At 73.0% G+C, this 54,807-nt stretch carries 58 protein-coding genes (2 of these 58 only partly in view); 40 read left to right on the top strand and 18 right to left on the bottom strand.

Features of this window, described 5'->3' with window-relative positions:
- Positions 1-1,288 carry the 5' portion of a 3-hydroxyacyl-CoA dehydrogenase NAD-binding domain-containing protein gene (locus Q1B24_RS12475; RefSeq protein ID WP_299928768.1) on the bottom strand. It extends 785 nt beyond the left edge of the window, so 1,288 of the gene's 2,073 nt are visible here — the first part of the coding sequence; the start codon lies at positions 1,286-1,288; its stop codon lies off the left edge, out of view.
- A complete protein-coding gene (locus Q1B24_RS12470) occupies positions 1,285-2,499 on the bottom strand; it encodes an acetyl-CoA C-acyltransferase (RefSeq protein WP_299928765.1) in 1,215 nt (404 codons plus the stop codon). Before Q1B24_RS12470 ends, Q1B24_RS12475 begins: the two co-directional genes overlap by 4 nt.
- Before the next feature lie 119 nt (positions 2,500-2,618).
- Between Q1B24_RS12470 and Q1B24_RS12465 the strand changes: the two genes are divergently transcribed.
- Both Q1B24_RS12465 and Q1B24_RS12460 read left to right on the top strand, forming a co-directional pair.
- A complete protein-coding gene (locus Q1B24_RS12465) occupies positions 2,619-3,566 on the top strand; it encodes a PAC2 family protein (protein WP_299928762.1) in 948 nt (315 codons plus the stop codon).
- On the top strand, positions 3,566-4,432 hold the full coding sequence (locus Q1B24_RS12460; RefSeq protein ID WP_299928759.1) for an acyl-CoA thioesterase II: 867 nt from the start codon (positions 3,566-3,568) through the stop codon (positions 4,430-4,432). The genes Q1B24_RS12465 and Q1B24_RS12460 overlap by 1 nt, the downstream gene beginning before the upstream one ends.
- Positions 4,433-4,434: 2 nt before the next feature.
- Here the strand turns inward: Q1B24_RS12460 and Q1B24_RS12455 are convergent, their stop codons facing one another.
- Together Q1B24_RS12455 and Q1B24_RS12450 are read right to left on the bottom strand one after the other, a co-directional pair.
- A complete protein-coding gene (locus Q1B24_RS12455; RefSeq protein ID WP_299928756.1) occupies positions 4,435-5,322 on the bottom strand; it encodes a MaoC/PaaZ C-terminal domain-containing protein in 888 nt (295 codons plus the stop codon).
- The gene (locus tag Q1B24_RS12450) at positions 5,322-6,668 is read right to left on the bottom strand and encodes a 3-oxoacyl-ACP reductase (RefSeq protein ID WP_299928754.1); all 1,347 of its coding nucleotides are present in this window, start codon (positions 6,666-6,668) and stop codon (positions 5,322-5,324) included. Before Q1B24_RS12450 ends, Q1B24_RS12455 begins: the two co-directional genes overlap by 1 nt.
- Before the next feature lie 138 nt (positions 6,669-6,806).
- Here Q1B24_RS12450 and Q1B24_RS12445 point away from each other — a divergent pair, with 138 nt between their 5' ends.
- Positions 6,807-8,087 carry an acetyl-CoA C-acetyltransferase gene (locus Q1B24_RS12445; RefSeq protein WP_299928751.1) on the top strand — a complete coding sequence of 427 codons (1,281 nt, stop codon included), beginning with the start codon at positions 6,807-6,809 and terminating at the stop codon, positions 8,085-8,087.
- A gap of 9 nt (positions 8,088-8,096) precedes the next feature.
- Here the strand turns inward: Q1B24_RS12445 and Q1B24_RS12440 are convergent, their stop codons facing one another.
- Positions 8,097-8,708, bottom strand: coding sequence for a class I SAM-dependent methyltransferase (locus Q1B24_RS12440; protein WP_299928748.1), 612 nt, complete (start codon positions 8,706-8,708; stop codon positions 8,097-8,099).
- A gap of 151 nt (positions 8,709-8,859) precedes the next feature.
- Here Q1B24_RS12440 and pyrR point away from each other — a divergent pair, with 151 nt between their 5' ends.
- Genes pyrR through Q1B24_RS12425 form a run of 3 tightly spaced genes read left to right on the top strand, consistent with a single transcriptional unit; the run spans position 8,860 to position 11,644 of the window.
- Positions 8,860-9,426: a bifunctional pyr operon transcriptional regulator/uracil phosphoribosyltransferase PyrR gene (gene pyrR / locus Q1B24_RS12435; protein ID WP_299928745.1), complete on the top strand. Its 567-nt coding sequence runs from the start codon at positions 8,860-8,862 to the stop codon at positions 9,424-9,426.
- Positions 9,423-10,361: an aspartate carbamoyltransferase catalytic subunit gene (locus Q1B24_RS12430; RefSeq protein WP_299928742.1), complete on the top strand. Its 939-nt coding sequence runs from the start codon at positions 9,423-9,425 to the stop codon at positions 10,359-10,361. The genes pyrR and Q1B24_RS12430 overlap by 4 nt, the downstream gene beginning before the upstream one ends.
- A complete protein-coding gene (locus Q1B24_RS12425) occupies positions 10,361-11,644 on the top strand; it encodes a dihydroorotase (protein WP_299928740.1) in 1,284 nt (427 codons plus the stop codon). Before Q1B24_RS12430 ends, Q1B24_RS12425 begins: the two co-directional genes overlap by 1 nt.
- Before the next feature lie 143 nt (positions 11,645-11,787).
- Here Q1B24_RS12425 and Q1B24_RS12420 read toward each other — a convergent pair whose 3' ends face one another.
- Positions 11,788-12,438 carry a DUF3060 domain-containing protein gene (locus Q1B24_RS12420; RefSeq protein WP_299928737.1) on the bottom strand — a complete coding sequence of 217 codons (651 nt, stop codon included), beginning with the start codon at positions 12,436-12,438 and terminating at the stop codon, positions 11,788-11,790.
- A gap of 46 nt (positions 12,439-12,484) precedes the next feature.
- Positions 12,485-13,216, bottom strand: coding sequence for a VOC family protein (locus tag Q1B24_RS12415; RefSeq protein ID WP_299928734.1), 732 nt, complete (start codon positions 13,214-13,216; stop codon positions 12,485-12,487).
- 32 nt (positions 13,217-13,248) lie between these two features.
- Between Q1B24_RS12415 and Q1B24_RS12410 the strand changes: the two genes are divergently transcribed.
- Complete coding sequence (locus Q1B24_RS12410) at positions 13,249-13,689, top strand: VOC family protein (protein ID WP_299928731.1); 441 nt, start codon at positions 13,249-13,251, stop codon at positions 13,687-13,689.
- 140 nt (positions 13,690-13,829) lie between these two features.
- Here the strand turns inward: Q1B24_RS12410 and Q1B24_RS12405 are convergent, their stop codons facing one another.
- Positions 13,830-14,993, bottom strand: a complete 1,164-nt coding sequence (locus Q1B24_RS12405) for an acetyl-CoA hydrolase/transferase C-terminal domain-containing protein (RefSeq protein WP_299928872.1) — start codon at positions 14,991-14,993, stop codon at positions 13,830-13,832.
- A 253-nt stretch (positions 14,994-15,246) separates the two neighbouring features.
- On the opposite strand from Q1B24_RS12405, the gene Q1B24_RS12400 reads away from it, so the two are divergent.
- From Q1B24_RS12400 to Q1B24_RS12315, 18 genes are all read left to right on the top strand, one after another.
- A complete protein-coding gene (locus Q1B24_RS12400) occupies positions 15,247-16,920 on the top strand; it encodes an ATP-binding cassette domain-containing protein (protein WP_299928728.1) in 1,674 nt (557 codons plus the stop codon).
- Between the two features lie 128 nt (positions 16,921-17,048).
- Positions 17,049-18,182, top strand: coding sequence for a glutamine-hydrolyzing carbamoyl-phosphate synthase small subunit (carA, locus tag Q1B24_RS12395; protein ID WP_299928725.1), 1,134 nt, complete (start codon positions 17,049-17,051; stop codon positions 18,180-18,182).
- A 1-nt stretch (position 18,183) separates the two neighbouring features.
- Positions 18,184-21,510, top strand: a complete 3,327-nt coding sequence (gene carB / locus Q1B24_RS12390) for a carbamoyl-phosphate synthase large subunit (RefSeq protein WP_299928722.1) — start codon at positions 18,184-18,186, stop codon at positions 21,508-21,510.
- 2 nt (positions 21,511-21,512) lie between these two features.
- Positions 21,513-22,544, top strand: coding sequence for a quinone-dependent dihydroorotate dehydrogenase (locus Q1B24_RS12385; protein WP_299928719.1), 1,032 nt, complete (start codon positions 21,513-21,515; stop codon positions 22,542-22,544).
- Positions 22,537-23,382 (top strand): hypothetical protein, encoded by an 846-nt coding sequence (locus Q1B24_RS12380; RefSeq protein ID WP_299928716.1) that lies wholly within the window; start codon positions 22,537-22,539, stop codon positions 23,380-23,382. Before Q1B24_RS12385 ends, Q1B24_RS12380 begins: the two co-directional genes overlap by 8 nt.
- Positions 23,379-24,242 (top strand): tRNA-dihydrouridine synthase, encoded by an 864-nt coding sequence (locus Q1B24_RS12375; protein ID WP_299928714.1) that lies wholly within the window; start codon positions 23,379-23,381, stop codon positions 24,240-24,242. The genes Q1B24_RS12380 and Q1B24_RS12375 overlap by 4 nt, the downstream gene beginning before the upstream one ends.
- Complete coding sequence (pyrF, locus tag Q1B24_RS12370; protein ID WP_299928711.1) at positions 24,239-25,063, top strand: orotidine-5'-phosphate decarboxylase; 825 nt, start codon at positions 24,239-24,241, stop codon at positions 25,061-25,063. The genes Q1B24_RS12375 and pyrF overlap by 4 nt, the downstream gene beginning before the upstream one ends.
- Positions 25,060-25,506 (top strand): hypothetical protein, encoded by a 447-nt coding sequence (locus tag Q1B24_RS12365; RefSeq protein WP_299928708.1) that lies wholly within the window; start codon positions 25,060-25,062, stop codon positions 25,504-25,506. The genes pyrF and Q1B24_RS12365 overlap by 4 nt, the downstream gene beginning before the upstream one ends.
- 171 nt (positions 25,507-25,677) lie before the next feature.
- Positions 25,678-26,001, top strand: coding sequence for an integration host factor, actinobacterial type (gene mihF, locus Q1B24_RS12360; protein ID WP_191280582.1), 324 nt, complete (start codon positions 25,678-25,680; stop codon positions 25,999-26,001).
- On the top strand, positions 25,998-26,582 hold the full coding sequence (gene gmk, locus Q1B24_RS12355; protein ID WP_299928696.1) for a guanylate kinase: 585 nt from the start codon (positions 25,998-26,000) through the stop codon (positions 26,580-26,582). The genes mihF and gmk overlap by 4 nt, the downstream gene beginning before the upstream one ends.
- Positions 26,583-26,597: 15 nt before the next feature.
- Positions 26,598-26,909: a DNA-directed RNA polymerase subunit omega gene (gene rpoZ / locus Q1B24_RS12350; protein ID WP_172261153.1), complete on the top strand. Its 312-nt coding sequence runs from the start codon at positions 26,598-26,600 to the stop codon at positions 26,907-26,909.
- Between the two features lie 13 nt (positions 26,910-26,922).
- A complete protein-coding gene (gene coaBC, locus Q1B24_RS12345) occupies positions 26,923-28,140 on the top strand; it encodes a bifunctional phosphopantothenoylcysteine decarboxylase/phosphopantothenate--cysteine ligase CoaBC (RefSeq protein ID WP_299928691.1) in 1,218 nt (405 codons plus the stop codon).
- Positions 28,141-28,211: 71 nt separating this feature from the next.
- Positions 28,212-29,414 carry a methionine adenosyltransferase gene (metK, locus tag Q1B24_RS12340; protein WP_299928688.1) on the top strand — a complete coding sequence of 401 codons (1,203 nt, stop codon included), beginning with the start codon at positions 28,212-28,214 and terminating at the stop codon, positions 29,412-29,414.
- 141 nt (positions 29,415-29,555) lie between these two features.
- The gene (locus Q1B24_RS12335) at positions 29,556-31,565 is read left to right on the top strand and encodes a primosomal protein N' (RefSeq protein WP_299928685.1); all 2,010 of its coding nucleotides are present in this window, start codon (positions 29,556-29,558) and stop codon (positions 31,563-31,565) included.
- A 247-nt stretch (positions 31,566-31,812) separates the two neighbouring features.
- Positions 31,813-32,358, top strand: a complete 546-nt coding sequence (def, locus tag Q1B24_RS12330) for a peptide deformylase (RefSeq protein ID WP_299928671.1) — start codon at positions 31,813-31,815, stop codon at positions 32,356-32,358.
- A gap of 13 nt (positions 32,359-32,371) precedes the next feature.
- A complete protein-coding gene (fmt, locus tag Q1B24_RS12325; protein ID WP_299928668.1) occupies positions 32,372-33,313 on the top strand; it encodes a methionyl-tRNA formyltransferase in 942 nt (313 codons plus the stop codon).
- Entirely contained in the window at positions 33,310-33,723 is a 414-nt protein-coding gene (locus Q1B24_RS12320; RefSeq protein ID WP_299928665.1) for an MmcQ/YjbR family DNA-binding protein, read from the top strand. The genes fmt and Q1B24_RS12320 overlap by 4 nt, the downstream gene beginning before the upstream one ends.
- Positions 33,716-35,041: a transcription antitermination factor NusB gene (locus tag Q1B24_RS12315; RefSeq protein ID WP_299928662.1), complete on the top strand. Its 1,326-nt coding sequence runs from the start codon at positions 33,716-33,718 to the stop codon at positions 35,039-35,041. Before Q1B24_RS12320 ends, Q1B24_RS12315 begins: the two co-directional genes overlap by 8 nt.
- A 21-nt stretch (positions 35,042-35,062) precedes the next feature.
- On the opposite strand, the gene Q1B24_RS12310 is transcribed toward Q1B24_RS12315, so the two are convergent.
- Complete coding sequence (locus Q1B24_RS12310) at positions 35,063-35,812, bottom strand: AAA family ATPase (protein WP_299928659.1); 750 nt, start codon at positions 35,810-35,812, stop codon at positions 35,063-35,065.
- A gap of 203 nt (positions 35,813-36,015) precedes the next feature.
- Here Q1B24_RS12310 and Q1B24_RS12305 point away from each other — a divergent pair, with 203 nt between their 5' ends.
- From Q1B24_RS12305 to Q1B24_RS12295, 3 genes are read left to right on the top strand one after another with little or no spacing between them, the layout of a single operon-like run.
- A complete protein-coding gene (locus Q1B24_RS12305) occupies positions 36,016-37,128 on the top strand; it encodes a hypothetical protein (RefSeq protein ID WP_299928656.1) in 1,113 nt (370 codons plus the stop codon).
- Positions 37,129-37,167: 39 nt separating this feature from the next.
- Positions 37,168-38,142, top strand: a complete 975-nt coding sequence (gene ligD / locus Q1B24_RS12300; RefSeq protein ID WP_299928653.1) for a non-homologous end-joining DNA ligase — start codon at positions 37,168-37,170, stop codon at positions 38,140-38,142.
- On the top strand, positions 38,142-39,053 hold the full coding sequence (locus Q1B24_RS12295) for a UPF0158 family protein (RefSeq protein WP_299928650.1): 912 nt from the start codon (positions 38,142-38,144) through the stop codon (positions 39,051-39,053). The genes ligD and Q1B24_RS12295 overlap by 1 nt, the downstream gene beginning before the upstream one ends.
- On the opposite strand, the gene Q1B24_RS12290 is transcribed toward Q1B24_RS12295, so the two are convergent.
- A complete protein-coding gene (locus Q1B24_RS12290; protein ID WP_299928647.1) occupies positions 39,019-39,495 on the bottom strand; it encodes a hypothetical protein in 477 nt (158 codons plus the stop codon). The two genes, Q1B24_RS12295 and Q1B24_RS12290, sit on opposite strands and share 35 nt — an antisense overlap.
- 104 nt (positions 39,496-39,599) lie before the next feature.
- On the opposite strand from Q1B24_RS12290, the gene Q1B24_RS12285 reads away from it, so the two are divergent.
- The 5 genes from Q1B24_RS12285 to Q1B24_RS12265 are packed head-to-tail and all read left to right on the top strand — an operon-like array spanning position 39,600 to position 42,512.
- A complete protein-coding gene (locus tag Q1B24_RS12285; protein ID WP_299928644.1) occupies positions 39,600-40,547 on the top strand; it encodes a lipid kinase in 948 nt (315 codons plus the stop codon).
- Between the two features lie 9 nt (positions 40,548-40,556).
- On the top strand, positions 40,557-41,216 hold the full coding sequence (gene rpe, locus Q1B24_RS12280) for a ribulose-phosphate 3-epimerase (protein WP_299928641.1): 660 nt from the start codon (positions 40,557-40,559) through the stop codon (positions 41,214-41,216).
- Positions 41,216-41,614, top strand: coding sequence for a hypothetical protein (locus tag Q1B24_RS12275; protein WP_299928638.1), 399 nt, complete (start codon positions 41,216-41,218; stop codon positions 41,612-41,614). Before rpe ends, Q1B24_RS12275 begins: the two co-directional genes overlap by 1 nt.
- The gene (locus Q1B24_RS12270; protein WP_299928635.1) at positions 41,611-42,024 is read left to right on the top strand and encodes an MmcQ/YjbR family DNA-binding protein; all 414 of its coding nucleotides are present in this window, start codon (positions 41,611-41,613) and stop codon (positions 42,022-42,024) included. The genes Q1B24_RS12275 and Q1B24_RS12270 overlap by 4 nt, the downstream gene beginning before the upstream one ends.
- 23 nt (positions 42,025-42,047) lie before the next feature.
- Positions 42,048-42,512 carry a DUF427 domain-containing protein gene (locus tag Q1B24_RS12265; RefSeq protein WP_299928632.1) on the top strand — a complete coding sequence of 155 codons (465 nt, stop codon included), beginning with the start codon at positions 42,048-42,050 and terminating at the stop codon, positions 42,510-42,512.
- 22 nt (positions 42,513-42,534) lie between these two features.
- On the opposite strand, the gene Q1B24_RS12260 is transcribed toward Q1B24_RS12265, so the two are convergent.
- The 3 genes from Q1B24_RS12260 to Q1B24_RS12250 all read right to left on the bottom strand — a co-directional run bounded on the left by Q1B24_RS12260 (position 42,535) and on the right by Q1B24_RS12250 (position 44,235).
- A complete protein-coding gene (locus Q1B24_RS12260; RefSeq protein ID WP_299928630.1) occupies positions 42,535-42,906 on the bottom strand; it encodes a hypothetical protein in 372 nt (123 codons plus the stop codon).
- A 122-nt stretch (positions 42,907-43,028) separates the two neighbouring features.
- On the bottom strand, positions 43,029-43,256 hold the full coding sequence (locus Q1B24_RS12255; protein WP_299928626.1) for a DUF5703 family protein: 228 nt from the start codon (positions 43,254-43,256) through the stop codon (positions 43,029-43,031).
- 31 nt (positions 43,257-43,287) lie between these two features.
- The gene (locus Q1B24_RS12250; RefSeq protein WP_299928623.1) at positions 43,288-44,235 is read right to left on the bottom strand and encodes an aldo/keto reductase; all 948 of its coding nucleotides are present in this window, start codon (positions 44,233-44,235) and stop codon (positions 43,288-43,290) included.
- A 67-nt stretch (positions 44,236-44,302) separates the two neighbouring features.
- Between Q1B24_RS12250 and Q1B24_RS12245 the strand changes: the two genes are divergently transcribed.
- Complete coding sequence (locus Q1B24_RS12245; protein WP_299928867.1) at positions 44,303-45,124, top strand: undecaprenyl-diphosphate phosphatase; 822 nt, start codon at positions 44,303-44,305, stop codon at positions 45,122-45,124.
- Between the two features lie 6 nt (positions 45,125-45,130).
- On the opposite strand, the gene Q1B24_RS12240 is transcribed toward Q1B24_RS12245, so the two are convergent.
- Both Q1B24_RS12240 and Q1B24_RS12235 read right to left on the bottom strand, forming a co-directional pair.
- Positions 45,131-45,790 (bottom strand): response regulator transcription factor, encoded by a 660-nt coding sequence (locus tag Q1B24_RS12240; protein ID WP_299928620.1) that lies wholly within the window; start codon positions 45,788-45,790, stop codon positions 45,131-45,133.
- Positions 45,787-47,748: a sensor histidine kinase gene (locus Q1B24_RS12235; RefSeq protein WP_299928617.1), complete on the bottom strand. Its 1,962-nt coding sequence runs from the start codon at positions 47,746-47,748 to the stop codon at positions 45,787-45,789. The genes Q1B24_RS12240 and Q1B24_RS12235 overlap by 4 nt, the downstream gene beginning before the upstream one ends.
- A 151-nt stretch (positions 47,749-47,899) precedes the next feature.
- Between Q1B24_RS12235 and Q1B24_RS12230 the strand changes: the two genes are divergently transcribed.
- On the top strand, positions 47,900-48,574 hold the full coding sequence (locus Q1B24_RS12230; protein WP_299928614.1) for a hypothetical protein: 675 nt from the start codon (positions 47,900-47,902) through the stop codon (positions 48,572-48,574).
- On the opposite strand, the gene Q1B24_RS12225 is transcribed toward Q1B24_RS12230, so the two are convergent.
- Entirely contained in the window at positions 48,501-49,742 is a 1,242-nt protein-coding gene (locus Q1B24_RS12225) for an MFS transporter (RefSeq protein ID WP_299928611.1), read from the bottom strand. The genes Q1B24_RS12230 and Q1B24_RS12225 overlap by 74 nt on opposite strands.
- Positions 49,739-50,743, bottom strand: a complete 1,005-nt coding sequence (gene corA, locus Q1B24_RS12220; RefSeq protein WP_299928608.1) for a magnesium/cobalt transporter CorA — start codon at positions 50,741-50,743, stop codon at positions 49,739-49,741. The genes Q1B24_RS12225 and corA overlap by 4 nt, the downstream gene beginning before the upstream one ends.
- A 32-nt stretch (positions 50,744-50,775) precedes the next feature.
- On the opposite strand from corA, the gene Q1B24_RS12215 reads away from it, so the two are divergent.
- The 5 genes from Q1B24_RS12215 to Q1B24_RS12195 all read left to right on the top strand — a co-directional run bounded on the left by Q1B24_RS12215 (position 50,776) and on the right by Q1B24_RS12195 (position 54,403).
- The gene (locus Q1B24_RS12215) at positions 50,776-51,498 is read left to right on the top strand and encodes a histidine phosphatase family protein (protein ID WP_299928604.1); all 723 of its coding nucleotides are present in this window, start codon (positions 50,776-50,778) and stop codon (positions 51,496-51,498) included.
- A gap of 10 nt (positions 51,499-51,508) precedes the next feature.
- A complete protein-coding gene (locus tag Q1B24_RS12210) occupies positions 51,509-52,093 on the top strand; it encodes a DUF3090 domain-containing protein (RefSeq protein ID WP_299928601.1) in 585 nt (194 codons plus the stop codon).
- The gene (locus tag Q1B24_RS12205; RefSeq protein WP_299928597.1) at positions 52,083-52,859 is read left to right on the top strand and encodes an SCO1664 family protein; all 777 of its coding nucleotides are present in this window, start codon (positions 52,083-52,085) and stop codon (positions 52,857-52,859) included. The genes Q1B24_RS12210 and Q1B24_RS12205 overlap by 11 nt, the downstream gene beginning before the upstream one ends.
- Before the next feature lie 45 nt (positions 52,860-52,904).
- The gene (gene mshC / locus Q1B24_RS12200) at positions 52,905-54,143 is read left to right on the top strand and encodes a cysteine--1-D-myo-inosityl 2-amino-2-deoxy-alpha-D-glucopyranoside ligase (protein ID WP_299928594.1); all 1,239 of its coding nucleotides are present in this window, start codon (positions 52,905-52,907) and stop codon (positions 54,141-54,143) included.
- A 98-nt stretch (positions 54,144-54,241) separates the two neighbouring features.
- Complete coding sequence (locus Q1B24_RS12195) at positions 54,242-54,403, top strand: hypothetical protein (protein WP_299928591.1); 162 nt, start codon at positions 54,242-54,244, stop codon at positions 54,401-54,403.
- A 350-nt stretch (positions 54,404-54,753) separates the two neighbouring features.
- Here Q1B24_RS12195 and Q1B24_RS12190 read toward each other — a convergent pair whose 3' ends face one another.
- On the bottom strand, positions 54,754-54,807 hold the 3' portion of the coding sequence (locus Q1B24_RS12190; RefSeq protein ID WP_299928588.1) for a PAC2 family protein. 792 nt of this gene lie beyond the right edge of the window; only the last 54 of its 846 coding nucleotides appear in the window; its start codon lies beyond the right edge, outside the window — the gene reads right to left on this strand; the stop codon is at positions 54,754-54,756.

Here is a 54,807-nt window from a genome sequence, read left to right as displayed (position 1 = left end):
AGACCGTCTTCTTGACCGACATCTCCTCGAAGACGGCCTCGATCACGAAGTCGGCGTCACCGAAGGCGACCTGCTTGTCGGTCTCGCCGGAGACCAGCGCCTTGTGGCGGTTGGCCTTGTCCTGGTTGATCCGCCCCTTGGCGAGCAGCTTGTCGATCTCGGCGTGCACGTAGGCCACGCCCTTGTCGGCCCGCTCCTGGTCGAGGTCGGTGAGCACCACCGGCACCTCGAGGCGACGTACGAACAGCAGCGCGAGCTGGCTGGCCATGAGGCCCGCACCCACGATGCCCACCTTGGTCACCGGGCGGGCCAGCGACCTGTCCGGTGCGCCGGCGGGGCGCTTCGCCCGCTTCTGCACCAGGTCGAACGAGTAGAGCGACGCAAGCAGCTCGGCGGTCTGCGACATCGCCTCGAGGGCGTCGTCCTCCGCCGCGAAGCCGGCGTCCCGGTCGGTGTCGCGCGCCGCGGCGATGAGCTCGACGGCCTTCGCCGCGGCGGGGGAGCCGCCACCCGTCTTCGCCGCGACGATCCCGCGCGCACGCTCGATCGCAGCGTCCCACGCCTCTCCGCGGTCGACCTCGGGGCGCTCGACGACGGTCTCGCCGCGCAGCACGGAGGCCGCCCAGAGCAGCGACTGCTCGAGGAAGTCCGCGCCGTTGAAGACCGCGTCGGCCAGGCCGAAGTCGTACGCCGCCTGCCCGCCCAGGGTCCTGCCCTGGTTGAGCGGGTTCTCGACGATGAGGGTGACGGCCTTGTCGGCGCCGACGAGGTTGGGCACGAGCCACGCCCCGCCCCAGCCGGGCACCAGGCCCAGCATGACCTCGGGGAGGCCGAGCGCCGGCGCGGAGTCCATGACGGTGCGGTAGGTGCAGTGCAGTGCCACCTCGAGGCCCCCGCCGAGGGCGAGGCCGTTGATGAAGCCGAACGACGGCTTGCCGCCGTCCTGCAGCTTGCGGAAGACGGCGTGCCCGAGCTCGGCCACGGTGCGTACGGCGTCGGGGCCGCCGCCCTGGATGGCGTTGAGGTCGGCGCCCGCGGCGAGGATGAACGGCTTGCCGGTCACGGCGATCGCGTCGATCGTGTCGTCGGCCAGCGCCGCGTCGATCGCGGTGTCGAGCGCCAGCAGCGACGCAGGTCCGAAGGTGTTGGGCTTGGTGTGGTCCTCGCCGTTGTCGAGGGTGATCAGGCCGATGGTCGCGCCCGGCAGGGTCACGGTCCGCAGGTGGGCCTGCGTGACGCGCTCGGCGTCGGACACGATCGCCTGCGCGCGCTCGAAGATGGTGCTCACTTGACGTCTCCCTCGTTGTCGCCGCCGGTCCAGTGGGGGTTCTCCCAGATCACGGTGCCGCCCATGCCGATGCCGATGCACATGGTGGTGAGGCCGTAGCGGACCTCGGGGCGCTCCTCGAACTGGCGCGCCAGCTGGTTCATCAGGCGTACGCCGGACGACGCGAGGGGGTGGCCCATCGCGATCGCGCCGCCGTAGGGGTTCACCCGGGCGTCGTCGTCGGCGATGCCGTAGTGCTCGAGGAAGGCGAGCACCTGGACGGCGAACGCCTCGTTGACCTCGAAGGCCTCGATGTCGTCGATGGTGAGACCGGCCAGCCTGAGGGCCTTCTCCGTGGCGGGGATCGGACCCGCGCCCATCACCTCTGGCTCGACACCGACGAAGGCGTAGGTGACCAGGCGCATCTTCACCGGGAGGCCGAGCTCGCGCGCGGTCTCCTCGTCGGCCAGCAGCGCGGCGGTGGCGCCGTCGTTGATCCCCGCGGCGTTGCCGGCGGTGACGTTGCCGTGCGAGCGGAACGGGGTCTTGAGGCTCGCGAGCGACTCCATCGTCGTCTCGGGGCGCATGGGCTCGTCGGTCGTGGCCAGGCCCCAGCCGGCCTCGGCCGAGCGGGTCGCGACGGGCACGAGGTCGGGCTGGATCTTCCCGGCGTCGTAGGCCGCCTTGGTCTTCTGCTGGCTGCGGACGGCGTACTCGTCCACCCGCTGCTTGGTGATGCTGGGGTAGCGGTCGTGGAGGTTCTCCGCGGTCTTGCCCATGACGAGCGCGTCGGGGTTGACGATCCGCTCCGACAGGATGCGCGGGTTGGGGTCGACACCCTCACCCATCGGGTGGCGGCCCATGTGCTCGACGCCGCCGGCGATGGCGACGTCGTACGCACCGAAGGCGATGCCCGACGCGGTGTTGGTCACGGCCGTCATCGCACCGGCGCACATGCGGTCGATCGAGTAGCCGGGGACGCTCTGGGGCAGGCCGGCGAGCAACGCGGCGGTGCGACCGATGGTCAGGCCCTGGTCGCCGATCTGGGTGGTCGCGGCGATCGCCACCTCGTCGACCCGCTCGGGGGGCAGCGACGGGTTGCGGCGGAGCAGCTCGCGGATGCTCTTGATGACGAGGTCGTCGGCGCGCGTCTCGGCGTACTGGCCCTTGGCCTTGCCGAACGGGGTGCGTACGCCGTCGACGAAGACGACCTCACGCTGTGGTCGGGACACTGGCTACTCCCAGGCTTCGAGGGGGACAGGGTGTCCCCACGTTACCCCTCAGTAACAACGCCTGCCCACCAGGGCGGGTGTGTGTCGGGTCACGGCCGGCGACTCACTAGGCTCTGGCCATGGCCGATCGACTCGTGCACATCGTCGACGACGCCGAGGTGCTCGCCGACGCCGGTGACCTCACCCTCGTCGTCGTCCTCACCGGATTCCTCGATGCGGGCAAGTCCGCCGAGCTGGCGGCGCGGCACCTGGCCGACCTGTCGGACGGCAAGGTGGTGGCCACCTTCGACGTCGACGCCCTCCACGACTACCGCGCCCGACGCCCGCCGGTCACCTTCGTCCGCGACCACTACACCGACTACGAGGCGCCCCGGCTCGTCGTCCGGGCGCTGCGCGACAGCGGCGGTACGCCGTTCCTCCTGCTGGCCGGCCCCGAGCCCGACATCCGGTGGGAGGCCTTCGCGCGTGCGGTCCGCGAGGTCGTCGAGCGCTTCGACGTGAGCCGCGTCGTCAGCATGGGAGCCGTGCCGATGGCGGTGCCGCACACCCGTCCGATCGCCATCACCCCCCACGCCAACCGCCCCGACCTGGTCCCCGGCGAGAGCCCGTGGCAGGGCGAGCTGCGCGTCCCTGCGAGCGCCCAGGCGCTGCTGGAGATCCGGCTGGGGGAGTGGGGCATCGACGCGCTGGGCTTCGTCGCCCACATCCCGCACTACCTGGCCCAGATGGAGTACCCCCAGGCGGCGCTCGTCCTCCTCGAGCACCTCGAGATCGGCGGCCACCTCACCATCGACCTCGGCGAGCTGCGCGAGGCGGCCGAGATCACCGAGACCGAGGTCGACCGCTACCTCTCCACCCACGACGAGGTCGGTGACGTCGTGCGCGGGCTGGAGCAGCAGTACGACTCCTTCCGTGAGGCCGAGGCCAGCGGGTCGTCGCTGCTCTCCGACGACGAGCCGCTCCCGACCGGGGAGGAGATCGGCAGCGCGTTCGAGGCGTTCCTGGCCAACCTGGACGACGAGTCCAAGGACAACGGCGACGACGCCGGCGGCTGGGACGGTCGCTGATGGCGGGCAGCGCCGACGAGCTGGCGGGCCTGCTCGACCTCGAGCGCCTCGAGGTCGACCTCTACCGCGGTGCGCAGGCGCGCACGGAGCGGCAGCGGGTCTTCGGCGGGCAGGTCGCCGCCCAGGCGGTGGTCGCCGCCACCCGCAGCGTGGACAGCCCGTTCGTCCTGCACTCGCTGCACTCCTACTTCCTGCGTCCGGGCGACACGGCCGTGCCGATCGTGTACGACGTCGAGCGCATCCGCGACGGTCGCTCGTTCGTCACCCGTCGCGTCTCCGCGCGCCAGCACGGCCGCACGATTTTCTACATGACCGCCAACTTCCAGGTCCCCGAGCCCGGCCTCGAGCACCAGGACCGGATGCCCGACGTGCCGAGCCCCGAGCAGGGGATGCCGCTGGTGGAGCTGGCCCGCTCGCGCGGCCCCGAGGCCGCCGAGCACTGGGAGCGGGAGTGGGCAGCCCTCGACATCCGTCACGTCGGCATCACGGGTCAGGGGCTGCCCGAGGACCCCGACCACCCGGCGCGTGCCCGGCTCTGGATCAAGGTCGACGGCGACCTCGCTGCCGACCCGACGGTCCAGCAGGCCGCGTTCACCTACGCCAGCGACCTCACGCTGCTCGGCGCCGCGCTCGTGCCCCACGGCATCCACATCGCCTCCCCGCGCCTGCAGCCGGCGTCGCTCGACCACACGATCTGGTTCCACCGCCCCTTCCGTGCCGACGAGTGGTGGCTCTACGACCAGTTCTCGCCGTTCGCGGGCGGCGCGCGGGGCCTGGCGCTGGCCCGGGTCTTCTCCCAGTCGGGCGAGCTCGTCGCGACCGTCGCCCAGGAGGGCCTGATCCGCCTGCGCGACGACCGCTCGTAGCGTCAGGCCGGGTCGGCCCGGCCGAGCAGGTGCGGTGAGCCGTCCTTCGGGTTCGCCATCGCGAAGCTCCAGCCGGCGTCGTCGTGCCGCGCCGCGTAGCGCACGGTGCCCGGCAGCAGGACCGGCTTCTTGAACGCCACCTCGACGGTGACCGCCTCGGGCAACCGGTTCTCGATCGCGGCGACCGAGCGAGCGAGCGTCCACATGCCGTGGGCGATCTGGCGCGGGAAGCCCAGCGCCTTCGCGGTCAGCGGGTGGAGGTGGATCGGGTTGGCGTCGCCCGACACCGCGGCGTACGTGCGCCCGAGGTCGGCCGGCAGGCGCCACTCGACGCCACCGGTCGGCGGGTCCGGCAGCGTGAGGCCCGGAGTGGGTGCACCGTCGACGGACCGGCCGCGACGCAGGTAGGTCGAGGTCGACTCCCACGCGGTCTCGCCGTCGGCGGCCACGGTGGTGGTGAAGTCGAGCAGGACGCCCCTGGCGTGCGGGCGCGGCGCGGCGACCGAGGTGGTGACGTCGAGCGCCTCGCCGATCCCGATGGCGCGTCGCGCGGTGATCGTGTTCTCGACGTGGACCATCCCGATCGCGGCGTAGGGGAACGCCGGGTCGCCCATGATCGCCATGTGGAGCGGGAACGCCAGCAGGTGCGGGAAGCTCACGGGTACGACGTCGCGGCGCGGGAAGCCGCACACGCCGGCGTACGCATCGACGCGCGAGCGTTCGACGACGACGGCCTCGCGGGCGTAGGACAGGCCGGTGAAGTCGCGAGCCGGGCCCTTGCGGATCCCGGGGAGCCGGTTGAGACCAGGGACGGCCGGCAGCGCGGCGCGGGCGAGCGTGGCCAGCCCGCCCGGCTCGCCGGTGAGGGTCCTCGGCTGCTCGGTGGCCATCAGGCGCCCAGCATCATCTGGCCGCACACGCGCACGACGTTGCCGTTGACCGCGCCCGACCCGGCGCCGGCGAGCCACGCGATGGTCTCGGCGACGTCGACCGGCAGCCCGCCCTGGGCCATGGCGTTGAGGCGCTGGCCGACCTCGCGGGTCGCGAACGGCACGGCGGCGGTCATCTGGGTGATGATGAAGCCGGGCGCGACGGCGTTGACCGTGATGCCGTCGGGGAGCTCGTCGCGCAGGCTGTCGACGAGGCCGATCACGCCGGCCTTGGAGGTCGCGTAGTTGGTCTGGCCGACGTTGCCGGCGATGCCCGCGATCGAGGCGACGCCGACGATGCGGCCGCCGGCGTTGACGACGCCCTGGTCGAGGAGCTCGCGGGTGATGAGCTCGGGCGCCGTGAGGTTGACGGCGACGACGCTGCGCCACCGGTCCTCCGCCATGTTGGCGAGCTTCTTGTCGCGGGTGATGCCCGCGTTGTGCACGACGACGTCGACGCCGCTGTGGTGCTCGCGCAGGTGGTGCGCGATGCGCTGCGGCGCGTCCTTGGCGGTGATGTCGAGCACGAGGTGGTCACCGTCGAGCTCGCCCATCAGGGTCTGCAGCTCGCTGGCGGCCTGGGGCACGTCGACGCCGACCACGGTCGCGCCGTCGCGGTGCAGCACGCGGGCGATCTCCTCGCCGATGCCGCGGCTGGCGCCGGTGACGAGGGCGACCTTGCCGGCCAGCGGGCGGGTCCAGTCGGCGACCTCGTCGGTCGCTGTGGCCGCGGTGGGGGCGCCGTGGGCACCGATGCGGACCACCTGGCCCGACACGTAGGCCGACTTGGGGGAGAGGAGGAAGGCGAGGGTCGAGGCGATCGCACCGTCGACGGCAGGGGCGACGTACACGAGCTGGACGGCGCCGCCGCGGCCGATCTCCTTGCCGAGCGAGCGGGTGAAGCCCTCGAGCGCGCGCTGCGCCACCCGCTCCGAGCCGGTGCGCTGCTCCGGCGGCGTACCGATCACGACGACGCGCGGGCAGGTCTCGAGCCGGCGCATGAGCGGGGTGAAGAACTCCTGCAGGGCGACGAGCCCCGAGGTGTCGGTGATGCCGGTCGCGTCGAACACCAGGGCCTTGGCGCGTACGCCGTCCTCCAGCGTGGTGGTCGAGGCGATGCCGAGCCCGTCGAGCGTGGTCGGCAGCGTCTCGGCGAGGCGCCCCTCGCCGCCGAGCACGACGAGCCCGTCCACGAGGGGGGCGCCCTCGGTCCAGCGCTCCAGCCGCGTGGGCGCGGGCAGGCCCAGGATCTTGGTGAGCTGCTTGCCGATCGGGGTGGACACGAAGCCCTGGTAGCGGTCGCTCATGGTCGCGGTGTTCCCTCTTCGCTGGTGCGGACGGACGGTCTCGTCGATGTGTAACGCGTGCTGTAACTCCGAGTCCACTTTTCGTGACGTGCCCCTCACGCCGTTGGCGGGGGGCGACTCTCCGGCAAGGATAGGAACATGCAGCCCACCACGCGTCCGGTCGCCGTCGTCGGCGGCAACCGCATCCCGTTCGCCCGGTCCAACACCGTCTACGCCGGCGTCTCCAACCAGGAGATGCTGACCGCCGCCATCGACGGCCTCGTCGACCGGTTCGAGCTGCGCGGCGAACGGCTCGGTGAGGTCGTGGCCGGCGCGGTGCTCAAGCACTCGCGCGACTTCAACCTCACCCGCGAGTGCGTGCTCGGGTCCCGGCTGGCCCCCGAGACGCCGGCCACCGACATCCAGCAGGCGTGCGGCACCGGGCTGCAGGCGGCGATCCAGGTGGCGAACAAGATCGCCCTCGGGGTCATCGACGCCGGTGTCGCCGGCGGCACCGACACCACCTCCGACGCACCGGTCGCCATCAGCGACAAGCTGCGCAAGAAGCTGATGAGGGTCAACTCCGCCAAGGACACCGCCAGCCGGCTCAAGGCCCTTGGCGCCATCCGCCCCGGCGACATCGGCCTCGACATCCCCCAGAACGGCGAGCCCCGCACCCGGCTCTCGATGGGTGAGCACGCCGCGCTCACCGCGCTCGAGTGGCGGATCACCCGCGAGGCCCAGGACGAGCTGGCCGCACGCTCGCACCACCACCTGGCCCGCTCCTACGACGAGGGCTTCCACGACGACCTCATCACGGCGTTCCGCGGCGTCGAGCGCGACAACAACCTGCGCCCCGACTCGACGGTCGAGAAGCTCGCCACCCTCAAGCCTGTCTTCGGCAAGGGCGTGGCCGCCACGATGACCGCCGGCAACAGCACCCCGCTGTCCGACGGCGCGTCCGCGGTCCTGCTCTCGAGCGACGACTGGGCCGAGGAGCGGGGCCTGCCGGTGCTCGCCCACCTCGTCGACGCCGAGACCGCAGCCGTCGACTACGTCAACGGGCACGAGGGCCTGCTCATGGCGCCGGCGTACGCCGTCCCTCGCATGCTGGCGCGCAACGGCCTCACGCTGCAGGACTTCGACTACTACGAGATCCACGAGGCCTTCGCCTCCCAGGTGCTGTCCACGCTCGCGGCCTGGGAGGACCCGGTGTTCTGCAAGGAGCGCCTCGGCCTCGACGCCCCGCTCGGCTCGATCGACCGGGACAAGCTCAACGTCAACGGCTCCTCGCTCGCTGCCGCCCACCCGTTCGCCGCGACCGGCGGCCGGATCCTCCCGGTCGCCGCCAAGCTGCTGGCCCAGAAGGGCTCAGGCCGCGCGCTGATCTCGATCTGCGCCGCCGGTGGCCAGGGCGTGGTCGCGATCCTGGAGCGCTGACCGGCCAGGTCAGGGGCGGGTGAGCCGGAACCACTCACCGCTGCGGCCGTCCGACGCACGGGCGGGTCCCGTCGTGTCGGTCGACCCGACGCCCGAGACCGCGGTCACGGTCCAACCGCGGTAGGCCCGCTCGATGTCGCGGCGGACGACCTGCCTCGGGCGCACCGGCCAGGCTCGCGGTCCACCCGTGCGCATCAAGATGGTGGCGTCCGGTTCCGCGAGCTCGGTGACGCCGCCCGCCATGAGGGTGCGCCCGGCGTCGTCGAGGCTCTGGAAGCAGCCGATGTCGAGGAACAGGTCGAACCGGCTGCCGACGCCGGAGTGGACGAGGTGCCGCACGTCGCCGATGACGAACCGTGCGTCGTCGAGGCCGTTGCGACGCACGGCGACGTCGACGGCCTGGCGCACGTTGTCGACCCCCATGGCGTCCCAGCCGCGATCGAGGAGGACCTTGGTGGTGAAGCCGCGGCCGCATCCGAGGTCGATCGCGTGGCGGACGCGGTCGGGGCGCAGGGCCTCCTCGCGTTCGAGGAGGTGCTCGAGGGTGGGCAGGTCCTGGCGACCGGCCTTCTCCCACGGGGTGATCCCGGCGCGGTATGCGATGGCGTAGCCGATGCCCATGTGGAGTTCCTGACCTGCGAAGCGGGAAGTACCGCTCCTCTCGAGCCTACTCCTGTCCCGGTCCCGGACCCGCCCGGCTGCTAGGGTCACCAGCGATCGACATCCTTTAACGAGCCGTCCCGTGAGGCGGAGAAGGAGGTCCGGCGCGCAGATGCCTGCCACCACCGAAGAGACCGACCCCGGCACCGACCGTCCGGACCGCACGGTCCTGGACGCCCGTGACATCTCCCGGGCGCTGACCCGGATCTCGCACGAGCTGCTCGAGCGCAACAAGGGCGCCACCGACCTGGTGCTGCTCGGCCTGCACACCCGCGGCGTACCCCTCGCGAGGCGGATCGCCGAGAAGATCGCCGCCGTCGAGGGCGCCCCGGTCGCGGTCGGCGAGCTCGACGTGACGATGTACCGCGACGACTTGCGCTCGCAGCCGACCCGGCGTGCCCACAAGACCGCGCTTCCCCCCGGCGGCATCGACGAGAAGGTCGTCGTCCTCGTCGACGACGTGCTGTTCTCCGGGCGCACCATCCGGGCCGCCCTCGACGCGCTCGCCGACCTCGGCCGGCCCGCCGCCGTACGCCTGGCCGTGCTCGTCGACCGCGGGCACCGCGAGCTGCCGATCCGCGCCGACCACGTCGGCAAGAACCTCCCCAGCGCCCTCGCCGAGCGCGTCAGCGTCCGGCTGGCCGAGGTCGACGGCAGCGACGAGGTGACGATCTCGTGAAGCACCTGCTGTCTATCGACGACCTGTCGACCGACGAGATCCACCAGCTCTTCGAGACCGCCGCCGACATGCACGACGTGCAGAGCCGAGAGGTCAAGAAGCTGCCGGCGCTGCGCGGCCGCACGGTCGTCAACATGTTCTTCGAGGACTCCACCCGTACCCGGTCGTCGTTCGAGATCGCCGGCAAGTGGCTCTCCGCCGACGTCATCAACGTCAGCGCCAAGGGCTCGAGCACGTCGAAGGGCGAGAGCCTGCGTGACACGGTGCTCACCGTCTGCGCGATGGGCGTCGACGGCCTCGTCATCCGCCACCCCGCCAGCGGCGCGGCCGTGCAGGTCAGCCAGTGGGTCGACGCCGCGGTGGTCAACGCCGGCGACGGGATGCACGAGCACCCCACCCAGGCGCTGCTCGACGCCTACACCCTCCAGCGCCACCTCGGCTCGCTCGAGGGCCGGCACGTCGCGATCATCGGTGACCTGGCCCACAGCCGCGTCTTCCGCTCCAACATCCAGTGCCTGACCCGGCTGGGCGCCCGCGTCACCGTCGTCGCGCCACCGACGCTCATGCCCAGCGGCATCGGCGCGTGGTCGGCCGCGGCGGGGTTCGAGACGTCGTACGACATCGACTCGGTGCTGCCGGACGCCGACGCCGTGATGATGCTGCGGGTCCAGCGCGAGCGGATGTCGGGCGCGTTCTTCCCGAGCCCGCGCGAGTACACGGTCGGCTACGGCCTCACCCGCAACCGGCTCGCCCTGCTCAAGCCGGACGTCCCGATCTGCCACCCCGGACCGATGAACCGCGGCCTCGAGATCGCCGCCGACGCCGCCGACGCGGCCCAGTCGGTCGTGCTGGAGCAGGTCTCCAGCGGCCTGGCGATCCGGATGGCCGTGCTCTACCACCTGCTGGCCGGGGACACCCGGGGAGGAATTGCCTGATGTCGCTGGTGATCAAGGGAGCCTCGCTGCTCGGCGAGCAGACCCGGGACCTGTACGTCGACGACGCGGGCGTGCTCGTCGACGAGGCGCCGGCCGGCGCGGAGACCGTCGACGCCGACGGTCTGGTCGCCCTGCCCGGTCTGGTCGACCTGCACACCCACCTGCGCGAACCGGGACGCGAGGACGCCGAGACCATCCTCACCGGCTCGCAGGCAGCGGCCCTCGGCGGTTACACCGCCGTGCTCGCCATGGCCAACACCTCGCCCGTGACCGACACCGCCGAGGCCGCCACCCGGGTGTGGGAGCTCGGCCGCGAGGCGGGCCTGGTGCACGTGCAGCCGGTCGGTGCGGTGACGCGGGGGCTGGCCGGCGAGGAGCTCGCCGAGCTGGGCCTGATGCACCGCTCGCGCGCCGCGGTCAAGGTCTTCTCCGACGACGGCAAGTGCGTGCACGACGCGCGGGTGATGCGCCGGGCGCTGGAGTACGTCAAGGCGTTCGGCGGCGTCGTCTCGCAACACTCGCAGGACCCCACGCTCGCGGGACCGGCCGCGTGCTGCCACGAGGGGGAGCTGTCCGGTCGGCTCGGGCTCCCCGGCTGGCCCGGGATCGCGGAGGAGGTCATCGTCGCCCGTGACGTGATGCTCGCCCGCCACACGGGCTCGCGGGTGCACGTCGCCCACGTCTCCACCGCCGGCTCGGTCGATGTGCTGCGGTGGGCGAAGGCGCAGGCGCAGCGCGACGGCACCTGGGAGGTCACCGCCGAGGTGACCCCGCACCACCTGCTGCTCACCACCGACCTGCTCACCGGCTACGACCCGACCTACAAGGTGAACCCGCCGCTGCGCCCGCAGGAGGACGTCGACGCGCTCCGCGCGGCGCTCGTCGACGGCACCATCGACGCCGTCGCGACCGACCACGCGCCGCACGCGCGCCACGACAAGGAGCACGCGTTCGTCGACGCGGCCTTCGGGATGCTCGGCATCGAGACGGCGCTCGGCGTCGTCCGCACCGCGCTGCCCGACCTGTCCTGGACCGACGTCGCCCGGGTCATGTCGACGACCCCGGCCCGGATCGCCGGCCTGGCCGAGCAGGGCCGACCGCTCGAGCCCGGCTCGCCGGCCCACGTCGTGCTCGTCGACCCGACGGCCTCCGTCACGGTCGACCGCGACGCCTCGGCCTCGCTCTCCCGCAACAACCCGTGGCACGGGCGCAGCCTGAGCTCGCGGGTGGTGCACACGGTGTACGCCGGTCGGGTGACCGTGCGCGACGGCGCGCTGGCCTGACGTCGTACCTGAGCCGGGCCCTCGTGCCTGGACTTCCACGCCCACGCGTGGAAGTTCAGCGCGTATGCGGGCGTCCCACGCTCAGGCCCGGATGGACTTCCACGCACACGGGTGGAAATCCATCAGCGGTGCCGCCCGGGCGCTCAGCGGCGGCGGCGGGGGCGCAGGTCGAGCACGTTGTCGGCTCCGCGGTCGCGGAGCGTCGTACGGCCCCGGGCGACGGTGACGGTGTTGCGGTCGCCGGTGAGGACGACCTTGCCGGCGCGTCGCAGACCGACGGTGTTGTCCGAGCCGGTGATGCGCGTGCGGTAGGCCTTGCGGGCCGTCACGGCGTCGGCGCCGCGCAGCCGGACGAGGTTGACGACGTCGGCGGTGAGCGAGGACGAGGTGCTGGCCAGCTCGGCGGACTCCACGAGCCCGGAGACGGCGACCGTGGTGCCGGCCCCGGTGACGGACAGCGACCGCACGGACGGGGTGGTGACGCTGTAGCCGGCCCCCGTCACCTCGACGTCGTACAACGGCTTGGCGGTGACCGCGTTGCCCGTGCCCTCCAGGACGAGGCGGGTGGCGGTCGGCATCGTGACGGTCGCGTGGTCGGCGCTCACCCGTACGACGCCGCACGTGCCTCGCAGGTCATAGGTCACGTCGTCCCAGGCGAGCACGGTCTCGGCGCCGGTCTCGCACTGGACGGGCACCGCGATGCCCGCGGCCTGCGCGGGAAGCGCGGTCCCGCCGGCCGCGGTGAGCGCGACGGCAACGAGGACGGCGGGCAGGACGCGGTGGCGAGAAGTCACATACCGACAGTACGCAGAGCCGGGGCGGGGTGGGTCGTGGGCTCGGTCACACGCCGGCCGCGAGGCCGGTCGACGGGTCGCGGTCCGTGAGGCAGTAGACCTGGCCGCCGGGTGCGGTGAGGACGGTCCAGTGGTCCAAGACCCGCTCCAGCCGCGCGCCGAGGCGGACGTGCTCCTCGGCGTCGCGCGCGCGGTCGGCCGTCGCGAGGTCCGGGTGCGCCCGCACGGGACCCTCCGACTCGTCGAGCCGCTGCAGCAGGATCCGCAGCCGGCCGTACTCGACGAGCCGCGCGAACTGGGGAAGCGAGCCGACCTGGACCCCGCGGCCCGTCAGCCCGGACCAGAACGCCACCTCGGACTCCCAGTGTGCGGCGGGGACGTCGAGGCAGACCTGGTCGAGGATCGTCGCTCCGTCGCGGACCAGGCTCGGCTCGCCGTCGACGAGGGTGTGGCAGAAGACCAGGCCGCCGGGCGAGCGCATCACCTCGACGTCGTGGTGGGTCCAGGCGGACGTCGCCCCGAGCTCATGGGCCCGGGCGACCGCTGCCGGGCGGTCGGCGGAGTCGAGGTCGAGGTGCACGCCCGCGGACCCGTCGACGGCCTGCACCTTGACGTACGCCGCTCCCGCCGGCGGCAGCAGCGTGAGGAACTGCCCGTCCTCGCCGCGCCGCTCGGACGGCGTCCACCCCGTGACGGCCGACCAGAACGCGACTGCCTCCTCGTACGCGCCTGCCGGGGTGTCGAGGAACAGCTGGATCCAGTCGGGTCGGGCGGTCATCGAGAGATCCTCACACGCTCTAGGGTCGAACGATGGACGCCCGTAATCCCGCCGACTTCCCGCCAGCCGTTCCGCAGCTGCTGCACACCGTGCTCGATGCCCGGGACGTGCGCCGGGAGGCAGAGTTCTGGCGGATGCTGCTCGGGCTGACCTACCGGCCCGGAGACGAGGCGCCGGACGACGGGACCGACGACGTCAAGGACTGGCTGGCGCTCACCCACCCCGACGGTCGTCGCTGCCTGGCGGTGCAGGCGGTGGCGGAGCTGCCGGAGAGCCGGTGGCCGGAGCCGGGCCACCCGTCGGTCTCGCACCTCGACACCACCGTCCCGTCGCGGTCGGCGCTCGACGCTGTGCACGCCCTCGTGCTGGAGCTCGGTGGCGAGCTGCGCCTGGACCGGAGCGACGACGCGGAGGAGCCGCTGCGGGCCTACGCCAGTCCCGAGGGACACGTCTTCTGCGTGTTCGTGGCCTGAGCGCGGCTGGTCGAGCGCTGGGCGTCCCGTCTCGGCGGCCGGACGATCGGCTGAAACCGGTCGGCTGGGGAACGAGACGCAGGTCATCCGGGCCGAGCATCCTGCATCTCGTTCCCCACCGTGCTCGGAGCGCCGCGCGCTCAGGCGAGCCCGAGCCCGCGTGCCTCCTCCCAGAGGTCGTCGCGGACCCGGGGGTGGGCGGCGTGCTCGATCAGGTTGCGGGCCTGCTCGCGCTCGCTGCGGCCCCACATCCACGCGATGCCCTGCTCGGTGACCACCGCCCCGTGCTGGAACGACGTCACCGGCTCGTCGACGAGCGGCACGATCGTCGAGACGTCGGCGCGGGGGTGCCAGCTGCGCAGGGCGAGGAACGCCCGACCGCCGGGTGAGTGGCTGGCGCCCACGGTGAAGTCGGTCTGGCCGCCGAACCCGCTGTAGATGCGGGTGCCGATCCGGGACGCGTTGGCCTGGTCGAACAGGTCGACCTGCAGGGCCGTGTTGATCGACGTCATCGCCGGCTGCTGGGCGATCGCGGCGGGGGAGTTGGTCGCCTCGGTGCGCAGCATCCGCACCCGGGGGTTGTCGTCGACCCAGTCGTAGAGCGCCTGGCTGCCGAACACGAACGACGTACGCAACGGGGTGCCGCGGTCGAGGGCACCGGCCTCCTCGAGGACGAGGACGCCGTCGCTGAACATCTCGGTCCACACCTTCAGGCTGCGACGCTCCAGCACGCCCGCGATCGTGGCGTCCGGCACCTCGCCGATGCCGGCCTGCAGGGTCGCCCCGTCGCCGATCTCGGCGGCGACGCGGGAGCCGATCAACCGGGCGTCGTCGCTCGGTGGCCGGGCGACGTGGGTGGTCAGCGGCACATCCACCTCGACCCCGAGGTCGATGGCGTCGAGCGGGACCTCCGCGTCGCCGAAGGTCCACGGCATCCGCGGGTTGAGCTGCGCGACCACGAGGGCACCGCGGGCGCGGGCCGCCTCGATGGCGGCGGGCAGCACGTTGACCTCGAGGCCGAGGGAGACCTGTCCGTCGCGCGGCATCGTGGTGTGCACGACCACGACGTCGGGGGCGAGGGGTCCGTGGAAGAGCCGGGGGACCATCGACAGCCGGCAGGGCACGTAGACCAGCCGCGGGTGCCGGCGGAACCCCGGACCCACGAACGTCGTCTCCGGGACCACGCCGTCGTGGATCGGCAGGTCGGGCTGCGCGTTGAGCGCGTGCAGCCGGGCTGCCGGCAGGTCCGCCAGCAGCGGGCCCAGCAGGGTGACCGGCGAGGCGAAGTTGCCGCTCGTCACCACCCGTGGGCTCTCGAGGGACGCGCAGTGCTCGCGCACCTCACGGACGGCCTGCTCGACCTCGACGACACGCATGCGATCAGCCATGGCCCCAGCGTGGCAGGAGGGCGCGGAAAACCGCTGGGCCGTCCGGCCCGGACCGCCTAGGCTGTTGGTCATCATGTGGATCCAGGACTGACCCGACTCGCGTCCGCGGCGGCGCACACGTGCGCCCGAGGCCCGGCGAGTCCTCCCTGAACCCCTCCAGGACGTCCGCATGCCTGCTTCCTCGTCTTCTTCCCCCTCCTCGTCGCCCACCGCCGCCACCGGTGCCGCCGTCCCCTCCGGCCTCGTGCCGCTGGTCGTCACCGGCCTCTCGGTCACCTACCCCGACCGCACGGTCCTGACGGGGATCGACCTGCTCGCGCAACCGGGCCGGCGCATCGGCCTCGTCGGCGAGAACGGCGTCGGCAAGTCCGCGCTCCTGCGCGCAGTGGCCGGCCGGCTGCCCGAGCGGGCGAGGGTGTCGGGGACCGTCACCGCCCCCGACGACCTGGTGCTCCTCGGCCAGGAGCCACCGTTCCGGGACGCAGCGACCGTCGCCGAGGTGCTCGCCATGACGCTGGCGCCCCTGCGGACCGCCGTCGCCGACGTCGAGCGGCTCGCCGCCACGGTCGGCACCGCCGAGGGCGCCGCCGCCTACGAGCGTGCTCTGGAGACGGCCGTCGCCCACGACGCGTGGGACGCGGACCGGCGCGCCGAGGTCGCTGCCGCCCGGCTCGGCCTCGCCGACCTCGACGCCGACCGGGTCGTCGGCACGTTGTCGGGCGGCCAGCGCACCCGGCTCGCGCTCGCCACGATCATGACCACGCGTCCGTCCTGCCTGCTGCTCGACGAGCCCACCAACCACCTCGACGACGACGCGATCGAGGTGCTGACCGGGTTCCTGCGCGAGCTGCCGGGCGTCGTGGTGCTGGCCAGCCACGACCGGGTGCTGCTGGACGACGTGTGCACCGACCTGGTCGACCTCGACGCGGGCGAGATGGGCACCGACGGTCGCGGAGGGCGCCGCTTCGGTGGCGGGTGGACGGCCTACGAGGCCGCCCGCGCCGACGCCCGCCGGCGCTGGGAGGAGACCTACGCCGCGCAGCAGGAGGAGATCGGCCGGCTGCGGGACGCGACCCGGATCGGCACGTCGGCGATCGCGCACGACCGGGGCCCCAGCGACGGCGACAAGTTCATCTACTCCTTCAAGGGTGGGCGCGTGGAGCAGACGCTCGCCCGGCGCAAGAAGGACGCGCAGCGCCGGCTGGCGGCCGCCGAGCGGGAGCAGGTGCGCAAGCCCCCGGCGCCGCTCGCGTTCCGCGGCGCACTCACGGCCGTGGCCAGCGGACGGCTGGTCCAGGGGCGCGACCTCGAGGTCGCGGGGCGGATGCGGGTGGACCGGGTCGACCTCGCGGCCGGCGAGCACCTGCTCCTGACCGGGGCCAACGGATCGGGCAAGTCCACCCTGCTCGGGGTCCTGGCCGGCCGGTTGGAGCCCACGGGCGGCACGGTGCACGTCTCGGCCCGCACCGTCCGCGAGCTCACCCAGGACCCGGCGCCCGGCGACCGCCGCCGCTCCGCCCTGGCGACGTACGACGACGCGGTGCGGCACCTGCCCGCGGCGCCCGCGCTGCGGGAGCTCGGCCTGCTCCACCCGCGCGACCACCGCACGCCGGTCGGCCACCTCTCCGTGGGCCAGCGCCGACGGCTCGGTCTCGCGGTCGCGATCGCAGCGGCGCCCGACCTCCTGCTCCTCGACGAGCCCACCAACCACGTCTCGCTCGCGCTCGCGGGCGAGCTCGAGGAGGCGCTCGCGACGGCACCCGGAGGGGTCGTCCTGGCCTCGCACGACCGCTGCCTGCGCCGCCGGTGGGACGGCCCCGAGCTCGCCCTCGCGCCGTGGTGAGGCCGCCCGAGGACGCCGTCTCGACAGGCCGACGCGATGCCGGAGGGAAGCGGCGTCGCTGATAGGGTCGGCGTCGGCTCGAACATCCTTTAACGATCCGTCCCGTGAGGCGGAGAAGGAGGTACGGCATGGCTCTGCCTGCCCCAGCGATCATGGTCCTCGAGGACGGTCGCACCTTTCGCGGTGAGTCGTTCGGAGCCGAGGGTGAGACCTTCGGCGAGGCGGTGTTCTCCACCGGCATGTCCGGCTACCAGGAGACGCTGACCGACCCCAGCTACCACCGCCAGGTCGTCGTGATGACCGCCCCGCACGTCGGCAACACCGGCATGAACGACGAGGACACCGAGTCCTCGCGCATCTGGGTCGCCGGCTACGTCGTGCGCGACCCCGCCCGCGTCCCGTCCAGCTGGCGCAGCGTGCGCAGCCTCGACGACGACCTGCGCGACCAGGGCGTGGTCGGCATCAGCGGGGTCGACACCCGCGCGCTGACCCGTCACCTGCGCGAGCGCGGTGCGATGCGCGTCGGCATCTCGACCACGGAGACCGACCCCCAGCGCCTGCTCGAGCGGGTCCTCGCCTCCGGCGAGATGGCCGGCTCGAACCTCAGCGAGGCGGTGAGCACGAGCGAGGCCTACGTCGTCCCCGCGCAGGGCACGAAGCGCTTCACGGTCGCCGCGATCGACCTCGGCATCAAGTCCAACACCCCGCGGATGATGAGCGAGCGCGGCATCGAGGTGCACGTGCTGCCGGCCACCGCGACGATCGACGAGGTCCGGGCGGTCGGCCCCGACGGGCTGTTCTTCTCCAACGGGCCCGGTGACCCCGCGGCCACCACCGGTCAGGTGCAGCTGCTGCAGGACGCGCTGCGCGCAGGCATCCCCTACTTCGGGATCTGCTTCGGCAACCAGCTCTTCGGCCGCGCGCTGGGCTTCGGCACCTACAAGCTCAAGTACGGCCACCGCGGCATCAACCAGCCGGTGATGGACCGCACCACCGGCAAGGTCGAGGTCACCGCGCACAACCACGGCTTCGCCGTCGACGCCCCGCTCGAGGGCTCGACGACCACCGAGTTCGGCGTGGCGACGGTGAGCCACGTGTGCCTCAACGACGACGTCGTCGAGGGCCTCGAGCTCCGCGACGCCGAGGGCCGGCTCACGTCGTTCTCGGTGCAGTACCACCCCGAGGCCGCGGCCGGCCCGCACGACGCGGCGTACCTCTTCGACCGCTTCTGCGATCTCATGTCCGACCGGAAGGACGCCTGACATGCCCAAGCGCACCGACATCCAGAGCGTCCTGGTCATCGGCTCCGGGCCGATCATCATCGGCCAGGCCTGCGAGTTCGACTACTCCGGCACCCAGGCGTGCCGGGTGCTGCGCCAGGAGGGTCTGCGGGTCGTGCTGGTCAACTCCAACCCGGCCACGATCATGACCGACCCGGAGTTCGCCGACGCAACCTACGTCGAGCCGATCACCCCCGACTACGTCGAGAAGGTCATCGCCAAGGAACGCCCCGACGCGCTCCTCGCCACGCTCGGCGGCCAGACGGCGCTCAACTGCGCGATGGCCCTCGACAAGGCCGGCGTGCTCGAGAAGTACGGCGTCGAGCTGATCGGCGCCTCCATCGAGGCGATCGAGCGCGGCGAGAACCGCCAGCAGTTCAAGAAGATCGTCGAGCAGCTCGGCGGCGAGTCCGCCCGCAGCGTCATCTGCCACTCGATGGACGACCTGCTCGCCGCGGCCGACGACCTCGGCTACCCGATGGTCGTCCGCCCGTCCTTCACGATGGGCGGCACCGGGTCCGGGATGGCCTACGACGAGGCCGACCTGCGTCGCATCGGCGGTGCCGGCCTGGCCGCCAGCCCGACCACCGAGGTGCTCCTCGAGGAGTCCATCCTCGGCTGGAAGGAGTACGAGCTCGAGGTGATGCGCGACAGCGCCGACAACAGCGTCATCGTCTGCTCCATCGAGAACCTCGACCCGATGGGCGTCCACACCGGCGACTCGATCACCGTCGCCCCGGCCCTGACGCTCACCGACCGCGAGTACCAGAAGATGCGCGACCTCGCGATCGCGATCATCCGCGCCGTCGGCGTCGACACCGGCGGCTGCAACATCCAGTACGCCGTCAACCCCGCCGACGGCCGCCTGATCGTCATCGAGATGAACCCGCGCGTCTCGCGGTCCTCCGCCCTCGCGTCCAAGGCCACCGGCTTCCCGATCGCCAAGATCGCCGCCAAGGTCGCCATCGGCTACACCCTCGACGAGATCCAGAACGACATCACCCAGGAGACGCCGGCGTCGTTCGAGCCCACGCTCGACTACGTCGTGGTCAAGGTGCCGCGGTTCGCGTTCGAGAAGTTCCCCGAGGCCGACCCGACGCTCACCACGCACATGAAGTCGGTGGGCGAGGCGATGGCGATCGGTCGCAACTTCACCGAGGCGCTGCAGAAGGCGTTGCGCTCGCTGGAGAGCAAGCACGCGCCGTTCGACTGGCACAAGGAGTACGTCGAGCTCGACAAGGCGTCGCTGCTCGAGGAGATCCGCGTCCCGCACGACGGCCGGCTCAAGAAGGTCATGGACGCCATCCGGGCCGGCGCGACGCCCGAGGAGATCTTCGAGGCCACCGCCATCGACCCGTGGTTCGTGGACCAGCTCGCGCTGATCAACGAGGTCGCCGTGCAGCTCATCGAGGCCACCGAGCTGACGCCCGACCTGCTGCGGCTGGCCAAGCGCCACGGCTTCTCCGACGAGCAGGTCGGCAAGATCCGCGGGCTGTCCGCCGACGTCGTGCGCGGCGTGCGCCATGCGCTGGGCATCCGTCCGGTCTTCAAGACCGTCGACACGTGTGCGGCCGAGTTCGCCGCACAGACGCCCTACCACTACTCGTCCTACGACGAGGAGACCGAGGTGCAGCCCCGCGCCGAGGGCAAGGAGGCCGTGATCATCCTCGGCTCCGGCCCCAACCGCATCGGCCAGGGCATCGAGTTCGACTACAGCTGCGTCCACGCCTCGCTCGCGCTGGCCGAGGCCGGCTACGAGACGATCATGGTCAACTGCAACCCGGAGACGGTCAGCACCGACTACGACACCTCCGACCGGCTCTACTTCGAGCCGCTGACGCTGGAGGACGTCCTCGAGATCGTCCATGCCGAGCAGCAGGCCGGCCCGGTCGCCGGCGTCGTGTGCCAGCTCGGTGGGCAGACGCCCCTCGGCCTGGCGCAGGGCCTCGCGGACGCGGGCGTGCCGATCGTCGGCACCACCCCCGAGGCGATCCACCTCGCGGAGGAGCGCGGCGCCTTCGGCCGCGTCCTCGCCGACGCCGGCCTGCCGGCACCCAAGCACGGCACCGCGACGTCGTACCCCCAGGCGCAGCGGATCGCCCACGAGATCGGCTACCCGGTGCTGGTCCGTCCGTCCTACGTCCTGGGCGGGCGCGGCATGGAGATCGTGTACGACGACGCCGCCCTCGAGCACTACCTCGAGCGCTACGTCGCCAACGGCCTGATCAACGAGCGCCAGCCGGTTCTGGTCGACCGCTTCCTCGACGACGCGGTCGAGATCGACGTCGACGCGATCTTCGACGGCGACGAGCTCTTCCTCGGCGGCGTGATGGAGCACATCGAGGAAGCCGGCATCCACTCCGGCGACTCCTCGTGCGCGCTGCCGCCGATCACGCTCGGTCGCGAGGAGATCGACCGGATCCGCAGCTCCACCGAGGCCATCGCCCGCGGGCTCGGGGTGCGCGGGCTGCTCAACATCCAGTTCGCCCTCGCCTCCGACGTGCTCTACGTCCTCGAGGCCAACCCGCGCGCCTCGCGGACCGTGCCGTTCGTGTCCAAGGCGACGGCCACGCCGCTGGCCAAGGCCGCGGCGCGGGTGATGCTGGGTGAGTCGGTCGCCGACCTGCGCACCGCCGGCGTGCTGCCGGCCGAGGGAGACGGCGGGCACCTGCCCGACGGGTCGCCGATCGCGGTCAAGGAGGCGGTCATGCCCTTCGACCGGTTCAAGACCTCCGACGGTCGCACCGTCGACGCGCTGCTCGGGCCGGAGATGCGCTCGACCGGCGAGGTGATGGGCTTCGACGCGTTCTTCGGCACCGCCTTCGCCAAGGCCCAAGCCGCGGCCTACGGCTCGCTCCCGCTGTCGGGGAAGGTGTTCGTCTCGGTCGCCAACCGCGACAAGCGGCACATGATCTTCCCGGTCAAGCAGATCGCCGACATGGGCTTCGAGATCCTCGCGACCGCGGGGACCGCCGAGGTGCTGCGCCGCAACGGCGTCGAGTCCACGGTGGTGCGCAAGCAGTCCGAGGGCGAGGGCCCGGGCGGCGAGCGGACGATCGTCGGGCTGATCCTCGACCGCGAGGTCGACCTGGTGATCAACACGCCGCACGGCGCCACCAGTGGCGGCTCGCCGCGCGCCGACGGCTACGACATCCGCACCGCAGCAGTGCTCACCGACATCCCCTGCATCACCACCATCCAGGGCCTCGGCGCTGCGGTGCAGGGGCTCGAGGCGATGCGGCGCGGTGAGATCGGCGTGCGCTCGCTGCAGGACTGGGCCCAGCTCGCCGCGGACTCGCGGACCGTGTGACCGTGCGCCCCTACGACGTCGTCTTCGAGCAGGCGCTGACCCGGTTCGACCCCGAGCGGATCCACCACGCGGCGTTCCGCGCGATCCGCGCGGCGGCCCCCGTCACCGGGCGGGCGGTCCGCGTGCCCTCGGCGCCGGTGCGCGCCCTGGGCCTGACGTTCCCGCACCCGCTCGGCCTGGCGGCCGGGTTCGACAAGAACGCCGTCGGCATCGACGGGCTCGCCGCGCTCGGCTTCGGCCACGTCGAGGTCGGCACCGTCACCGGTGAGACGCAGCCCGGCAACCCGACGCCGCGCCTGTTCCGGCTGACGGCCGACCGGGCGATCGTCAACCGGATGGGCTTCAACAACGACGGCGCGGAGGTCGTGGCCCGCAGGCTCGCTGCCTGGCGTGCCGGCGGCGGCTCGACGATCCTCGGCGTCAACATCGGCAAGACGAAGGTCGTGCCCGAGGACGAGGCCGCCCGCGACTACGAGAAGTCGGCCGGCCTGCTGGCCCCCTACGCCGACTACCTCGTCGTCAACGTGTCCTCGCCCAACACCCCCGGCCTCCGCGACCTCCAGGCGGTCGAGAAGCTCGAACCCCTGCTGCGGGCCGTACGCCGTCGCGCCGACGAGGTGCGCCCCGACCACCGGGTGCCGCTGCTGGTGAAGATCGCCCCCGACCTCAGCGACGACGACGTCCTGGCCGTGGCCGACCTCGCCCTCGCGACCGGGCTCGACGGCATCATCGCCACCAACACCACGATCAGCCGCGACGGCCTCGCCACCCCGGCCGCCCGCGTCGAGGAGGTCGGCGCCGGCGGCCTGAGCGGGCGTCCGCTCACCCAGCGGTCGGAGGACGTCGTACGCCTCCTGCGCGAGCGGGTCGGTCCCGACCTCACCCTGGTCGGCGTCGGCGGCATCACCACCGTCGACGACGCGCGGCGCCGGCTCGCGGCCGGTGCCGACCTGCTGCAGGCCTACACCGCGTTCGTCTACGAGGGGCCCCTGTGGCCCCGACGCATCGTGCGGGGTCTCGCCACGGATGCCTGACGAGCGGGGACCGGCCCGGGGGAGCGTCCACCCCAGCGTGCACGTCGACGGCGAGGTCGTCGCCACCAAGCGCGTCGGCGGCTACCGCCACCTGACCCTCACCGCGCCGGGCGTCCCCGAGCGGTTCCGCGCGGGCAACTTCGTCGCGGTCACCGTCGCCGGGCACGTCGCGCGGCGGGCGCTGTGGGTGCACCGGGTCAGGGCCTCCAGCGCGTTCGGTCCCACGCTCGACGTCGTCGTCGAGGCCCGGGGGAGCGGCACCGCGTGGCTCGCAGCCCAGCCCGTCGGCGCCCGGATCGCGATCACCGGTCCGCTCGGCCGGCCCTTCGCCCTGCCCAAGGACGCGGTGTCGTGCCTGCTCGTCGGGGAGGGCTACGCCGCGGCCCCGCTCTTCCCGCTCGCCGAACGGCTCCGTGAGCGCGGGTGCGCCGTCTCGCTCGTCGTCTCCGCACCCGACGAGGCGCGCCTGCTGTCCGCGCTCGAGGCGCGCCGCTCGGCCCGCTCGGTCACCGTCCTCACCGCCGACGGCTCGGTCGGCCAGCGCGGCACCGTCGCCGACCACGTCGACGACCTCGTCCGTCGCAGCGACGCCGACGTCGTCTACGCCGCCGGACCGCACGCCGTGCTCCGCAGCGCGGCAGGGGCCGCCGAGCGCGCCGGTGCGTGGAGCCAGGTCGCGGTCGAGACGCCGACCCCGTGCGGCACCGGCCTGTGCCACGGGTGCCCGCTGCCCGTCGTCGGCGAGGACGGTGTCGAGCGCGTCGTCCGCGCATGCGCCGAGGGCCCCGTCCTCCGCGGCGACCGGGTCCGGTGGGACGCCCTGGGAGACGACCGGTGAGCGCCGACCTGCCGGGGCCCGTGATGGTCGCAGCCGGGTGTGGCGGCACCGGGCGCGAGCTCGAGCCCTACGCCGGTCCGGACGGCCTCGTCGGCCTCGACCTCGTCACCCGCTCGATCACCCTCGACGCCCGCGCCGGCGGCCCCGGGCCGCGCGTCGCGGAGGTGCCCGGCGGGCTGGTCAACGCCGTCGGCCTGCCCAACCCCGGGCTCGAGCACTTCCTCGCGACCGAGCTGCCCTGGCTGGTGCGGGCAGGTGCCCGCGTCTTCGTGTCCATCGCCGGCTCGACGATGGGGGAGTACGCCGACCTCGCCCGCCGCCTCAGCCGCGCGCCCGGCGTCGCCGGGCTCGAGGTCAACGTCGGAGCGCCCGACGAGGTGGGTGCCGGCCTCTTCGAGGTGCGCGAGCCCTACCACTCGGCCAGCGTCATCGCTGCCGTGCGCCGCGAGTTCCCCTCCGACCGGCCCGTGCTCGCCAAGCTGCGCCCCGACGTGTCCCGCATCGTCGAGGGCGCCCGCTCGTGCCACGAGGCCGGTGCCACCGCGGTCGTGATCGGCAACGCCGTACCCGCCGCCTTCCCCGACGGGCGGGCCGGCGGCCTCAGCGGGCCGGCCATCGCACCGGTCGCCCTGCGGTGCGTCGCCGAGGTGCACCGCGCCCTGCCCGACGTCCCCACCATCGGGTGCGGCGGCGTCCACGACGTCCGGTCGGCCAACGCCTACCTCGACGCCGGCGCCGACGCCGTACAGGTCGGCACCGCCCTGCTCCACGACCCGACCACGGTCGCCCGGCTGCGGGCGGCCCTCGCGCCCGGTCCCCGCAACGACTCCCGCCCCGCCCCTCCCGAGGAGAACCGATGACGCCGTTCGGCACCCGCCTGGCCCACGCGATCGAGGAGCGCGGACGATTCTGCGTCGGCATCGACCCGCACGCCGCGCTCCTGCACGAGTGGGGCCTCGGCGACGACGTCGCCTCCCTGGAGCGGTTCGCCCTCACCGTGGTGGAGGCGGTCGCCCCCGTCGTCGGGGTCGTCAAGCCGCAGAGCGCGTTCTACGAGCGCTTCGGCAGCCGCGGCGTCGCGGTCCTCGAGCGGGTCGTCGCGGAGTCCCGTGCGGCCGGGGCCCTGGTGCTGATGGACGCCAAGCGTGGCGACATCGGCTCGACCAGCCAGGCCTACGCCGACGCCTACCTCGACCCCACCTCGCCGCTCGGCTGTGACGCCGTCACCGCGAGCCCCTACCTGGGCTTCGGCTCGCTCGACCCGATGCTCGAGGCCTGCCGTCGCCACGGCGGCGGCCTGTTCGTCCTCGCGCTGACCTCCAACAAGGAGGGACCGGAGGTGCAGCACGCGCGCACCGGCGACGCCACCGTGGCCGGCACGGTGCTGGCACACCTGCGCGCTGCCAACGCCGGGGCCTCGCCCGTCGGCTCGTTCGGGGCGGTCGTCGGCGCCACCATCGGCGACACCGACGAGGACCTCGACATCAACGGCCCCCTGCTGGTGCCCGGCTTCGGCGCCCAGGGCGGCACCGTCGACGACCTGACGCGCATCTTCGGAGCCGCCGCGCGGTGGGCGCTCCCGAGCTCGTCGCGCGACGTGCTGCGCGCCGGACCCGACGTCGGCGCGCTGCGTGACGCCGCCCTGCGCGGCAACGACGCCGTGCGAGGCTTGGGGGCGTGAAGCTCCTCGCCCCGGCGGTCCTGCTGGTCTGCGTGGCCAGCGTGGCGCTGAGCGGCTGCTCGGGCGACCCGCAGGCCGACTACTGCGAGGCGGTCGAGGCGCACCAGGCCGCGCTCAGCGAGGTCGCGGCGTCGGAGGACGCCGGAGCCGTGTTCGACGCCCTCGACGACTACGAGCAGCTGGCCGAGCTGGCCCCACGCGACATCGCCGACGACTGGGCGGCGGTCGTGGAGCCGTTGCGCGCGCTCGAGGAGGTGCTCGCCGCGCACGACGTCGACCCGTCGACGTACACCGCCGACGAGCCGCCGGCAGGCCTGGCCGCCGACGCCCGTGAGGAGATCGAGGCGGCTGCCCGCGCGGTCGGCTCGCCGGGCACCGTCGAGGCGATGACCGAGGTGGAGCAGCACGCGCTCGACGTGTGCGGGACGCCGCTGTCGAGGTAGCGACGGCCCGGGGGTGTCGTGCACGTCACCTCGTCCGAGCAATCGCGCGGGCTCGATTGCCTGCCCCGACGCGACCTGACTAGATTGACCCGCACCGCCCGGATCCCCGTCCGACGCCTCTTGTTCCTGCACCATGCACCCCGCACGTCCGACCCCAGAAGGATCGCTTTCGTGGCCTTGCCCCCTCTGACGCCCGAGCAGCGCCAGGCAGCCCTCGACAAGGCTGCGGCCTCCCGACGCGAGCGGGCCGAGGTGAAGAACCGCCTCAAGAACTCGGGCGGCTCGATCGTCGACGTGCTCCGTGAGGGCCAGACCAACGAGGTCATCGGCAAGATGCGCGTCGTCGAGCTCCTGCAGTCGGTGCCCGGCCTCGGCCGCGTGCGGGCCCGCCAGGTGATGGAGCGCCTCGGCATCGCCGAGAGCCGCCGGGTGCGCGGCCTGGGCGTCAAGCAGGTCGCTGCGCTCGAGCGTGAGTTCGGCCCCGACGCCTCGTGACCGACTCCGCCCGTTCCCGACTGATCGTCCTCGCCGGACCCACGGCCGTGGGCAAGGGCACGGTCGCCGCGGCCGTGCGTGAGACTCACCCCGAGGTGTGGATCTCCGTGTCCGCCACGACGCGCGCGCCCCGCCCCGGCGAGGAGAACGGCGTGCACTACTGGTTCGTCTCCGACGAGGAGTTCGACGCGATGATCGACAAGGGCGACCTGCTCGAGTGGGCGGTGGTCCACAAGGCCGCCCGCTACGGCACGCCTCGCGGCCCGGTCGACCTCGCCCTGGCCTCCGGGCACCCCGCGATGCTCGAGATCGACCTGCAGGGCGCCCGGCAGGTGCGGGAGACGATGCCGGAGGCGCTGTTCGTCTTCCTCAAGCCGCCGTCGTGGGAGGAGCTCGTACGCCGTCTCGTCGGTCGCGGCACCGAGACCGAGGCCGAGCGGGAGCGTCGGCTCGAGACCGCCCGCGCGGAGCTGGCGGCCGAGAGCGAGTTCGACGTCACCATCGTGAACCACGAAGTTCACGCCGCTGCTGACGAGTTGGTAGCCTTGATGGTTGGACCTGCTCCATCCGCATCTGACTAGCGAGGCACCCACACCGTGGCTTCTCCCACCATCGCCGCCGAGGGCGTGACCAACCCCTCGATCGACGACCTGCTCACCAAGACCGACAGCAAGTACAAGCTGGTGCTCTACAGCGCCCAGCGTGCCCGCCAGATCAACGCCTACTACTCCCAGCTCGGCGAGGGCCTGCTGGAGTACGTCGGCCCGCTCGTGGACACCCACGTCCAGGAGAAGCCGCTCTCGATCGCGCTCCGCGAGATCAACGACGACCTCCTGACCTGCGAGGACATCGACCCCGCCGCCGAGGCCGCTGCCGCTGAGGCCGCTGCCGGCGACGCCACGGAGTGACGCGAGCCTCCTGGTGACCATCAAGGTGGTCCTGGGGGTCTCCGGCGGGATCGCGGCCTACAAGGCCTGCGAGCTGCTGCGCCGGTTCACCGAGTCGGGGCACGACGTCACCGTCGTGCCCACGGCCTCGGCCCTGCAGTTCGTCGGCGCGCCGACCTGGTCGGCCCTGTCGGGCAAGCCCGTCGCCACCGACGTGTGGACCGACGTCCACGCCGTGCCCCACGTCCACATCGGCCAGCAGGCCCACGTGGTCGTGGTCGCGCCGGCGACCGCCGACCTGCTGGCCCGTGCGGCCCACGGCCTGGCCGACGACCTGCTCACCAACACCCTCCTCACCGCCCGGTGCCCGGTCGTCCTCGCACCGGCGATGCACACCGAGATGTGGGAGCACCCCGCGACCCAGGCCAACGTCGCCACCCTGCGCGAGCGCGGCGTGGTCGTCATCGAGCCCGCCGTCGGCCGGCTCACCGGCGCCGACACCGGCAAGGGTCGCCTGCCCGAGCCCGCCGAGATCTTCGAGCTCGTGCGCGGGCTGCTCGACCGCGGCGCCGACGCCGCGCAGGACCTCGCCGGGCGCAAGGTGGTCGTCTCGGCCGGCGGCACCCGGGAGTACCTCGACCCGGTCCGGTTCCTCGGCAACCGGTCCTCGGGGCTGCAGGGCTACGCCCTCGCCCGGGCGGCGGCCTCCCGGGGCGCCCACGTCACCCTCGTGAGCGCCAACGTGACGCTGCCCGACCCGGCCGGCGTGAACGTCGTACGCGTCGAGACGACCGCGCAGCTGCGCGAGGCCGTGGTCGCCGCGACCGCCACGGCGGACGCGGTCGTGATGGCCGCAGCCCCTGCCGACTTCCGTCCCACCGGGGTGAGCGAGGCCAAGATCAAGAAGGCCGACGACGGGTCGGCGCCGGCCATCGAGCTGACGCAGAACCCCGACATCCTGGCCGAGATCTCCCACGACCGGGCCCGCGACGACGCCGTCATCGTGGGCTTCGCCGCCGAGACCGGTGACGCCACCGGCACGGTGCTCGACCTCGGGCGGGCCAAGCTCGCCCGCAAGGGCTGCGACCTCCTCGTCGTCAACGACGTCAGCGGGGGCGCGGTCTTCGGCAGCGCCGACAACGAGGCTGTCGTCCTGGCCGCCGACGGTGCGACCGTGGACGTGCCGCGCGGGTCCAAGACCGTGCTCGCCCACGTCATCTGGGACGAGGTCGCCCGGCGATTCGTCGGGTGAGACACGCGTCCCGGATGCTGGTCAGCAGGTACGTTTGACCGAACCGTTCGACAGAAGAAGCGAGTGACGACGTGGCTGGACGCCTCTTTACCTCCGAGTCCGTGACCGAGGGTCACCCAGACAAGATCGCCGACCGCATCAGCGACTCGGTCCTCGACCACCTGATGGCCGCGGACCCCGACAAGGCCAACCTCCGGGTGGCCGTCGAGACGCTGCTGACCACTGGCCTCGTCGTGGTCGCCGGTGAGGTCCGCACGGGTGCCTACGCCCCGGTGGCCGACATCGTCCGCAAGGCGATCCTCGACATCGGCTACGACTCCTCGGACAAGGGCTTCGACGGCACGACCTGTGGCGTGCAGGTCGCGATCGGCGCCCAGTCGAGCGACATCGCCGCCGGTGTCGACGCCGGCCACGAGTCCCGCGTCGGGTCGTCGGAGGACGAGCTCGACAAGCGCGGCGCCGGCGACCAGGGCCTGATGTTCGGCTACGCCTGCGACGACACCCCGCAGCTGATGCCGCTCCCGATCACCATCGCCCAGCGGCTCGCCCAGCGCCTGACCGAGGTCCGCAAGGACGGCACGCTCGGCTACCTCCGTCCCGACGGCAAGACCCAGGTCACCATCGAGTACGACGAGAACGACCGCCCGCTGCGCATCGACACCGTCGTGCTCTCGACCCAGCACGACCCCGACGTCGAGCACGCGCAGCTCGAGGCCGACATCAAGCAGCACGTCATCGACTACGTGCTCGCCGACGTCGACCTGCCCTCGGAGGGCTACCGGGTGCTCATCAATCCCACCGGCACCTTCGTGATCGGTGGCCCGATGGGCGACGCCGGGCTCACCGGCCGCAAGATCATCGTCGACACCTACGGCGGCATGGCCCGCCACGGCGGTGGCGCCTTCTCCGGCAAGGACCCCTCGAAGGTGGACCGCTCAGCCGCCTACGCGATGCGCTGGGTCGCCAAGAACGTCGTGGCCGCCGGCCTGGCCACCCGCTGCGAGGCGCAGGTCGCCTACGCCATCGGCAAGGCCGCCCCCGTCGGCGTGTTCATCGAGACCTTCGGCACCGGCGTCGTCCCGGACGAGCAGATCCAGGACGCCGTCCTCGAGGTGTTCGACCTCCGTCCCGCCGCGATCATCCGCGACCTCGACCTGCTCCGCCCGATCTACGCCCAGACCTCGGCCTACGGCCACTTCGGCCGCGAGCTCCCCGAGTTCACCTGGGAGAACACCGACCGCGCCGACAAGCTCAAGGCCGCCGCCGGCATCTGATCCTCTTGCGGGCGCCCCCCCCTCTCGCAGAGTCCCCGCTCGAGCGGGGAGTCCGCCACTTCGAGGGGCAAACAACCCCCACCAGGCGTCGGAGTTCCCCACCAGGTCGGGCTGTCGGCACCCGCTGACAGAATCTGCCGCATGTCGTCCCACGAAGCCCCGGAAGCAGAGATGCTCCCGGGGCTTCGTGCTGCCGTCGACGACGCCCGGGCGAAGGCAGCCGCCACCCGCCGCCGCAAGGCCGCGGCGTGGCAGCCCGCCGAGACCGACCCCGTCGCCCGGGTGTTGGTCGACATCGCGCTCGCCCACCTCGACCGCCCGTTCGACTACGCCGTTCCCGTCGCGATGGCCGAGTCGGCCGTCCCGGGGGCCCGGGTGAAGGTGCGCTTCGCCGGCCAGGACGTCGACGGCTACGTCGTGGAGCGCGCCGGCAGCACCGACCACACCGGCACCCTCCAGCCGCTGCGCCGGGTGGTGAGCCCCGAGCCGGTGCTCGCACCCGAGATCGTCGAGCTCAGCGAGACGCTCGCCCGGCGGTACGCCGGTGCCCGGTCCGACGTGCTGCGGCTGGCCGTGCCACCCCGCCACGCCGCCACCGAAAAGGTCGCCTCGACGCCCGCTCCCGAGGCGCCGGCGCTCGGCACGCCGACGGCCTGGTCGGAGGTCGCACACGCCGACGCGTTCCTGGGCCACCTCGGGACCGGGAAGGCACCACGGGCGGTCTGGGCGGCCGCACCCGGGGACGACTGGCCCGCCATGGTCGCGGAGGCGGTCGCGACGACGTACGCCTCGGGGCGGGGTGCGCTGGTCTGCGTGCCCGACCGGCGCGACGTCGCCCGGGTCGACGCCGCCCTGTCGCACCTGCTGGGGGAGGGGCACCACGTGTGCCTGACCGCCGACGGGGGCCCGGCCGCGCGCTACCGCGACTTCCTCGCCGTCTCCCGCGGGGCGCGGCGCATCGTCGTCGGCACTCGATCGGCCGCCTTCGCACCGGTGCACGACCTCGGGCTCGTCGTGCTGTGGGACGACGGCGACGACCTCCACGCCGAGCCCCGGGCTCCCTACCCGCACACCCGCGAGGTGCTCCTCCTGCGGGCCGGGCAGCAGGGCACGGCGGCGCTCCTCGGCGGCGTGGCCCGCACCCCCGAGGCCCAGCAGCTCGTCACCACCGGCTGGGCGCACGAGCTGGCCGTTCCCCGCGAGGTGCTGCGCCGCCGGGCCCGCGTCGAGGTGGTGCCGGCCGAGGACCGCTCCGTCGGCACCCGCGTGCCGCGCGCCGCGTACGACGCCATCCGCCACGGCCTCGCGACCGGGCCGGTGCTCGTGCAGACCCCCCGCGCCGGCTACGCCGCCTCGCTGGCGTGCGACACCTGCCGTTCGCCCGCCCGGTGCCCGGTGTGCACCGGACCCCTGGTCGTCGACGGTCCTGCGGTGCCGCCGCACTGCCGGTGGTGCGGCCACGTCGAGCGGGCGTGGGCATGCCCGACCTGCGGTGGTCACGGGCTGCGCGCACCCGTACGCGGGGAGGCCCGCACGGCCGAGGAGCTGGGCCGGATGTTCCCGGGCACCACGGTCCGCAGCTCCAGCGGTGACCGGGTGGTCGACCGGGTCGGTGCGTCGGCCGACCTCGTCGTCGCCACCGTCGGGGCCGAGCCCGTCGCCGACGAGGGCTACGCGGCCGTCGTCGTCCTCGACACCTGGCTGAGCCTGGCCCGCGACGACCTGCGCGTCGCGGAGGAGGCGCTGCGCCGGTGGTTCAACGCGGCAGTCCTGGTGCGTCCCGGCGGCCACGTCGTGGCGGTGGGCGACCCGGCGCACCCCGCGCTGCAGGCGCTGGTCCGGTGGGACCCCGCCGGCTTCGCTCGCCGCGAGGCCCACGAGCGTTCCCAGGCGCACCTCCCGCCGGCCGCCCGGCTGGCGACGGTCACCGGCGACCTCGGCGCCCTCGACGACGTCCTGCACCTGCTCGACCTGCCGGACGGGGCAGAGGTGCTCGGTCCGGTCCCGGCAGACGACGAGCACCGGGTGCTGCTCCGCGTCCCGCGCTCGAGCGGAGAGGCGCTCTCCCGCTCCCTCGGCGACCTCCAGCGGGTCCGCTCGGCCCGCAAGCTCGACCCCGTCCGGATCCAGGTCGACCCCCTCACCATCTGACCCGCCCGGCGCGTCGCGGTCCGGTGCGGACGTCGTACGGCCACTGCCGGGCGGTCAGCGTCATCCAGATCCGCAGCCATGCGTCCGGGGACGAGCTGTCGCCCGTACGGCGCCTCGCCCCCCGAGCGTCATGGCACCCGGCTGCCCGCCGACCACCGGCCATGCGCCACCCGGTGCGCTTCCCTAGACTTGGCCACTGCTCGATCGACCCCACAGATCGATCCCACCCAGCGAGCGAAGGAGCTCCGTGGCCGTCCAGCCCATCCGTCTCTTCGGCGATCCCGTGCTGCGCCAGCGCGCGGTGGAGGTGGACGACTTCGACCGCGAGGTCCGCCAGCTCGTCACCGACCTGACCGACACGATGCTCGCAGCCCCGGGCGCGGGCCTCGCGGCACCGCAGATCGGCGTGGGCCTGCGGGTCTTCACATGGAACGTCGAGGGCGAGGTCGGCCACCTGGTCAACCCGTCCCTCGAGCTCTCCGACGAGACGCAGGACGGCGCCGAGGGGTGCCTCTCGCTGCCCGAGCTGACCTACGACTGCCTGCGCGCGCTGTCGGTGGTCGCCACCGGGTTCGACATGTACGGCGAGCCGCAGCACATCGAGGCCTCGGAGCTGCTCGCCCGCGCCATGCAGCACGAGACCGACCACCTCGACGGCATCCTCTTCATCGACAAGCTCGACACGGCCGCACGCAAGGCTGCGATGAAGGAGATCCGCGAGTCGGACTGGTTCGGCCTGGAGCGGCCGACGGTCCGGCTCTCCCCACACCCGACGAACGGATTCGCCCGATGAAGGTCACCAGCTGATGCGCGTCGTGTTCGCCGGTACCCCCGAGGTCGCCGTGCCCGCCCTCGACGCGATCGCCGCCAGCCGCCACGAGCTGGTCGGCGTCGTCACCCGCCCCGACGCCCCGAGCGGCCGCGGTCGCAAGCTGGTCGCCAGCCCGGTCGCGCAGCGGGCGGAGGAGCTCGGCGTACCCGTCCTCAAGCCCGAGCACCCGCGCGACCCGGACTTCCAGGCCGCCCTCGCGGCGCTGCGTCCCGACGCCTGTCCCGTCGTGGCCTACGGCGCGCTGCTCCCGCAGTCGGCGCTCGACCTGGTGCCGCACGGCTGGATCAACCTGCACTTCTCGGTGCTGCCCTCCTGGCGTGGCGCCGCGCCCGTGCAGCACTCGCTGTGGGCCGGTGACGAGGTCACCGGCGCGACGACCTTCCGCATCGTCAAGGCGCTCGACGCCGGACCGGTCTTCGGCGTGATGACCGAGACGATCCGGCCCACCGACACCGCGGGCGACCTCCTCGCCCGCCTCGCCGAAGGCGGGGCAGGTCTGCTGGTGCAGACCCTCGACGGGATCGAGGACGGCACCCTCGAGGCGCGTGAGCAGCCCGAGGACGGCGTCTCGTTCGCGCCGAAGATCGTCGTCGACGACGCGCGGATCGACTGGACCCACCCCGCGGTCGCCATCGACCGGCAGGTGCGCGCCTGCGACCCCGCCCCGGGCGCCTGGAGCACCTTCGAGGGCGAGCGGATCAAGATCGGTCCGGTGCGCCCCGTCGACCGCGAGGCGCTCGAGCCCGGCGTCCTGGAGGTCACCAAGAACGCCGTCTTCGTCGGCACCGCCACCACGCCCGTCGAGCTGGGCCAGGTCAAGGCGTTCGGCAAGAAGCAGATGGCCGCCGCCGACTGGGCCCGCGGCGTGCGCCTGGAGTCGGGCGTACGACTCGGTGAGCAGGACGCCCCGTCGTGAGCCGGCCCGCTCGGCCCGAGGACGTCGACGAGATCTGCGGCAGCCTGCCGGAGACCGAGCTCGGCATCTCCTGGGGCGACCGGCCCACCTGGAAGGTGCCGCGCGGCGACAAGGGCCGAGGGTTCGTGCTCTACCGCGCGCCCCACAGGAGCGCGGTCGACCCGGTGACGGGGGAGATGTACGACGACCTGGTCGTCATCACGACGCCGACCGAGGTCGAGAAGCACGCGTTGGTCGCGGACGAGTCCACGCCGTTCTTCACCATCGACCACTTCCGGGGCTACGCCGCGGTCCTCGTGCAGCAGTCCCGGCTCGGCGAGATCGGCCGTGACGAGCTGGAGGAGATCATCACCGACGCCTGGGCGGCCAGGGCGCCCAAGCGGCTCGTGCGGGAGCACCTCGGTGGGTGAGCGCCGCCGCCCCGTCGACAAGGCGCGCCGCGCGGCGCTCGACGTGCTCACGGCCGTGCGCACCGACGACGCCTACGCCAACCTCGTGCTGCCCCAGGTGCTGCGCAAGCACGGTCTCCAGGGCCGAGACGCCGCGCTCGCGACCGAGCTGTCGTCCGGGGCCATCCGGATGCACGGGTTGTACGACGCGGTGATCGACGCCTGCCTGACCAAGCCGCGGCTCCAGCCCGAGGTGCGCGACGTCCTGCGTCTCGGCACCCACCAGCTGCTCTCCATGCGGGTCCCCGACCACGCGGCGATCTCGACCAGCGTCGACCTCGTCCGCGCCACCGTCGGCCAGGGACCTGCCGGCCTCGTCAACGCGGTCCTGCGTGCGATCAGCCGTCGCGACCTCGACGCCTGGGTCGCCGAGGTCGCCCCGGACCGGAACGACGACCCGCTCGGCCACCTGGCCGTCGCGCGCTCGCACCCGCGCTGGGTCGTCGAGGCGCTCGGTGAGGCGCTGGCCGCGACCGAGGGCACCGACGACGAGCTCGACGCGCTGCTGGAGGCCGACAACGCCCCGCCGCGGGTCACGCTGGTCGCCCGCCCCGGCATGGCGACGCTCGAGGAGCTCGAGGCCGCCGGTGGCACGCGCACCGGCCGGTCGCCGTACGCCGTCACGCTGGCCGGTGGCGACCCGGCCGCCGTCCCCGCGGTCGCCGAGAGCCGTGCGGGCGTGCAGGACGAGGGCTCGCAGCTCGTGGCGCTCGCGCTCGCCGACGCTCCGGTGGACGGACGGGACGAGCGGTGGCTCGACCTGTGCGCCGGACCGGGCGGCAAGGCGGCCCTGCTGGCTGCCCTCGCCGCGCAGCGCGGGGCCGTGCTCGTCGCCAACGAGCGGCAACCCCACCGGGCCGCGCTGGTCTCCTCCGCCCTGCGCGCCACGCCGCGCGGGTCCGCCCACGTGCTTGCCGGGGACGGGATGCGTCCCGCCTGGCTGCCGGGCACCTTCGACCGCGTGCTCGTCGACGCGCCCTGCTCGGGGCTCGGTGCCCTCCGTCGACGTCCCGAGTCGCGCTGGCGGCGCACGCCCCACGACGTCGAGGAGCTGGTCGCGATCCAGCAGGTGCTGCTCGATGCCGCGCTGGAGTCGGTGCGCCCCGGTGGGGTGGTGGTCTACGCGACCTGCTCGCCGGTGGTCGCGGAGACCAGCGACGTCGTACGCGCCGTGCTCGAGCGCCGCGGTGACACCGACGAGGTCGACCGCTTCCAGCTGTGGCCGCACCGCGACGGCACCGACGCAATGTTCGCGGCGACCGTCCGGCGCCGGGCCTGACGAGCGGACGTCGAGCCTGGCTCAGCCGTCCTGGAGGTGGCGCAGGTAGGACCACGGCTCGGCGAGGTAGCGCCGCCAGTGGTCCACGACCTCGAGATCCTCCCAGGCGGACTCGCGCAGCCCCCACGGCCCGGCCTCCAGGATGCGGGCGCCCGGCATGGCGGCGAGCACGGGGGAGTGGGTGGCGCAGAGCACCTGGCCGCGACGGGCGACCACGCGCTGCAGCGTGGCGACGAGCCCCAGCGTGGAGGAGAACGACAACGCGGCCTCCGGCTCGTCGAGGCAGTAGAAGCCCTGCCCGGTGAACCGCGACTCCAGCACTGCCAGGAACGACTCGCCGTGGCTCATCTCGTGGAAGGCGACGTCGTCGTCACCACTCGTCCTCGGGTGGTCCTCGATGTAGGAGTACCAGCCGTGCATCGTCTCGGCGCGCAGGAAGAACCCCCACTTGCTCGCCCCGGCTCCCCGCGCGAGCTGGAGCGCGTCGCCGAGCGGCGACTCCGTGGCACGTGAGGAGTGGCGGCTGTGCGTGCTGCCACCCTCGGGCGAGAGGCCGAACGCGATGGCGACGGCCTCGACCAGCGTCGACTTGCCGGAGCCGTTCTCGCCGACCAGGAAGGTGACCCCGGGGCCGAGGTCGAGGCCGTCACGCAGCACCTGGGTGACGGCGGGGATGGACGCGGGGTAGCGGTGCGCGGCGAGCTCATGGCCGGCACGCGCCTCGACGCGGCGCACGGGGTGGCGAGCGACGTCCTGACCCCGCAGCGGCATGGCGCCCAACCTAGTCGGTACCTCGGACAGCCCCTCGCCTCCGAAGGGCCGAGGCCACAGCCCGACCCAAGGTTGTCCGTGGATCGGCCACCAATTGGGGTGACTTCCGTGTGTGGACGGTTCACATCCTTTGCTCTGACCAGCATGATGGAGTCAGCTCGGCGCACCGGAGGGGTGCGTCGTGTCACGGGGAGCAGGAATCCATGCACGTGCGCAGCATCATGACGGCCGTGGCCGCCACCACCTTGACGTTGACCATGGGAACGACCGTGGTCGGCAGTCCCGCGCACGCCGTGGGCGGTTCGCACACGGTGGCGGGACCCGCCACCGGCGATCCCGACGTCTACCTGACCTATGTCGGCTGTGCCGACCTGCTGGGCGCCGCCGCTGCTCCCGCCTCCCGGATCAACCTGGGGCCCTACGCCGCCCCGCTCGGGCGACGGTCGCTGGGCCTCGTCCCGTCAGCCGCGGGCAGCGCAGCCGGTCCCTACGCCGCCTTCGGGTCGCTCGCCGGCCTCGACACCTCGGTGGCGGTCGCCGCGACCGGTGGCAGCACCGGCGTCTCGTGGGTCATGGCCGTCACCCGACAGAGCCCGGCTGGCACCGCCTGGCGCGGGCGGGCGGCCCTGTCCGCGCCCGCCGGCTCGTGGACCACGGTGTCCTCGGCCGCGCTGACCTACGACTGGGCACTGGTCGACCTCGCCTCCGGCGCCACCGTCGACCAGGTGGGATCCGCCACCGCCGCGCAGTTCGCCGCCCAGCACGGCGACGGCTCGGGCTTCGCGGTCACGGGCTTCGGCTGTGACGGCAAGGCCTTCAACCTGGATGCCGTGCGCGCGTCCGGCTCGACCTTCGACTTCGAGGGCGTCTCGCTCACGACCACCGTCGCTGCCTCGAGGCAGCAGGCCGAGCCGGGTCAGGACGTCGAGCTCACCGGACGCGTCACCGACGGCTCCGGTCGGGTGACCGGTGACCCGCTCGTGCTGGAGTCGCGTGCCCCCGGCGGCCAGTGGGCGGCGGTCGGCAAGCCCGTCCTCGCCGGCCGCGACGGCGTGGCCCGCGTCGCCGTACCCGTCACGGAGACCACGGAGTTCCGCTGGCACCGTCCGCAGGGCCAGTACGCCGACGAGGGCTGGTCCGACACCGTCACGGTGACGGTCGAGAAGCAGGCTGAGCAGACCCCGCCACCGCAGCCGGAGGGCCAGGACCAGCAGGGCGACGAGCAGGGCGACCAGCAGGGCGACGAGCAGGGCGACCAGCAGGGCGACCAGCAGGGTGGCCAGCCGGGCGAGTCCGAGGCTCCCGCGCAGCAGTGACGGACCCCGGCGTCCGGGCTCCCGGCTAGGCTCCCGGACATGGCGTCGCCGTTCACGGAGGTCGAGGTCGACGACCGGGTCGTCAAGGTCACCAACCCCGAACGGGTCTACTTCCCGCCCACCGACGCGGCACCGGACGGCGCGACCAAGCTCGACCTGGTGCACTACTACCTCTCGGTCGGCGACGGGATCGTCAACGCGCTGTTCGAGCGCCCGTGCATGCTGCACCGGTTTCCCAAGGGCCTGGCCGGCGACAAGGTGCACCAGAAGCGGTTGCCGGCCGGAGCGCCCGAGTGGGTCGAGACCGTCCAGCTGTTCTTCCCGCGGTGGAAGCGCACGGCCGACGAGCTGTGCGTGACCGAGCTCGCCAGCGTCATCTGGGCGGTGCAGATGTCGACGGTCGAGTTCCACCCGTGGAACAGCCGGCGCGCCGACACCGAGAAGCCCGACGAGTGGCGCATCGACCTCGACCCGGGGCCGGAGTGCGACTGGGCCACCGTGCAGCGGGTCGCCCACGTCGCCCACGAGGTGCTCGACGAGCTCGGTGCCGTCGGCTTCCCGAAGACCAGTGGCGGGTCTGGGATGCACGTCTACGTGCGGATCCCGCCCGACCACGGCTTCCAGGACGTACGCCGCGGCGCGCTGGCGTTCGCCCGGGAGGTCGAGCGACGAGCCGGGGGAGAGGTCACGACGGCGTGGTGGCGCAAGGACCGCGACCCCGCCCAGCTCTTCGTCGACTACAACCAGAACGCCCGCGACCACACGGTCGCCGCCGCCTACTCGGTGCGCGGTGTCCCGGAGGCGCGCGTGTCGGCACCGATCCGGTGGGACGAGGTCGACGACTGCCGGCCCGACGACTTCACGATCTTCACCATGCCGGAGCGGTTCGCCGCGACCGGTGACCTGCACGCCGACATCGACCACCACCCGTTCGACATCGCACCGCTGCTGGAGTGGGCCGACCGCGACGAGGCAGAGGGCGCGCAGGCCCCACCGGAGCCGGAGGAGGAGTGATGTTCGACCTCGACGCCGTCGACCTCCAGGGGCTGGGCGACCTGCTGGACGATCAGCCCTTCCCGGGTGGTCACCTGGACCCCGAGACCGGCGAGGTGTGGCCGGCCGTCGACGACGACCACGGGACCGACGACGAGGACGACCCGGCCGAGAAGGGATGGGTCTTCGTCGCGGGCGAGGGCTCGCGCGGCGCCTACCGCGACATGGCGCTCTTCGCCCACCATGTCGCCGACGCCCGCCTACGGCGTCGGCTGGAGGACGCGCTCACGGGTCGCGGTGCGTTCCGCCGCTTCCGGTCGGTCATGGACGACCAGCCGGAGGAGGTCCGCCGGGCCTGGATCCGCTACCGCTCGCTGGGACAGGAACGTCGAGCCATCCGGTGGCTCGACGCGATGGAGCTCGTCGACACCCAGGAGGTGGAGGCCCGGGACGCGGCCACGACCACGGAGATGGACGCCATCCTCGATTCCCTGGACGACCGCCCGCGACCGCGGGTCGTCGACATCGGAGAGAGGCTGTCGTCGTTCTCCGACCACTGGTCGCCGAAGGTCGTGGCACTCCTCAACGACTACGAGGTCAAGCTCGTGAAGGTGCAGGGCGAGTTCGTCTGGCACGACCATCCCGACACCGACGAGCTGTTCCTCGTCGTGTCGGGGCGGCTCACGATCCGACTCCGGGACGGTGACGTCGTCCTGGGACCGGGTCAGCTCTACGTCGTCCCGCGTGGCGTCGAGCACTGCCCGGTGGCCGAGGAAGAGGTCAGCCTGCTGCTCCTCGAGCCGACGGGCGTCGTCAACACCGGTGCGGCGGGCGGGCCGCTCACAGCCGCACACGACACCTCGCTGCTGGAGGGCCAGCAGCGCGACACCGACGGCCTCAGCGCGAACGCACCCGGTCATCGAGCAGGGTGAGCGCAGCCGTCGCGAGGACCCCGTCAGCGCACAACGTCGGTGCGGCGAGGAGGAACACCTCGCGGTCGGCCCACTCGACCCGCTCGACGCCCGGCTGCCCGGCCAGCGCGACGTCGAGGTCGACCTCGGCGCCGTCGTCCAGGTCGTCGTAGTGGGCGCGCGCGTCGTCGTACACGCCGAGGCTCCACGTGAGGTCCGCCGGCTGGCCCGGCACCTGCTCGTCGTCCAGCGCGGGCTGCACCGACAACCCGCCCGGCCCCAGCAGGTCGGTGACCGTGACCGGTGTGGGCGCGTACCCCAGGTCCTCGGCGAGCGAGGTCGAGTACGGCACCACCGTGCGCAGCAGGTCGTCGTCGAGGTGACGGGGGCAGGTGCAGCCGGGACGCTGCGGCGGCTGCCAGGCGACCGACGGGTCAGGCTTGCGACGTGAGAAGAGGCCCATGCGCCGATCCTCGTCGCTGTGACCCGCACCTGTCCGGGGAACAGCACAGCCGGCGCACAGGTCGTCCTCATCGTCCTCTCACGCACGCGACCTACCGTCGGGGCATGCAGCAGCACAGGTCCGCCCAGCCCCGCACCGACCGGATCGCGGTCGTCGTCAACACGGCAGCCCGTCAGGGCGCACGGGCGCTGCCGCTGGTCGAGGCAGCGATGCGTGGCGTGTCGGACGACGTGACGGTGCACCCGGCACACGGCGGTCCCGAGCTCCTGGAGGCGCTGGCGATCGCCGTCGAGTCCGAGCCGGACCTCCTCGTGGTCGGCGGCGGCGACGGGACGATCGGTTGCGCGGCCGCGATGGTCGCCCACACCCCGAGCGCCCTCGGCGTGCTGCCGCTGGGCACCGCCAACGACTTCGCGCGCACGCTGGAGATCCCCGGCGACCTCGCTGCAGCGGTCGACACGCTCGTCCACGGTCACGTCGTCGACGTGGACCTCGGACGCGTCGACGGGCGCGCCTACCTCAACGTCGCCTCGGTCGGGCTGTCGGTCGCCGTCACCCAGCGGCTGACCCCGGCGCTCAAGCAGCGGCTCGGCCGCTTCGCCTACCCGGCGGCGACCCTCGTGGCCTACCGCTCCCACCGGCCGTTCGCCGCCCGCCTCGAGCTCGATGACGGCACCACGCTGGAGCTCGCGGACCTCATGCAGGTCGCGGTCGGCAACGGCCGGCACTACGGTGGCGGGCTGACCGTCGCCCCCGACGCGTCCATCGACGACCACCTCCTCGACGTGTACGCCGTCGAGCAGGGGCGGCTGCGCGACCACGTGTCCGTCGCCCGGCTGCTCCGGACCGGCCACCTCGTCGAGCACGACCGGGTCCACCACGTCACCACCCGGCGCCTGCGCCTGGTCACCGACGAGCCGCTGCCGGTCAACCTCGACGGCGAGATCGCGGCCACCACGACCGCGACGTTCGAGGTGGATCGCAACGCGCTCCACGTCGTCGTACCGGCCGGGAGCCGTGCCGCGCGCCTCGACGGCCCCGAGGGTCACTAGGCTCGCCCCGTGGGCATCCAGATCACGCCGAGCATCCTCAACGCCGACCTGTCGCGCCTCGCCGACGAGGTGGCCCGGATCCCCAGCGCCGACTGGGTGCACGTCGACGTCATGGACAACCACTTCGTCCCCAACCTGACGCTGGGCCTGCCGGTCATCGAGGCGCTCGGCAAGCACGCGTCCCAGCCGCTCGACGCGCACCTGATGATCGAGGACCCCGACCGGTGGGCACCGGCGTACGCCGAGGTGTGCGGGTCGGTCACCTTCCACGCCGAGGCTGCCAAGGCGCCTGTACGCCTGGCGCGTGAGATCCGCGCCCAGGGGGCGCGTGCGTCGATGGCGCTGAAGCCCGCGACGCCGATCGAGCCCTACGAGGCGCTGCTGCCCGAGCTCGACATGGTGCTGATCATGACCGTCGAGCCCGGCTTCGGCGGCCAGAAGTTTCTCGACCTGTGCCTGCCCAAGATCCGCACCGCCCGCGAGCTGATGCGCAAGCACGGCGTGGAGACGTGGCTGCAGGTCGACGGCGGGGTCTCGCTGGAGACCATCGAGCGGTGCGCCGAGGCAGGAGCCGACGTCTTCGTCGCCGGGTCCGCGGTCTACTCCGCCGACGACCCCGATGCGATGGTCGAGGCGCTGCGCGAGCGGGCTGAGGCTGCGAGCGCCTGATGCAGCGCTACGAGCGGCTGTGGGAGCGCCTGCTCACGCTGCTCGGCACCCTCGGCGACGTCGACGTCGACGCCGACACTCCGGGCCGGCTCCGGCTCACGATCGACCGGCGCGAGGTCGAGATCGTGATGACAGAAGCGGACTGGGGCGAGCTGGTGACCATCCCCTACGGATCCTTCGCCGGAGCCGCACTGCACCTGCTCCACGCGATCTCGCAGGCGGGGGCAGTGGACGCTCCGTTCCTGGTGTACGACACCTACGACCTCCACCCGTGTGCCACGCCCCAGCCGGAGGAACCCGAGCTGGAAGCGGAACGACTGCGGTTCGAGGCCCGACGTGCCGTCGCGGACTTCCAGGTCGCGGTGCGTGCCTACCCGCCGGGCGAGGAGCCGACGTGAGCCGCCCGGCGACGGTCGACGACATCCACGCGACCGCTCGTGCGATGCCCCACGTGACCGTCGTACGCCCGGAGAAGAACCCCGTCTACCAGGTGGGTGGCAAGTCGTTCGTGTTCTTCCGGACGCCACGACCCGACGCGGTGGACCCCGAGACTGGTGAGCGCTACGACGACGTCGTGGTCATCTGGGTCGCCTCCGAGGGGGACAAGCAGGCGTTGCTGCAGGACGAGCGCCTGCCGTTCTTCACGACGGCGCACTTCGACGGTCATGCGTCGGTGCTGCTGCGCACCTCCCGGGTGGCGGAGATCGCGCGCGACGAGCTCGTCGAGGTGATCGAGGAGGCCTGGCTCGCGCAGGCCTCGGATCGTCGCGGCCGCGCGTGGCTCGCGTCTCGCGACCTGGAGGCGTAGGGGCCGTTCCGTACATTGGCGGCATGACCGAGTCCGTGTGGGACTACCCCCGCCCGCCGCGGGTCGACCCGAGCAGCGAGCACGTCGTGGTCACCCACGGTGGCCTCGTCGTCGCCGACACCACCGCGAGCCTGCGGGTGCTGGAGACCAGCCACCCGCCGACGTACTACCTGCCGGCCGCGGACTTCGCCGACGGTGTGCTGAGGCCGGGGCAGGGCGCGTCGTGGTGCGAGTGGAAGGGCCAGGCGGCCTACTACGACCTCGTGGTCGGCGACGAGGTGCTCCCGGCCGTGGCCTGGACCTACCCGACCCCGTCGAAGGGCTTCGAGGCGCTGGTCGACCACGTGGCGCTCTATCCGGGCCGCGTCGAACGGTGCACGGTCGACGGCGAGGTCGTTGAGCCGCAGCCGGGCAGCTTCTACGGCGGCTGGATCACCTCGCGGGTGACCGGCCCGTTCAAGGGCGTTCCGGGCTCGTCGGGCTGGTAGCCCTGACGCCGGCGGTCACACCTCAGTGCAGGCCGCGGTCGTTGACCTGCTGGCTCTGCAGGTGCGGTGCGTGCCGCTCGTGGTCCTGCCAGCGCCGCTGGTCGGCCATCAACGTCTCGCCGTCGAGCTGGTCGGCGCGCGTCTGCACGCGCTCGAGACGGGCCGTCCAGGCGTCGACGTCGCGCGCGACGTCGTCCAGACGGGCCGCGGGCAGCACGATCGCGTCGCCCTCGCTGCGGATGCCTGGCTCGATCGACGCCAGCCCGTCCGCCTCGTGGGTCGTCAACGGTCGGGTCAGCCTGATCCGCACGGGGTAGGTCTCCCGGTCCACGTCGGCCGGGTCGACCGCCAGCTCCACGATCCCGAGATCCGGCTTGTGCCTGCGTGTCGCCATGTCCTCATCCCCTCACCGGGGCCGGGACGGCCCCGCCCCTCGACTCCACCACGGCACGTGCGAGATGTCCATGGGTTCCGCGCCCCATGGGCCCGGGACACCGGAGCGGTGGGTGGGCCGGGTCAGCCGGCGAAGAGGGTGAGCCGCTGCCGGATGATCTTGCGCCGCAGGACGACGCGCCGTTTGCCGTCGTTGCCGATGCGGAGCCGGTCGAGCTCCCAGCCACCGTGCTCGGCGCGATCGACGAGCACGCGGGTGACGACGTTGCGGGAGAAGTCCTCGGGCAGCACGAGCGTCTCGAACTCCCACTCCACTCCGCGGCCCGGCGGGCGGCGCTGGATCCTGGCCATGTTCTCTCCCGTCTCCTCGAAGGGGGTGCGTTCAGTCGGCCGACACGTCGTCAAGGGCGTCGATGATCTCGGGCGGCAGCGTCAGATCCTCGATGCCGAGCGCGCCCTTGAGCTGCGCGGCCGTACGGGCGCCGACGATCGGGGCGGTCACCCCGGGCCGGTCCCGCACCCACACGAGCGACACCTCCAACGGCGACCAGCCGAGCCCGTCGGCGGCACGGGCGACCGCCTCCACGATCCCGCGGCCGCGCTCGTCGAGGTAGGCGCCCACGAACCGGGCGAAGTGCTCGGTGGCGGCGCGCGAGTCCGACGGCGTACCGGTGCGGTACTTCCCGGTGAGCACGCCCCTGCCCAGCGGCGACCAGGGCAGGACGCCGAGTCCCAGCGCCCGCGCGGCGGGGATCACCTCGTGCTCGACCTGGCGGTTGAGGAGCGAGTACTCCACCTGGGTCGACGCGAGCGGCACCCGACCCGGCACGGCCCGCTGCCAGGTCGCGGCCTGCGCGGTCTGCCACCCGGTGTAGTTGGAGATGCCGACGTAGGAGGCGCGGCCGGAGGTGACCGCGAGGTCGAGCGCGCTGAGCGTCTCCTCGACCGGCGCCTCGTCGGTCCACACGTGCACCTGCCACAGGTCGACGTGGTCGACCCCGAGACGCTTCAGCGACGCGTCGAGGGTGGTGAGCAGGTGGCCGCGGGACGTGTCGGTGACGCGCTCGCCCGTACGACGGGAGATGCCCGCCTTGGTGGCGAGGACGACCTCGTCGCGGGCGACGACGTCGCCGATGAGCGTGCCGATCAGCTCCTCGCTGGCGCCGTCGCCGTATCCCGCGGCGGTGTCGACCAGGGTGCCCCCGGCCTCGGCGAACGCGACCAGCTGGTCGCGCGCCTCGTGCTCGTCGGTGTCTCGGCCCCACGTCATGGTGCCGAGGCCGAGCCGGGAGGCCTTGAGCCCGGTCGCGCCGAGGGAACGCTGCTGCATGGTGGTGAGGGTAGCCACGGGTGGTGCGCGGACGGCACGGGACTCGCCCGTAGGCTCACGCCCTGTGATCGATCTCCTCAAGGCAGTGGTCCTCGGCGTCATCCAGGGGCTGACCGAGTTCCTGCCGATCTCGAGCAGCGCCCACCTGCGCATCTTCCCCGAGCTGTTCGGCTGGGGCGATCCGGGAGCGGCGTTCACGGCCGTCATCCAGATCGGCACCGAGCTCGCCGTCCTGATCTACTTCCGCAAGGACATCTGGCGCATCGGCAGCGCGTGGGTGCGCTCGCTGTTCAAGGCGGAGTACCGCGGCACGATCGACGCGCGGATGGGCTGGTTCATCATCATCGGCTCGCTGCCGATCGTGGTGCTCGGCGTGCTGCTCAAGGACGTCATCGAGCGGGACTTCCGCAACCTCTGGATCGTCGGCTGCACCCTCATCGTGATGGGCATCGTCCTCGGCATCGCCGACCGTGTCGGTCGCACCGACAGGCCGCTGGGCAAGCTCACGCTCAAGGACGCGGTGCTGATGGGCATCGCGCAGGCCCTCGCCCTGATCCCCGGCGTGTCGCGCTCCGGGGCGACGATCTCGATGGGCCGCTTCCTCGGCTTCGAGCGGGAGGCCGCGACCCGGTTCGCCTTCCTGCTCGCGATCCCCGCGGTCGTCGGTGCCGGGCTCTTCGAGCTCAAGGAGATCCCCCACGGGCACAACGACTTCGGCTGGGGACCCACCATCACCGCGACGATCGTCTCCTTCGTCGTCGGCTACGCCGCCATCGCGTGGCTGCTGCGCTACGTGAGCACGAACTCCTACACGCCCTTCGTCATCTACCGGATCCTGCTGGGCGCCGGTGTCCTCGCCCTGCTCAGCGCCGGGGTGCTGACCGCCTGACCCGGCTCAGGGAGACACCCCGCCGAGGCCCGACTCCCGCGCCCGGACGATGGCCGCCGAGCGGTCCGAGACCTGCAGCTTGGTGAAGACGTTGGAGACGTGGTTGCGCACGGTCTTGAGGCTGATCGTCAGCTCGTGGGCGATAGCGGCGTTGCCCTTTCCCGCGGCGACGAGGTGCAGTACCTGACGCTCGCGCTCGGTGAGCGTCGGGAAGGATCGCGCCCGTGCCACGTCCTCGGGGGACGCACCGGTAGCGAAGTGGGTGACGACGCGGCGAGCCACCTCGGGGCCCAGGAGCACCTCACCGGCAGCCGCGGCCCGGATCGCCCGCACGATCTCGTCCTGGTCGGCGCCCTTCAGCAGGTAGCCCCGCGCCCCGGCCCGCATGGCCGCGAAGACCGACCCGTCGTCGTCGAGCATCGTCAGCACCACGACCGAGACCGTCGGGTCGTGGCCGATCAACCTCCGGGTGGCCTCGATGCCGTCCACGCCGGGCATCCGGAGGTCCATGAGCACCACGTCAGGCGCCATACGACCGGCCAGGTCGACCGCCTCCTGGCCCGTGGCGGCCACGCCGACGACCTCGATGCTCTCAACGTCGCGCAGCATCGCCTCCAGGCCACGGCGGTAGGCGGGGTGGTCGTCGGCCACCAGCACCCGCGTCATGCCGAGCTCCGCGTGAGCGGGACTGCGACGTGGTCGCGGACGGGCAGCTCCGCGCGCACGACCACACCACCACCCGGCCGCGCCGAGACCTGGCAGGTGCCGCCGACCTCCGCCGCCCGCTCGCGCATCGACGTCCAGCCGAGACCACCGTCCCGGCTCGCGTCCCGGCTCGCGTCGCGCACGTGCCCGCGGCCGTCGTCGGAGACGGTGAGGACGCACGCGTCGGCCACCTGCAGGTCGACGTGACACCGCGTCGCACGCGCGTGACGTACGACGTTGAGCATCGCCTCGGACGCGATGCGGAACGCCGCCACCTCGATCGCCGCCGGCAGCACGGGCAGCGGGTCGGGACCGGTCACCTCGATCTCCAGACCGAGTGCCAGGGCGGCGGCCCGGTGCCGGATGGCACCGACGAGACCGACCTCGTCGAGCGCGGGTGGTCGGAGGTCGTCCACCGCTCGCCTCAGCTCGGCGATGGCGTCGCGGACGCCGGCACGTGCCTCCTGCAGGTGCGCCGCGCGGGCGCGGTCGTCGTTCCGGGACTGCGCGGCGTCGAGCTGGAGCACCACGGCCGCGAGGGTGGGGCCGACCTCGTCGTGCAGGTCGTTGCGCAGGCGTCGGCGCTCCTCCTCGCGCCCGGCCACGATGCGGGCACGCGACGCGCTCAGGCGACGTGACTGGCGCTCGGCGTGCACCAGCACCGCGGCGTACCTCGCCAGGTCGTGCAGCAACCGCTCGTCGCGTGGTGTCAGCCGCGCTCCGGGCGCCACGGCGATGACGAGGTCGCCCAGCCGCTCGCCCCGGTGCACCATCGGCGTCCGGACGGTTCCGGGCCGGGCTACGACCTCCTCGTCCGCGTCGTCCACGTCCGCGATCCAGGCGGCCTCCGCGCGCAGCACCTCGACCACGACCTCGGTGATGACCCCGGTCAGGTCGCCCGACGGCCCGCCCGCGGGTCCGTCCCCGTCGACCGTGCGGGTGACCTCGGCGCGCTCGACCCGGTCGGCCAGCAGCCGCAGCGCCCGGTGGGGCTGGGAGCGGTAGCCGTGCACCCGGCGCTCGAGGTGCTCGCGGAGCCAGACGTAGGCCGGGTGCACCGCGACCGCGACGACGGTCACCGCGAGCCAGCCGCCGACGGTCGCGTCGCCGACGAGACGACGGGTGGCCAGGAGCAGCGCCGCGTAGAGCAGCGAGACGGCGAGGAGCAGGATCCCGTAGGTCAGGGTGCGCCCGAGGACGACCCGGATGTCGAGCAGGCCGTGCCGCACCACTGCGATCGCGATGGATGCCGGGACCGCCACGCTGATCCCGGCCAGCACGGCGGCGGTGACGGCGTCGTCGTCGCCGAGCCAGACGTGGTTGGCCCAGAGCACGGCGAGGCCGAGCGGCACCGACAGGGCACCCCACGCGACCCACAGCAGCTGGTCGCGGCCCTGCTCGTCCGCGGTGGCCCACCGCGAGCGCACCACGACGGGGGAGAGGAAGACCAGCGCGGCGGTCAGGGCCAGCCCGGTGGCGCCGAGGGCCCCCGACAACCACTCCGGCAGCCACGGCAGGGGAGCGGACGCGCCACCGTGACGCTCGGCGAAGCCGGTCCGGTCTCCCGCGGCGCCGACGACCAGCAGGGCAGCGCCCGCGACGCCGGCGACGAGGACCGCACGCCACCGCCGGGACCCGGGCCTGCCGTCCGGCAGGAGGTGGACCACCAGCACCAGCCACAGGAACAGGAACACCCACGCGCCGGCGAGCAGCTGGTCGGCGACCAGGCCGGCACGACCGAGGTCGCCCGGTGTCGCGTCACCCTGCTCCCAGCTGCTCGACCGGCCCAGGAGCAGCGCGACGGACACGCCGTGGGCGACCAACAGCCACCCCAGTGCCCGGCGCTCGGAACGTACGACGACGAGCACGCCGAGGACCAGCGGCGTGACCGCCGCGACCGCCACCGCCGCGTTGTCCATCCCACGAGTGTGCCGAAGGCATTGCGGCGTGTCATGGGTCCCGGGAACACTTCCCGGCCGGTCCGGGACGCCGAGCCCGTGCGCCCGGGCTGGTCGGCGGCACAGGGTCGACCCGACCGGCGACCGTCGCCGGAGGGTGAGGGGGAGTGCCATGCCGCTCAGCAGGTTCGAGAGGACGCTTCCGTGGACCGGGGTGCTCGCCGCGCTGGCGTGGGTCGGGCAGTCGGCGTTGTTCCGCACGGACACCGAGGCCAGGCCCGGGCGGGCCTCGACCGACGTCATCCAGGCCGATCTCGTGCGCAACCACGCGGCCATCGGTTGCCTGGTGGTGATGGGCGTCGCGCTGGTGTTCTTCGCCTCGGCCCTCCGGGCCCACCTCCGCTCCGGCGAGGCGCGGGAGGCGACCTACAGCGCCGTCGCCCACGGCGGGCTGCTCCTGGCGGCTGCCGGGCTCTCGCAGATGGTGGTGTGGAGCTGGGGCCTGGTCAACGGTGCCGCCGACGCCGGGGACGACCTGGCCCTCGGGGTGCTGAGCCAGGTCTCGTTCTTCGGCTTCGCCGGCATGGGGATCGGCCTGTCGGCGGCGATGCTCGCCACCGGGCTCGGTGGCCTCGCCAACGCAGTGCTCCCGCGGTGGTTCGCCGTGACGAGCATCGTGATGGGTGCGCTGGGCGCGCTCGGCAACGCCGGCGTCCCGCCCGGCGGGCTGGTCAACTACCTGCTGATGCCCCTGTGGCTGGTGGCGGTCGCCGTCATCGTGGTGCGCCGGCAGCGCGCGAGCGCCGGAACGTGTGTGCCAGCAGGACCAGCGCCACGAGCTGGGTGAGCGCGACCACGGCGACGAGCGCGGGCAGCGAGCAGTCGTAGAGCCAGCCGGCGGTGACGCCACCGACGATCGCGAACAGTCCCTGGATCCCTGCGAAGACGCCGTACGCCGTCGCGCGGCGCGGCGCCTCGACGAGGTCGGCCACCACCGCCTTGACCGTCGAGTCCTGGACGCCCTGGGCGACGCCCCACGCGATGACGCCGGCGAGGACGGCGACCAGGGTCGGGCCGAGGGCCAGCGCAGGCACGAGCGCGACCAGGACCGGGACGAGGAGCAGCACCCGCGGACCGGCGTGGTCGAAGACCGACCCGACGGCCAGCGCCGCCACCGCCTCCACCGCCATCGCGGCGGCGTAGACCACCGGGACGGCAGCGACCGGGAGGAGACCGTCGACGGTGAGGTGGTAACCGATGATGCCGAAGGTGACGAGGGCTCCCGTCGTCAGCGACGCGGCCACCGCGTAGCGGAAGAACTCGCGAGGCAGCCCCGCTCCGACCACCTCGGCCCACCAGCCGCGGCGCGGGGCCGGGTGCTCCGGGGCCGCCGGCGGCAGCGTGTCGTCGTACACGCTGGGGTCGGGCACGCGCCGGCGCAGCGTGAGCAGGAGGAGCATGGCCACCGCCCCCGGGACGGCGAGCACGGCGAGTCCCCACCAGAGGGACGCGACCGCGACGACGCCGGCCACGACCAGCGGCCCGGCGAAGGCGCCGACCTGGTCGAGCGCCTTGTGCACCCCGAAACCGCGACCGCGGCCCACGGCCGAGGCGACGTGGGCGAGCAGGGCCGACTTGGACGGTGACCGGATCGCCTTGCCCAGGCGTTCGAGCAGGATCATCGTGCTCGCGAAGGCGAGCCCGGCGGCGCCCAGGCGCGGTGCGAGGGCGAGCAGGGGCACGCAGACCGCGGTGAGGCCGTAGCCCAGGATCGTCAGTGACCAGTAGCGCCCGGTGCGGTCGGCGAGCGGGCCGAAGGCGAGGCGCAGCACCAGGGCCACGGCCTCGCCGGCGCCGGTCACGAGGCCGACGACCACCGCGGACGCACCCAGCGCCGCGAGCACCGGGCCGTAGACGGAGCGGGCGCCCTCGTAGACCATGTCGGCGGCCAGGCTGACGAAGCCGAACCACCACACCACGCGCCACGCGGTCGGCGCGGCGAGAGGTCGGGTCACAACCACCCGGACTTCTTGAACAGGGCGAACAGCCCGCCCGCGACGCCGATCATCAACGCCATTGCGAACGGGTAGCCGTAGGTCCAGTGCAGCTCGGGCATGTGGTCGAAGTTCATGCCGTAGATGCCGGCGATCAGGGTCGGTACGACGACGAGCGCGGCACCCGCGGAGATCTTGCGCATGTCCTCGTTCTGCTGGACCGAGATCCGCGCCAGGTGGCCGTCGAAGGCCGTGGAGAGCAGGACGTCGAGGCTGTCGATGACCTCCGAGACACGTTGGAGGTGGTCGGCCACGTCGCGGAAGTACGTCGCGGTGTCGGCCGTGATCGGGATCGGCGTGCGGATGGTGGGCGTGGTGTCGGAGTGCATGGAGAACTTGCGCATCGGCTCGCGCAGCGGCATGACCGCGCGGCGCACCTCCGCGATCTCGCGCTTGAGGACGTAGATGCGGTTCGCGTCGTCGGTGCGCGCGGGGGAGAACACCGACTCCTCCACCTCGTCGACGTCCTCCTCGAGCGCGGCACCGACGCGCTCGTACTCGTCGACGACGCGGTCGCAGATGGCGTACATGACACCCATCGGGCCGTGCTCGAGCACCTGGGCTCGCTCCTCGAGGTCACGCCTGGAGTCGGCGAGGTCGATGCCCTCACCGTGGCGGACGGTGACGATGAAGTCGGTGCCGACGAACATGTTGATCTCGCCGGTCTCGACCGCGTCCTCCTCGTCGACGTACCAGAGCGTCTTGAGCACGAGGAAGAGCGTGTCTCCGTAGTGCTCGAGCTTGGGCCGCTGGTGGGAGTCGCCGGCGTCCTCGACCGCCAAGGGGTGCAGGTCGAAGATGCGTGCGATCAGCTCGAGCTCGTCGGGGCTCGGGTCGTGGATGCCGATCCACTGGAAGTCGCCCGGGTCGCACGGGACGCGGGCGTAGCCGAGGCTCTGGTCGTCACTGTCACCGAGCGGGACCCGCCTGCCCCGGTGGTAGAGAGCGTTGTCGACGATCACAGGCTGAGGCTAGCCCCACTAGCCTCTGGAGAATGCCCACCGTCATCCTCGTGCGACACGGCCGCTCGACGGCCAACGCCACCGGAGTCCTCGCCGGGCGCCTGCCCGGCGTCCACCTCGACGACGCGGGGGTGCAGCAGGCGGTCGCCGTCGGCGAGCGGCTGGCGGGCGTACGCCTCGCGGCGGCCGTGACCAGCCCGCTCGAGCGCTGCCGGGAGACCTGCCGCGAGATCACCACCCGCCAGGGCGAGCCGCTGCGGGCCGGCACCGACAAGCAGCTCTCGGAGTGCGACTACGGCGAGTGGCAGGGGCGCCCGCTCAAGGACCTCGCGAAGGAGAAGCTCTGGAGGACCGTCCAGGCGCAGCCCTCGGCGGCGACCTTCCCCGGCGGTGAGTCCATGCGCGCCATGCAGGACCGCGCGGTGGCCGCCGTACGACGCCACGACGCGCGGGTGGCCGCCGAGCACGGTGACGACGCCGTGTGGGTCGCGGTCAGCCACGGCGACGTCATCAAGTCGATCCTCGCCGACGCCCTCGGCACCCACCTCGACCTCTTCCAGCGCATCCACGTGGACCCGGCGTCCGTGTCGGTCGTGCGCTACACCGAGTCGCGGCCGTTCGTCATCGGCACCAACACGCACGCCGGCGACCTGTCCTGGCTGACCCCGCCGAAGAAGGCCCGCCGCGCGTCCCGCACCCGGCGCTCGGACGCCGAGGTGGGTGGAGGGGCCGGACCTCAGCCAGCGAGGTCCTAGGGTGAGTGGCATGCCCGTCGTGCACCGCTTCGACCCGCCCGAGCGCTTCGTCGCCGGCACCGTTGGCGAGCCCGGCCAGCGCACGTTCTTCCTCCAGGCCCGAGAGGGTGCGCGGCTGGTGAGCGTCTCGCTGGAGAAGCAGCAGGTGCAGGCCCTCGCGGAGCGTGTCGACGAGCTCCTCGACGAGCTGATGCGCGCCGCGGGCGGCGACGTCATGATCCCGGCGATCGCGCCGCGCGACCTCACCGACACCCAGCCCCTCGAGCAGCCGATCGAGGAGGAGTTCCGCGCCGGCACGATGACGCTGTCCTGGGACGGCGCCGACGAGCGCGTGGTGATCGAGGTGTTCCCGTTCACCGAGGCCGCGGTCGTCTCGCCCGAGCAGCTCCAGGAGGACCTCGAGGACCTCCTCGAGCCCGACCCCGACGAGATCTTCCTGGTCCGGATCACCGCAGCCGCGGCCCGGTCGTTCGTCGAGCGCTCGCTGTCGGTGATCGGCGCCGGGCGTCCTGACTGCCCGTTCTGCGGCGAGCCCGTCGACCCGGACGGACACCTGTGCGTGCGGGCCAACGGCTTCCGGCGCCGTGACCCCTGAGCTGCCCGACGGCTTCCCCACGGGGGAGCTCACGCTCCACGGCCGCGTGCTGCCCGCGTCCAACGCCACCTTCGTCGGTGAGCTCGGCGGCGTCCGGGTGGTCTACAAGCCGATCGCGGGGGAGCGGCCCCTCTGGGACTTCCCCCACGGCACGCTGGCCGCGCGCGAGGTCGGGTCGTACGCCGTCTCCGAGGCGCTCGGCTGGGACATCGTGCCGCCGACCGTCCTCGGTGACGGACCGCACGGTCCGGGCATGGTGCAGCTGTGGCGCGACGAGGTGGAGGACGCAGCGCCTGTCGACATCGTCGGCGAGGGCGAGCTCCCGCCGGGCTACCGGCACGTCTTCGACGGTCTCGACGCCCACGACCAGCCGGTGTCGCTGGTCCACGAGGACAGCGCGCCCCTGCGCCGGATGGCGCTCTTCGACGTCGTGGTCAACAACGCCGACCGCAAGGGCGGCCACGTCCTGCCGATGCCCGACGGGCACCGCCACGGCGTCGACCACGGACTGACGTTCCACGTCGAGCACAAGCTGCGCACGGTGCTGTGGGGCTTCGTGGGCGACGCGATCACCACCGAGGAGGCCGAGGGCCTGCGCGGACTCGTCACCGCTCTCGACGGTCCGCTCGGCACGACGCTCTGCGAGCTGCTCACCGAGGAGGAGGTCGCGACCACGAGGCGACGGGTCGCCCGGCTGCTGGCCCGAGGCACGTTCCCCGGCCCGCGCTCGTCGTCGTACCCCGTCATCCCCTGGCCGCCGTTCTGAGGTCACCCGTCCGGACGCTCACGAGCGGCGGATAGGCTGCGCGACATGCGTGCCTGGTCGTCGCCCGACGTTCCCTCACTGCCCGTGACGGGCCCCGTCGTGCGGGTGCACGACACCGCGAGCGGCGCCTTCGTCGAGACCCGGCCCGAGGGCCCGGCGCGGATGTACGTCTGCGGCATCACCCCCTACGACGCGACCCACATGGGGCACGCGGCGACCTACGTCGGCTTCGACCTGCTCCACCGCGCCTGGCGCAACGCCGGCCACGAGGTGACCTACGTGCAGAACGTCACCGACGTCGACGACCCCCTGCTCGAGCGGGCCGCCAAGGTCCACGTCGACTGGGCCGAGCTCGCCGAGCGCGAGACCCAGCTCTTCCGCGACGACATGGAGGCGCTGCGGGTCCTGCCGCCGGCGCACTACACCGGCGCCGTCGAGTCCATCCCGCAGGTCATCGAGCTGATCCAGCGCCTCGAGGAGGTCGGTGCGGTCTACCGGGTCGAGGACGACCTCTACTTCTCCGTCACCGCCGACGACGCCTTCGGCTCGGTGTCGGGGCTCGACCGCGACGCCATGCTCGCGATCTTCCCCGAGCGGGGCGGCGACCCCGACCGGGAGGGCAAGAAGGACCCCCTCGACTGCCTGCTGTGGCGCGCCGAGCGACCCGGCGAGCCGGCGTGGGACAGCCCCTGGGGACCGGGTCGGCCGGGCTGGCACATCGAGTGCTCGGCCATCGCCCTCGACCACCTCGGCGCCACCTTCGACGTCCAGGGCGGCGGCAGCGACCTGGTCTTCCCGCACCACGAGATGTCGGCCGGTCACGCGCAGGTCGCCCACCCGGGGGAGCGCTTCGCCCGCGCCTACGCCCACGCCGGGATGGTCGCCTACGACGGCGAGAAGATGTCGAAGTCGAAGGGCAACCTCGTCTTCGTCTCCGCGCTCCGGCTGAGCGAGGTCGACCCGATGGCGATCCGCCTCGTGCTGCTGCGCCACCACTACCGCAGCGACTGGGAGTGGACCGACGACCAGCTCTGGGACGCCGTCGACACCCTCGCCACCTGGCGCCGTGCGCTCGCCCTCGGCTCCGGCGCGCCGGCCCTGCCGGTCGTCGAGCGGGCGCTGGCCGCCCTGGCCGACGACCTGGACGCCCCGACCGCCGTCGCCGCCGTCCAGGAGTGGGTCGAGGCGACCCTCGGTACCACCGGCCTCGCCGACACCTCCGACCCCGAGGCCGCGGCGACCGTCCACCGGCTCCTCGACGCCGCGCTCGGCCTGTCCCTCTGACGTACGCGCCGCCTCGCCCCGCCTCCCGGGCGGTGGTTGAGCGACGTTTCGCGGGCGTGGAAGGTGGGTGGACCACCGCTCACCCGGGCGGGCGGTGCGTGATGCAGGTTCTCGCGCTGCAGAAGCTGCGTGGCTCACCGCTGCCCGGCGCGTGGGCGGCGTACGAGCGGTGGCTGAGCGACGTCCCGCGCCCGCGGAAGGTGGGTGGACCACCGCTGCCCGGCGTGTCGGCGTACGACGCGCGGGTGGGCGGTGGCTGAGCGACGTTCCGGGGCCGCGGAAGGTGGGTGGACCACCGCTCACGGGGTGCGCGGTGCGTGGCGCAGCTTTTCGCGCTGCAGAACGTGCGTGGCTCACCGCTGCCCGGCGGGTCGTCGTACGGGCGGTGCGTGGCGCAGGTTCTGGAGCCGCAGAACATGCGTGGCTCACCGCTGCCCGGGGGTGGGTGGCGTACGGGCGGTGCGTGGCGCAGGTTCTCGCGCTGCAGAACGTGCGTGGCTCACCGCTCCTGGGGGTGGGCGGCGTACGAGCGGTGGCTGAGCGACGTTCCGTGGGCGCGGAAGGTGGGTGGACCACCGCTCGGGCAAGCGGTCGGCGAGCGGCGGAGTCGTCAGTCGGTGTCGCGACGCTTGAGGTAGCGCTCGAACTCGCGGGCGATGGCTTC

The organism is uncultured Nocardioides sp. (assembly GCF_947488025.1).
Lineage (GTDB): Bacteria > Actinomycetota > Actinomycetes > Propionibacteriales > Nocardioidaceae > Nocardioides.
This window is presented reverse-complemented; position numbering and strand designations above follow the sequence as displayed.

What these genes read in the sequence shown, in the direction of transcription:
- fmt (WP_299928668.1), top strand. Translation starts at nt 32,372, where the DNA reads ATGCGCGTCGTGTTCGCCGGTACCCCCGAGGTCGCCGTGCCCGCCCTC.
- Q1B24_RS12230 (WP_299928614.1), top strand. Translation starts at nt 47,900, where the DNA reads ATGCCGCTCAGCAGGTTCGAGAGGACGCTTCCGTGGACCGGGGTGCTC.
- Q1B24_RS12310 (WP_299928659.1), bottom strand. Translation starts at nt 35,812, where the DNA reads ATGCCGCTGCGGGGTCAGGACGTCGCTCGCCACCCCGTGCGCCGCGTC.
- Q1B24_RS12210 (WP_299928601.1), top strand. Translation starts at nt 51,509, where the DNA reads ATGCCCGTCGTGCACCGCTTCGACCCGCCCGAGCGCTTCGTCGCCGGC.
- mshC (WP_299928594.1), top strand. Translation starts at nt 52,905, where the DNA reads ATGCGTGCCTGGTCGTCGCCCGACGTTCCCTCACTGCCCGTGACGGGC.
- carB (WP_299928722.1), top strand. Translation starts at nt 18,184, where the DNA reads ATGCCCAAGCGCACCGACATCCAGAGCGTCCTGGTCATCGGCTCCGGG.
- Q1B24_RS12425 (WP_299928740.1), top strand. Translation starts at nt 10,361, where the DNA reads ATGTCGCTGGTGATCAAGGGAGCCTCGCTGCTCGGCGAGCAGACCCGG.
- Q1B24_RS12265 (WP_299928632.1), top strand. Translation starts at nt 42,048, where the DNA reads ATGACCGAGTCCGTGTGGGACTACCCCCGCCCGCCGCGGGTCGACCCG.
- Q1B24_RS12215 (WP_299928604.1), top strand. Translation starts at nt 50,776, where the DNA reads ATGCCCACCGTCATCCTCGTGCGACACGGCCGCTCGACGGCCAACGCC.
- Q1B24_RS12440 (WP_299928748.1), bottom strand. Translation starts at nt 8,708, where the DNA reads ATGGGCATCGGCTACGCCATCGCATACCGCGCCGGGATCACCCCGTGG.
- Q1B24_RS12380 (WP_299928716.1), top strand. Translation starts at nt 22,537, where the DNA reads ATGCCTGACGAGCGGGGACCGGCCCGGGGGAGCGTCCACCCCAGCGTG.
- Q1B24_RS12460 (WP_299928759.1), top strand. Translation starts at nt 3,566, where the DNA reads ATGGCGGGCAGCGCCGACGAGCTGGCGGGCCTGCTCGACCTCGAGCGC.
- Q1B24_RS12260 (WP_299928630.1), bottom strand. Translation starts at nt 42,906, where the DNA reads ATGGCGACACGCAGGCACAAGCCGGATCTCGGGATCGTGGAGCTGGCG.
- Q1B24_RS12290 (WP_299928647.1), bottom strand. Translation starts at nt 39,495, where the DNA reads ATGGGCCTCTTCTCACGTCGCAAGCCTGACCCGTCGGTCGCCTGGCAG.
- Q1B24_RS12450 (WP_299928754.1), bottom strand. Translation starts at nt 6,668, where the DNA reads ATGAGCGACCGCTACCAGGGCTTCGTGTCCACCCCGATCGGCAAGCAG.
- Q1B24_RS12250 (WP_299928623.1), bottom strand. Translation starts at nt 44,235, where the DNA reads ATGCAGCAGCGTTCCCTCGGCGCGACCGGGCTCAAGGCCTCCCGGCTC.
- Q1B24_RS12335 (WP_299928685.1), top strand. Translation starts at nt 29,556, where the DNA reads ATGTCGTCCCACGAAGCCCCGGAAGCAGAGATGCTCCCGGGGCTTCGT.
- pyrF (WP_299928711.1), top strand. Translation starts at nt 24,239, where the DNA reads ATGACGCCGTTCGGCACCCGCCTGGCCCACGCGATCGAGGAGCGCGGA.
- Q1B24_RS12240 (WP_299928620.1), bottom strand. Translation starts at nt 45,790, where the DNA reads ATGACGCGGGTGCTGGTGGCCGACGACCACCCCGCCTACCGCCGTGGC.
- ligD (WP_299928653.1), top strand. Translation starts at nt 37,168, where the DNA reads ATGGCGTCGCCGTTCACGGAGGTCGAGGTCGACGACCGGGTCGTCAAG.
- Q1B24_RS12255 (WP_299928626.1), bottom strand. Translation starts at nt 43,256, where the DNA reads ATGGCCAGGATCCAGCGCCGCCCGCCGGGCCGCGGAGTGGAGTGGGAG.
- Q1B24_RS12285 (WP_299928644.1), top strand. Translation starts at nt 39,600, where the DNA reads ATGCAGCAGCACAGGTCCGCCCAGCCCCGCACCGACCGGATCGCGGTC.
- Q1B24_RS12235 (WP_299928617.1), bottom strand. Translation starts at nt 47,748, where the DNA reads ATGGACAACGCGGCGGTGGCGGTCGCGGCGGTCACGCCGCTGGTCCTC.
- Q1B24_RS12400 (WP_299928728.1), top strand. Translation starts at nt 15,247, where the DNA reads ATGCCTGCTTCCTCGTCTTCTTCCCCCTCCTCGTCGCCCACCGCCGCC.
- Q1B24_RS12465 (WP_299928762.1), top strand. Translation starts at nt 2,619, where the DNA reads ATGGCCGATCGACTCGTGCACATCGTCGACGACGCCGAGGTGCTCGCC.
- Q1B24_RS12445 (WP_299928751.1), top strand. Translation starts at nt 6,807, where the DNA reads ATGCAGCCCACCACGCGTCCGGTCGCCGTCGTCGGCGGCAACCGCATC.
- carA (WP_299928725.1), top strand. Translation starts at nt 17,049, where the DNA reads ATGGCTCTGCCTGCCCCAGCGATCATGGTCCTCGAGGACGGTCGCACC.
- Q1B24_RS12455 (WP_299928756.1), bottom strand. Translation starts at nt 5,322, where the DNA reads ATGGCCACCGAGCAGCCGAGGACCCTCACCGGCGAGCCGGGCGGGCTG.
- Q1B24_RS12275 (WP_299928638.1), top strand. Translation starts at nt 41,216, where the DNA reads ATGCAGCGCTACGAGCGGCTGTGGGAGCGCCTGCTCACGCTGCTCGGC.
- Q1B24_RS12295 (WP_299928650.1), top strand. Translation starts at nt 38,142, where the DNA reads ATGTTCGACCTCGACGCCGTCGACCTCCAGGGGCTGGGCGACCTGCTG.
- Q1B24_RS12305 (WP_299928656.1), top strand. Translation starts at nt 36,016, where the DNA reads ATGCACGTGCGCAGCATCATGACGGCCGTGGCCGCCACCACCTTGACG.
- Q1B24_RS12410 (WP_299928731.1), top strand. Translation starts at nt 13,249, where the DNA reads ATGGACGCCCGTAATCCCGCCGACTTCCCGCCAGCCGTTCCGCAGCTG.
- pyrR (WP_299928745.1), top strand. Translation starts at nt 8,860, where the DNA reads ATGCCTGCCACCACCGAAGAGACCGACCCCGGCACCGACCGTCCGGAC.
- Q1B24_RS12415 (WP_299928734.1), bottom strand. Translation starts at nt 13,216, where the DNA reads ATGACCGCCCGACCCGACTGGATCCAGCTGTTCCTCGACACCCCGGCA.